At 69.6% G+C, this 51,655-nt stretch carries 53 protein-coding genes; 10 read left to right on the top strand and 43 right to left on the bottom strand.

Translation table 11 applies throughout. The features are described from left to right. Nucleotides 1-269 precede the first annotated feature (269 nt). The 11 genes from JWR86_RS12255 to JWR86_RS12205 all read right to left on the bottom strand — a co-directional run bounded on the left by JWR86_RS12255 (nt 270) and on the right by JWR86_RS12205 (nt 10,171). Entirely contained in the window at nt 270-1,238 is a 969-nt protein-coding gene (locus JWR86_RS12255) for a tripartite tricarboxylate transporter substrate binding protein (RefSeq protein ID WP_299565728.1), read from the bottom strand. Next, a complete protein-coding gene (locus JWR86_RS12250; RefSeq protein ID WP_299565725.1) occupies nt 1,235-2,032 on the bottom strand; it encodes an alpha/beta fold hydrolase in 798 nt (265 codons plus the stop codon). The genes JWR86_RS12255 and JWR86_RS12250 overlap by 4 nt, the downstream gene beginning before the upstream one ends. A gap of 3 nt (nt 2,033-2,035) precedes the next feature. Then, the gene (rutC, locus tag JWR86_RS12245; RefSeq protein WP_299565721.1) at nt 2,036-2,422 is read right to left on the bottom strand and encodes a pyrimidine utilization protein C; all 387 of its coding nucleotides are present in this window, start codon (nt 2,420-2,422) and stop codon (nt 2,036-2,038) included. A gap of 91 nt (nt 2,423-2,513) precedes the next feature. After that, nucleotides 2,514-3,290: an SDR family oxidoreductase gene (locus tag JWR86_RS12240; RefSeq protein WP_299565718.1), complete on the bottom strand. Its 777-nt coding sequence runs from the start codon at nt 3,288-3,290 to the stop codon at nt 2,514-2,516. Nucleotides 3,291-3,326: 36 nt separating this feature from the next. Continuing rightward, a complete protein-coding gene (locus tag JWR86_RS12235) occupies nt 3,327-4,313 on the bottom strand; it encodes an NAD(P)-dependent oxidoreductase (protein WP_299565715.1) in 987 nt (328 codons plus the stop codon). Further along, nucleotides 4,310-5,170, bottom strand: coding sequence for a sugar phosphate isomerase/epimerase (locus tag JWR86_RS12230; RefSeq protein ID WP_299565712.1), 861 nt, complete (start codon nt 5,168-5,170; stop codon nt 4,310-4,312). The genes JWR86_RS12235 and JWR86_RS12230 overlap by 4 nt, the downstream gene beginning before the upstream one ends. Nucleotides 5,171-5,216: 46 nt before the next feature. Beyond that, nucleotides 5,217-6,101 (bottom strand): alpha/beta fold hydrolase, encoded by an 885-nt coding sequence (locus tag JWR86_RS12225; protein ID WP_299565709.1) that lies wholly within the window; start codon nt 6,099-6,101, stop codon nt 5,217-5,219. A 47-nt stretch (nt 6,102-6,148) separates the two neighbouring features. Continuing rightward, nucleotides 6,149-7,318: an ABC transporter ATP-binding protein gene (locus JWR86_RS12220; RefSeq protein ID WP_299565707.1), complete on the bottom strand. Its 1,170-nt coding sequence runs from the start codon at nt 7,316-7,318 to the stop codon at nt 6,149-6,151. 1 nt (nt 7,319) lies between these two features. After that, entirely contained in the window at nt 7,320-8,435 is a 1,116-nt protein-coding gene (locus tag JWR86_RS12215; RefSeq protein WP_299565705.1) for an extracellular solute-binding protein, read from the bottom strand. Between the two features lie 21 nt (nt 8,436-8,456). Continuing rightward, a complete protein-coding gene (locus tag JWR86_RS12210; protein ID WP_299565702.1) occupies nt 8,457-9,293 on the bottom strand; it encodes an ABC transporter permease in 837 nt (278 codons plus the stop codon). Between the two features lie 2 nt (nt 9,294-9,295). Beyond that, nucleotides 9,296-10,171 (bottom strand): ABC transporter permease, encoded by an 876-nt coding sequence (locus JWR86_RS12205; RefSeq protein WP_299565699.1) that lies wholly within the window; start codon nt 10,169-10,171, stop codon nt 9,296-9,298. 637 nt (nt 10,172-10,808) lie between these two features. Here JWR86_RS12205 and JWR86_RS12200 point away from each other — a divergent pair. Continuing rightward, nucleotides 10,809-11,480, top strand: a complete 672-nt coding sequence (locus tag JWR86_RS12200; protein WP_299565696.1) for a GntR family transcriptional regulator — start codon at nt 10,809-10,811, stop codon at nt 11,478-11,480. Nucleotides 11,481-11,551: 71 nt separating this feature from the next. On the opposite strand, the gene JWR86_RS12195 is transcribed toward JWR86_RS12200, so the two are convergent. The 15 genes from JWR86_RS12195 to JWR86_RS12125 form a co-directional block, all read right to left on the bottom strand. After that, nucleotides 11,552-12,952 (bottom strand): amidase, encoded by a 1,401-nt coding sequence (locus JWR86_RS12195; protein ID WP_299565693.1) that lies wholly within the window; start codon nt 12,950-12,952, stop codon nt 11,552-11,554. A gap of 24 nt (nt 12,953-12,976) precedes the next feature. Beyond that, entirely contained in the window at nt 12,977-14,284 is a 1,308-nt protein-coding gene (locus JWR86_RS12190) for a TRAP transporter large permease subunit (protein WP_299565690.1), read from the bottom strand. A gap of 7 nt (nt 14,285-14,291) precedes the next feature. Then, entirely contained in the window at nt 14,292-14,801 is a 510-nt protein-coding gene (locus tag JWR86_RS12185; protein WP_299565687.1) for a TRAP transporter small permease, read from the bottom strand. Nucleotides 14,802-14,813: 12 nt separating this feature from the next. Next, complete coding sequence (locus JWR86_RS12180) at nt 14,814-15,791, bottom strand: TRAP transporter substrate-binding protein (protein WP_299565684.1); 978 nt, start codon at nt 15,789-15,791, stop codon at nt 14,814-14,816. Between the two features lie 40 nt (nt 15,792-15,831). After that, a complete protein-coding gene (locus JWR86_RS12175; RefSeq protein ID WP_299565681.1) occupies nt 15,832-16,485 on the bottom strand; it encodes a DUF4286 family protein in 654 nt (217 codons plus the stop codon). Between the two features lie 10 nt (nt 16,486-16,495). Then, nucleotides 16,496-17,845 (bottom strand): MmgE/PrpD family protein, encoded by a 1,350-nt coding sequence (locus JWR86_RS12170; protein WP_299565678.1) that lies wholly within the window; start codon nt 17,843-17,845, stop codon nt 16,496-16,498. After that, nucleotides 17,842-19,254: an MmgE/PrpD family protein gene (locus JWR86_RS12165; protein WP_299565674.1), complete on the bottom strand. Its 1,413-nt coding sequence runs from the start codon at nt 19,252-19,254 to the stop codon at nt 17,842-17,844. Before JWR86_RS12165 ends, JWR86_RS12170 begins: the two co-directional genes overlap by 4 nt. 167 nt (nt 19,255-19,421) lie before the next feature. Then, on the bottom strand, nt 19,422-20,303 hold the full coding sequence (locus tag JWR86_RS12160; RefSeq protein WP_299565671.1) for a polysaccharide deacetylase family protein: 882 nt from the start codon (nt 20,301-20,303) through the stop codon (nt 19,422-19,424). Beyond that, a complete protein-coding gene (locus tag JWR86_RS12155; protein ID WP_299565668.1) occupies nt 20,303-21,067 on the bottom strand; it encodes an ABC transporter ATP-binding protein in 765 nt (254 codons plus the stop codon). The genes JWR86_RS12160 and JWR86_RS12155 overlap by 1 nt, the downstream gene beginning before the upstream one ends. 8 nt (nt 21,068-21,075) lie before the next feature. Next, nucleotides 21,076-21,990 (bottom strand): ABC transporter permease, encoded by a 915-nt coding sequence (locus tag JWR86_RS12150; RefSeq protein ID WP_299565665.1) that lies wholly within the window; start codon nt 21,988-21,990, stop codon nt 21,076-21,078. A 52-nt stretch (nt 21,991-22,042) separates the two neighbouring features. Next, on the bottom strand, nt 22,043-23,035 hold the full coding sequence (locus JWR86_RS12145) for an ABC transporter substrate-binding protein (RefSeq protein WP_299565662.1): 993 nt from the start codon (nt 23,033-23,035) through the stop codon (nt 22,043-22,045). A 49-nt stretch (nt 23,036-23,084) separates the two neighbouring features. Continuing rightward, nucleotides 23,085-23,873 (bottom strand): enoyl-CoA hydratase, encoded by a 789-nt coding sequence (locus JWR86_RS12140; protein WP_299565659.1) that lies wholly within the window; start codon nt 23,871-23,873, stop codon nt 23,085-23,087. Between the two features lie 12 nt (nt 23,874-23,885). After that, nucleotides 23,886-25,079 carry a CoA transferase gene (locus JWR86_RS12135; protein ID WP_299565656.1) on the bottom strand — a complete coding sequence of 398 codons (1,194 nt, stop codon included), beginning with the start codon at nt 25,077-25,079 and terminating at the stop codon, nt 23,886-23,888. 15 nt (nt 25,080-25,094) lie between these two features. Continuing rightward, nucleotides 25,095-26,414, bottom strand: coding sequence for an amidase (locus JWR86_RS12130; RefSeq protein ID WP_299565653.1), 1,320 nt, complete (start codon nt 26,412-26,414; stop codon nt 25,095-25,097). An 82-nt stretch (nt 26,415-26,496) separates the two neighbouring features. Then, nucleotides 26,497-27,426: a LysR family transcriptional regulator gene (locus JWR86_RS12125; RefSeq protein WP_299565650.1), complete on the bottom strand. Its 930-nt coding sequence runs from the start codon at nt 27,424-27,426 to the stop codon at nt 26,497-26,499. A gap of 277 nt (nt 27,427-27,703) precedes the next feature. Here JWR86_RS12125 and dusA point away from each other — a divergent pair, with 277 nt between their 5' ends. Together dusA and JWR86_RS12115 are read left to right on the top strand one after the other, a co-directional pair. Continuing rightward, on the top strand, nt 27,704-28,723 hold the full coding sequence (gene dusA, locus JWR86_RS12120) for a tRNA dihydrouridine(20/20a) synthase DusA (RefSeq protein WP_299565647.1): 1,020 nt from the start codon (nt 27,704-27,706) through the stop codon (nt 28,721-28,723). Then, the gene (locus JWR86_RS12115; RefSeq protein WP_366914581.1) at nt 28,720-29,181 is read left to right on the top strand and encodes a PaaI family thioesterase; all 462 of its coding nucleotides are present in this window, start codon (nt 28,720-28,722) and stop codon (nt 29,179-29,181) included. Before dusA ends, JWR86_RS12115 begins: the two co-directional genes overlap by 4 nt. Nucleotides 29,182-29,186: 5 nt before the next feature. Here JWR86_RS12115 and JWR86_RS12110 read toward each other — a convergent pair whose 3' ends face one another. The 4 genes from JWR86_RS12110 to JWR86_RS12095 form a co-directional block, all read right to left on the bottom strand. Further along, entirely contained in the window at nt 29,187-30,176 is a 990-nt protein-coding gene (locus JWR86_RS12110; protein ID WP_299565744.1) for an NAD(P)H-quinone oxidoreductase, read from the bottom strand. A gap of 41 nt (nt 30,177-30,217) precedes the next feature. Continuing rightward, nucleotides 30,218-30,931 carry a TIGR02281 family clan AA aspartic protease gene (locus tag JWR86_RS12105; protein WP_299565644.1) on the bottom strand — a complete coding sequence of 238 codons (714 nt, stop codon included), beginning with the start codon at nt 30,929-30,931 and terminating at the stop codon, nt 30,218-30,220. Then, the gene (locus JWR86_RS12100) at nt 30,928-31,161 is read right to left on the bottom strand and encodes a DUF1289 domain-containing protein (RefSeq protein WP_299565641.1); all 234 of its coding nucleotides are present in this window, start codon (nt 31,159-31,161) and stop codon (nt 30,928-30,930) included. Before JWR86_RS12100 ends, JWR86_RS12105 begins: the two co-directional genes overlap by 4 nt. A 93-nt stretch (nt 31,162-31,254) precedes the next feature. After that, complete coding sequence (locus JWR86_RS12095; protein WP_299565741.1) at nt 31,255-32,799, bottom strand: HAMP domain-containing sensor histidine kinase; 1,545 nt, start codon at nt 32,797-32,799, stop codon at nt 31,255-31,257. A gap of 106 nt (nt 32,800-32,905) precedes the next feature. On the opposite strand from JWR86_RS12095, the gene JWR86_RS12090 reads away from it, so the two are divergent. The 4 genes from JWR86_RS12090 (at nt 32,906) to JWR86_RS12075 (ending at nt 35,497) form a co-directional block, all read left to right on the top strand. Next, nucleotides 32,906-33,400, top strand: coding sequence for a thermonuclease family protein (locus tag JWR86_RS12090; protein WP_299565638.1), 495 nt, complete (start codon nt 32,906-32,908; stop codon nt 33,398-33,400). Between the two features lie 115 nt (nt 33,401-33,515). Then, complete coding sequence (locus tag JWR86_RS12085) at nt 33,516-34,127, top strand: glutathione S-transferase family protein (protein ID WP_299565635.1); 612 nt, start codon at nt 33,516-33,518, stop codon at nt 34,125-34,127. A 1-nt stretch (nt 34,128) separates the two neighbouring features. Further along, nucleotides 34,129-34,872: an MBL fold metallo-hydrolase gene (locus tag JWR86_RS12080; RefSeq protein WP_299565632.1), complete on the top strand. Its 744-nt coding sequence runs from the start codon at nt 34,129-34,131 to the stop codon at nt 34,870-34,872. Further along, nucleotides 34,847-35,497, top strand: a complete 651-nt coding sequence (locus JWR86_RS12075; protein ID WP_299565629.1) for a uracil-DNA glycosylase family protein — start codon at nt 34,847-34,849, stop codon at nt 35,495-35,497. The genes JWR86_RS12080 and JWR86_RS12075 overlap by 26 nt, the downstream gene beginning before the upstream one ends. A 14-nt stretch (nt 35,498-35,511) precedes the next feature. Here JWR86_RS12075 and JWR86_RS12070 read toward each other — a convergent pair whose 3' ends face one another. Further along, complete coding sequence (locus JWR86_RS12070; RefSeq protein WP_299565738.1) at nt 35,512-36,342, bottom strand: ATP-binding protein; 831 nt, start codon at nt 36,340-36,342, stop codon at nt 35,512-35,514. A 273-nt stretch (nt 36,343-36,615) separates the two neighbouring features. On the opposite strand from JWR86_RS12070, the gene JWR86_RS12065 reads away from it, so the two are divergent. After that, the gene (locus tag JWR86_RS12065; protein WP_299565627.1) at nt 36,616-36,771 is read left to right on the top strand and encodes a DUF1127 domain-containing protein; all 156 of its coding nucleotides are present in this window, start codon (nt 36,616-36,618) and stop codon (nt 36,769-36,771) included. Between the two features lie 104 nt (nt 36,772-36,875). Beyond that, the gene (gene trmFO / locus JWR86_RS12060; protein ID WP_299565624.1) at nt 36,876-38,294 is read left to right on the top strand and encodes a methylenetetrahydrofolate--tRNA-(uracil(54)-C(5))-methyltransferase (FADH(2)-oxidizing) TrmFO; all 1,419 of its coding nucleotides are present in this window, start codon (nt 36,876-36,878) and stop codon (nt 38,292-38,294) included. 3 nt (nt 38,295-38,297) lie between these two features. On the opposite strand, the gene JWR86_RS12055 is transcribed toward trmFO, so the two are convergent. From JWR86_RS12055 to JWR86_RS12025, 7 genes are all read right to left on the bottom strand, one after another. Then, nucleotides 38,298-39,155 (bottom strand): phytoene/squalene synthase family protein, encoded by an 858-nt coding sequence (locus JWR86_RS12055; protein WP_299565621.1) that lies wholly within the window; start codon nt 39,153-39,155, stop codon nt 38,298-38,300. Nucleotides 39,156-39,207: 52 nt separating this feature from the next. Further along, a complete protein-coding gene (locus JWR86_RS12050) occupies nt 39,208-39,588 on the bottom strand; it encodes an Mth938-like domain-containing protein (RefSeq protein WP_299565618.1) in 381 nt (126 codons plus the stop codon). Continuing rightward, nucleotides 39,585-40,490 carry a protein translocase subunit SecF gene (gene secF, locus JWR86_RS12045; protein WP_299565735.1) on the bottom strand — a complete coding sequence of 302 codons (906 nt, stop codon included), beginning with the start codon at nt 40,488-40,490 and terminating at the stop codon, nt 39,585-39,587. The genes JWR86_RS12050 and secF overlap by 4 nt, the downstream gene beginning before the upstream one ends. Nucleotides 40,491-40,560: 70 nt before the next feature. Continuing rightward, nucleotides 40,561-42,168, bottom strand: a complete 1,608-nt coding sequence (gene secD / locus JWR86_RS12040; protein ID WP_299565615.1) for a protein translocase subunit SecD — start codon at nt 42,166-42,168, stop codon at nt 40,561-40,563. 39 nt (nt 42,169-42,207) lie between these two features. Next, nucleotides 42,208-42,498, bottom strand: a complete 291-nt coding sequence (gene yajC / locus JWR86_RS12035; RefSeq protein WP_299565731.1) for a preprotein translocase subunit YajC — start codon at nt 42,496-42,498, stop codon at nt 42,208-42,210. Between the two features lie 147 nt (nt 42,499-42,645). After that, complete coding sequence (locus JWR86_RS12030; protein ID WP_299565612.1) at nt 42,646-43,899, bottom strand: glycosyltransferase family 4 protein; 1,254 nt, start codon at nt 43,897-43,899, stop codon at nt 42,646-42,648. An 81-nt stretch (nt 43,900-43,980) separates the two neighbouring features. After that, the gene (locus tag JWR86_RS12025; RefSeq protein ID WP_299565611.1) at nt 43,981-44,367 is read right to left on the bottom strand and encodes a DUF2267 domain-containing protein; all 387 of its coding nucleotides are present in this window, start codon (nt 44,365-44,367) and stop codon (nt 43,981-43,983) included. Between the two features lie 97 nt (nt 44,368-44,464). Between JWR86_RS12025 and JWR86_RS12020 the strand changes: the two genes are divergently transcribed. Further along, the gene (locus JWR86_RS12020) at nt 44,465-46,132 is read left to right on the top strand and encodes a helicase HerA-like domain-containing protein (RefSeq protein WP_299565609.1); all 1,668 of its coding nucleotides are present in this window, start codon (nt 44,465-44,467) and stop codon (nt 46,130-46,132) included. A gap of 19 nt (nt 46,133-46,151) precedes the next feature. Here JWR86_RS12020 and araD read toward each other — a convergent pair whose 3' ends face one another. The 5 genes from araD to JWR86_RS11995 all read right to left on the bottom strand — a co-directional run bounded on the left by araD (nt 46,152) and on the right by JWR86_RS11995 (nt 51,594). Continuing rightward, nucleotides 46,152-47,879, bottom strand: a complete 1,728-nt coding sequence (araD, locus tag JWR86_RS12015; protein ID WP_299565607.1) for an L-arabinonate dehydratase — start codon at nt 47,877-47,879, stop codon at nt 46,152-46,154. A gap of 33 nt (nt 47,880-47,912) precedes the next feature. Then, on the bottom strand, nt 47,913-48,629 hold the full coding sequence (locus JWR86_RS12010) for a ribonuclease activity regulator RraA (protein WP_299565604.1): 717 nt from the start codon (nt 48,627-48,629) through the stop codon (nt 47,913-47,915). A 163-nt stretch (nt 48,630-48,792) separates the two neighbouring features. Then, complete coding sequence (locus tag JWR86_RS12005; RefSeq protein WP_299565601.1) at nt 48,793-49,962, bottom strand: ABC transporter substrate-binding protein; 1,170 nt, start codon at nt 49,960-49,962, stop codon at nt 48,793-48,795. Between the two features lie 140 nt (nt 49,963-50,102). Next, nucleotides 50,103-50,810 (bottom strand): ABC transporter ATP-binding protein, encoded by a 708-nt coding sequence (locus tag JWR86_RS12000; RefSeq protein WP_299565599.1) that lies wholly within the window; start codon nt 50,808-50,810, stop codon nt 50,103-50,105. Beyond that, nucleotides 50,797-51,594 carry an ABC transporter ATP-binding protein gene (locus JWR86_RS11995; protein ID WP_299565595.1) on the bottom strand — a complete coding sequence of 266 codons (798 nt, stop codon included), beginning with the start codon at nt 51,592-51,594 and terminating at the stop codon, nt 50,797-50,799. Before JWR86_RS11995 ends, JWR86_RS12000 begins: the two co-directional genes overlap by 14 nt. Nucleotides 51,595-51,655: the final 61 nt, after the last annotated feature.

The following is a 51,655-nucleotide window of genomic DNA, read 5'->3' as shown; positions in this document are numbered from 1 at the left end:
GGAAGCTCGGGCCGGGAAAGCTGGGCCGCGACATCGTCCGCGGCTGCCGGGGCGTGTGCCGCCCCGAGCAGGAGCGCCAGGCCGACGGTCCAGAACCCTGCGCGACGCGCCGTCATACTGCTTCGCCTTCCGCCGACCCGCCGCGATTGTCCGCCAGGAGACGGGTTCCCGCTAGCGCAGCCGTGCAACAGAGCGGCGCCATCTGGGCCGCGAGGCGGCCGGCCGGGGCCAGCCGCGTGCGGCCCCGGCGGCGGCCGCCCCGTGCGAGATCACTCGAGGCGGATGTTGAGCGCCCGGATGATCTCGCCCCAACGCTTGGTTTCGGCGGCCGCGAAGGCGCCGAATTCGGCCGGCGTGGTGGGCCGCACCTCGAAGCCGATGGCCTCGAACTTGTCCTTGAACACCGGCGACTTGATGATCTGCACGAGTTCCCGGTTCAGGCGGTCGATCACCGGCTGGGGCGTTCCGGCCCGCGTGTAGAGGCCCGACCAGATCGCGCTGACCAGTTCCGGATGGCCGAGCTCGGCCGTGGTCGGCACGTCCGGCAGCGCCTTGGAGCGCTTGTCCGCCATGGTGGCGAGGGCGCGGAGCTGGCCCGCCTGGACAAAGGACAGCACATCCGGGATCGACGGGAACACGACGTCGAGGCGGCCGCCCAGGAGGTCGTTCAGGGCCGGGCCCTGACCGCGATACGGGACGTGGACCATCTGGGTCCCGGTGTGGCGCTTGAACAGCTCGCCGCCGAGATGCGTCGGCGAGCCCACGCCCGAGGAGCCGTAATTGGCGCTCGCGCCGGCCTTCTTGAGGGCTTCGACGAGTTCAGCCAGGCTTTTCTGCGGGTACTTCTCACCCGGAACGACGACCTGGGGGTAGATCGTGACCAGTGTCAGGGGCGCAAAGTCCTTTTCCGGGTCGTAGGGCAGCTTCGGATACAGGCTGATGTTGCTGGAATGGGTGCCCGTGGTGGCCATGAACAGCGTGTAGCCGTCGGGAGCGGACCGGGCCGCGTCCGCGGCCCCGATGCTGCCGCCCGCGCCCGGCTTGTTCTCGACGATCACCGGCTGGCCGACGGCCCTGGACAATTCGTCGGCGATGATGCGGGCCTGCACGTCGGCGCTGCCGCCGGCCGGAAACGGCACCACCAGGCGAATGGTGCGGGTCGGCCAATCCTGGGCGGCTGCCACGGTGGCGAGACAGGGCGCCAGCAGAAGCAGCGCCAGAAGTCGGATGAGCATCATGATGCGGACATCTCTGTGAAGAACTGCAGGGCGATTTGGTTGAACAGCTCGGGCTCCGTGCGGGACAGCGCGTGGCCGCCCTTGGGAACGTAGAGAGCTCGCGCGCCGGGGATCAGGCGAGCGTATTCCTCGGAGAAGTAGCGCGGGGTGAGGATGTCGTCGTCGGCACAGAGCACCATCGTGGGCACCCGGATCTTGGACAGTTCCGCCCGCCGGTCGAAGGACAGAATGGCGTCGAGCCGGCTCGCCTGAACATCGGGCGGCCCAAGCTGGCCGGCCGCCTGCGTCTCGGCGGCCGCGAGGCGCTCCTCGTTGGCGTTGATCCAATAGGGCGGATAGAGCAGCAGCGACGTGTACTGCCCATAGGCGGCCGCCCCGAGCTGCTCGTGGATCTGTCGGCGCAGCCCGAGGAGCTTGCGCCGGTAGGGGTCGCCGCAGGTCGTGCTCGCATAGACCATCAGCGACCGCAGGCGCTCAGGACGCTCGAGCGCCAGCGCGACGCCGATCGCGCCGCCCGTCGAGTGGCCGAGGAAGTGGGCGGAATCGAACTGCGCCGCGTCCATCACGGCCGCGATGTCGGCGGCCATCTCCTCGACGGACTGGACCCGGACCTTGGAGGACGCGCCCGTCCCCCGCTGGTCGAAGGTCAGAACCGTGAAGTGCTGCGTCAGCGCAGGCAGGTTCGGTGCCCAGTAGCTGCCGACCCCGCCGAGGCCGGCCGCGAGAACCAGCGGTGGCCCTGCGCCGTGGCGCTCCCAATAGAGCTCGGCGCCTGCCCTTTCGACGAGAGGCACCGATCAGCGCCCCACGTGAGCGATCGAGGAGACCTCGACCAGAAACTCCGGCCGCACCAGATCAGCCCGGATGCAGTAGCGGGCCGGCGGCTGGGTCGGGAAATATTCACGGTAGACCTCGTTCATGGCCGCGTAGTCGGCGAGGTCCTTCAGGAAGATGCTGTTGAAGGTGATGTCGGTGAGCTTTCCGCCGGCCGCCTCGACCACGGACTTCACGGCGTCGAGCACCGACCGGGTCTGGGCCCTGACATCGCCCGGCCCGACGAGCTTGCCCTCTTTGTCCATGGCCAGCATGCCGGACACATAGAGAACGCCGTCGGCCATGGTGCCGGGGGAATAGGGGGCGAGCGGGGGCGGGGAGCCCGGCGGATTGATGATCGTCTTCGGCACGGTGGGTCCTTTCTGAGGGACTTGCAGGGGTAACGTGGGGCGGCGATGCCGCCGGTTCGGGCGTCGCGCGCGCAACGCGCGGGGCAGGGGGTCAGAAGGCCGTGTAGCCTCCATCGACGAGGAGGTCGGCGCCCGTCATGAAGCTCGACGCCTCGCTGGCCAGAAAGAGCGCGGCCCGGGCGATCTCGACCGGCTGGCCGATGCGGCCCAGCGCGTGTTTCGGCGCGTTGTAGGCGCGCGCGGTGTCGATGTCTCCGTGGCGGAGGATCATGCGGCGGGTCTCGACGGCTCCGGGGGAGAGGGAGTTGACCCGGATGTTCTGGGCCGCGTGGTCGAGCGCCATGGCGCGGGCGAGTTGCAGCAGAGCCCCCTTGGCGGCGCAGTAGCCGGGTCTGCCGGCGGCGCCAACATGCCCAAGCTGGGACGCGATGTGAATGATGCTTCCACCGCCGCCCGCAATCATCAGGGGAAGAATGGCGCGGCTCATCAGGTAGGCGCCGGTGACCTGGACCGCGAAGAGCCGGTTCCAATCGGCAAGGCCGATCTCCAGCACGGTGCCGCTCGGGTCGTCGTTCGACGCGCCATTGACCAGGATGTGGGCAGCCCCCCAGGCTCCCCCGACCTCGCGGGCGACACCGAGGGTGGCGGCTTCGTCCGTGACATCGCAGGCGAGCGCCATGGCCTGGCCACCCGCCTCGACGATCGCGGCCGCGGTTGTGTCGGGCGCGGCGAGATCGAGACAGGCGACCCTGGCGCCAGCCTCGCCGAGGGTCCGGGCGATGGCGCTGCCGATGCCGCCCCCCGCCCCGGTCACGACGGCGATCCTGTCACGCAGGCCGAAGGCCGCGGCGAGGGGAGATTCTGGCAAGGGACACCTCACAGGGGAGCGGCGCCGGAACGGCCGTCAGGATGGCTCGCGCGTGGCCGCCCGCCAGCGCACGTAATCGTCGAAGGCCCGGTCGGGCGGGAAGGCGGCCGTGAAGTTTGCGTCGCGGCGGAGGCGTCCGACCGAGAAGGGCGGTCGCGCCGAGGGCTGGGTCGCCCCGATGCTGACCGGCTCGCCGTCCCCCACGATGGCGTAGTCGAAGCCCGGGTAGCGGCCCTTCAGCCGCTCGCACCAGTCGAGGATGGACCAGCGGCCGCCGGTTGCGACCTGGTACACGGGGTTCGGGGTGGCCGGGAGATCGAGCAGCGCCAGGACGGCACCCGCCACGTCCCTCACATAGACCCAGTCGTCCGGGAGCGTTCGCCTGAACCGCACGAATTCGCCGGCCTCGGCGGCGCGCAGCAGCTGAAGCGGGATGCTGAGCGTGTCGCGAACCCCGGTGTCGTATTCCCAGGGGCCGAACACGACCCCGAGACGCGCCACGGCGACATCGAGGCCCCGCGTGTCGCGATAGCGCAGCGCCGTCCGCTCGGCGGCGTATTTGGTGATGCCGTAGAGGCTGTCCGGCACCGGCAGGGTCTCGCCCTCGTCGATGGAGGCGGTGCCGGGCGGGATCTGCGCCCCGAACACCGACCCCGTTCCGAGCTGCACCACGCGCGACACGCCGGCCGCGAGCGCGGCTTCCAGCGTCTCGATGGTGCCGCCGAGATTCACCTCCGCGATGAAGCGTGCCTGTTTGCGCTCCCGCTCCGCCCCGGCCGTGATGGCCGCGCCGTGGACGAGCTTGCGGACGCCGTGGCGCTTCATGACGGCGGCGGTCGCCGCGCCGTCGCGAACGTCGCCCGCCTCGACGGCGAGCGCGCCTCCCAGACCGCGCAGGTGCCGTTCGGCGGCCGCCGGCGGGCCGTTCACGTCCAAAAGCACCACGGTCTCGCCGCGCTCCAGCAGCGCGGCCGCGATGTTCAGCCCGACGAAACCGGATCCCCCGGTGATCAGATAGGTCATCGCGCGCCTGCGTCCTGGGTCGCGCCGGCCGCCGGCCACAGCCTCCCGAAATCGGCGATGGCGGCCCGCATCACGTCTGCGGGCTCGCGGCCGTCGAGATCGGGCGCGAAGAGCTCGAACTCGAACCGGCCGCGATAGCCGCTCCGCAGCAGCGTCCGGATGATGCCCGTGAGATCCACGGCGCCCTGGCCAGGCAGGCACCGCCGTGGCAGCGCCGGCTCGGTGCGGGATTGGGTGACGCCGCAGACCTGGACCAGCGTGATGCGATCGGCCAACCGGCCGATGGCGTCGTCGAGGTCGGGCTCCCACCACGAGTGGAAGAGGTCCAGCACCAGGCCGAGCCCGGGGTGGCGGCCGAGCAGCGCCTCGGTCTGGGCCAGCGTGTTGAGGCAGGCCTTGGTGAAGATCCGCAACGGATGCATCGGCTCGATCCCGAGCCTGACGCCGGCCCGCATGGCCTGGTCCAGAATGGCCGGGATCTCGGCCTCCAACCGGGCTCTCGCCTGCGCCAGCCGGAGCGGGCCCTCCTCGCCCATGTCGTGCAGGCCGCCGCCGATCAGCACGAGCGTGTCGGAGTCCAGCTCGGCCGCGCAGTGGATGAGCGTGCGGTTGATCTCCGCCTGCCGGGCCGCCCGCTCCGGATCGGCCCAGAGGAAGAAGCCGGAGCTGTTGACCGAGGTCACCCGCAGCTCGCGCTCGCGCAGCAGGCGCTTGAGCACCGGCAGCTCCACCTCGGAGAGGGCGCGCTCGGTCAGCCCGACCCCCTCCGCACCGGCCGCCGCTGCCTCGTCGAGGAAGCGCGCCAGCGGATAGCCGTCCGGTGTCAGATAGTGGTTCAGCGACAGCCGCGGACTCACGCGGCTCTCCTGCCCGGAGGGCGGCGGCTGCATCGCTCGAAGCCCGTCAATTCTTCATGCCTGTGATGGACGCCGTCTGCGAGCGCGGGTCGCGGGTCGGCCAGCGGCCGCTGTCCACCTGGGTCAGGAAGTCGCCCACGATGCTGTTGAAGGAGTCCGGCTCCTCGATGTTGATGGTGTGTCCCGAGTTCGGCATCACCGCCAGCGCGGCCGAGGGGATCGACTGTTTCATCAGGATGGCCGGCATCAGGCACGGCCAGTCCTCGTCGCCGGTGAGGACCAGGGTCGGCACGGTCAGCTTCTTCATCTCGCCGACGAGTTCGTAGAGCGAGGGCCGCTCGCGCTGCACGCCGAGCTGCGTGTTGGCTGAGCCGAGGGGCGAATTCTCGGCCAGCATCTGCTTGAACTCGGCGAAGCCGCGCGGGTCCTTGTTCTCGAATTGCACCCGGGTCGGGCCATAGGCGTAGCGCTCGGCGAAGGCCGCCATGCCGTCCGCCTTGAGCGAGGCCGCGATGGTGTCGGCTTCGGCCCGGAAGCGCTCACGCTGGTCGGTTTCGGCGCCGTAGCCGCAGCCGCCGACCATCAGCGAGTGGGCCCGGTCGGGATGGCGCAAGCCGAAATGGAGGGTCGCGAAACCGCCCATCGACAGCCCGACCACATGCGCCTTGCGCTCGCCGAGATGGTCGAGCACGGCCAGGATGTCGTCGGCCGCGCGCGCCTGCGAATAGGAGCTGGGATTGTCCGGCACGTCGGACGGGGGATAGCCGCGCGCCGCGAAGCTGACGCAGCGGTAGCGCCGGCCGAAATGGCGCATCTGCGGCTCCCAGCTCCGGTAGCTGCCGGCGAATTCGTGCACGAAGATCACGAGCCGCCCGGCTCCGGTCTCCTCGTAATAGAGCTTCACCCCGTCGTCGGCGGTCGCGTGCGGCATGGCGATGTCACTCCCTGGTTCGCAGAAGGGCCGACGGTGCGGCAGGCTCAGTTCAGGAGCACGGTGGCGCTGTCGAGCTCCCACCGGACCTGGACGGGGTCGCCCGGCCGCATCGCGACCTGCCGACCCGTATTCGCGGCATCGGAAACGATCACGCCCATCGAGCCGAGGTCGACGCGCCGGCGGACAAAGGAGCCCATATAGGTCTCCTCCTCCAGCGTACCGGCGAGCGCGGGCCCGCCGGCCGCCCCTGTCGAGCCGGGCACCACATCGACCTTCTCGTAGCGGAGTGCCACGAACACCGTCCGGCCCACCGCCGCATCGGCCGGCAGGCGGGTCGGAAAGGGCTGGCCGCCGACCGTCAGAATGCCGGAGTCGGTCGCGTCTCGGCTCGCCACCACCGCCTCGTAGAAGTTCGAGTGGCCCATGAACTCGGCGACGAACTTGGTCGCGGGGCGCTCGTACACCTCGCGTGGGGTGCCGACCTGTTGGATGCGCCCGGCATTCATCACCGCGATGCGATCGGACATCGTGATCGCCTCGCCCTGGTCGTGCGTCACGAAGATGAAGGTGCCGCCGATGGCCCGATGCAGGCGTCGAAGTTCCTCCTGCATCTGCAGGCGCAGCTGCAGGTCGAGCGCTCCGAGCGGCTCGTCGAGCAGCAGCACCTCGGGATCGTTGACGAGGGCGCGGGCCATCGCGATCCGCTGCCGCTGGCCGCCCGAGAGCTGGTCGACCTTGCGGTCGCCGTAGCCGGTGAGCCGGACCAGCGCGAGCGCCTCCTCGACCTTCTTGGCGATGTCCGGCTTGGGCAACCGCTTCATCTCCAGGCCGAAGGCGATGTTCTGCGCCACGTTGAGGTGCGGAAACAGCGCCCCATGCTGGAACACCATGTTGGTTCGCCGCCGGTAGGGGAGATCGCCGAGTGCGCTCCGGCCGGCGATCAGAAGATCGCCGCTGGTCGGAGTCTCGAACCCTCCAATGATGCGCAGGAGGGTGGTCTTGCCGCAGCCGGAGGGCCCCAGCAGCGAGAAGAACTCGCCGCGGCGGATGTCGAGATTGGCGGCGTCGAGAGCCGTTGTGGTGCCGAACGACTTGGTGATGCCGCGGATCGAGACGGAGATCTCGCCCGCGGCCTGGCTGGAGGCCGCAGCGAGCCGGGCCCTCTGCTCTTGGGCCTGACCTCGGGGAAGGGGCACAGTGCTCGCTGCAGCCATGTCAGGCGCTCTTCACCTTGCTCCAGGTCTCGATCCACATGTTCATGTTGGTCGGGAACTTGAGCTGGTAGTGCTTCACGCTGCCGTCGAAGATGCCGTAGCCGAATTCCTTGCGGAATTCCGGGGTCAGGTTCTCCTGGGCGAAGGTCGAGGCCGACAGGTAGCCGGAGCCGTTCGACAGCTCCTTGGCGTAGCGTTCGCCGAGCATCGCGTTGATGAGGGCGTGCGCGCCCGCCACATTGCGCGAATCCTTGGGGATGTAGGACGCGCTGATCAGCGAGAGCACGCCCTCCTTCGGCCAGGAGCCCGTGATGTTGAACCCGCGCTTCTTCAGCTCGTTGCGCATCGGCGCGATGCCGTAGCCGACCGCGATCTCACCGCTGGCCAGCAGGTTCGAGCCCTGGGCGAAGGTCGTGTAGAAGGTGCGGACGTTCTTCTTCTTCGAGATCAGGAACTTCGAGACCTCGTTCAGCTGGTTCCGGTCCATCTTCTCCGGCTCGGCGTGGCCGAGATAGAGGCCGGCAGCCATGAGCATCTGGTGGGCGACGTCCCACCAGCCGATCCGGCCGGCATATTTGTCTTCAAACAGAAGGGACCAGGACTGCGTGTACGGGTCGTCGTCCGGAACGACATCGCGGTTGTAGAGGATCGAGTCGAAGCCCCAGCTATGGGGCACCATGTAGACCTTGCCGTCGCGCTGCCCGATGCCTTCCTTGGAAGGCTCGTTGATGAACCGCATGTTCGGGATCAGCGAGACGTCGATCGGCTGCACGCGCTCCGCGCCCGCCTTGGGGCCCATCACCACGGGATGGGAGAAGGCATAGGAGCTGTTCATCAGGTCGTAGCGGGCGCCGCCGGGCGCCGTGAGGCGCGACACGGTGTCGGTCCCGGACAGGAAGGCGCCTTCCTTGATGGTGACCTTCGCCTCGGCCTCGGCGATCGGCTTGAGGCTGGGGCTGAGCATGGCGTTGACCATGAGGGCGGTGACCTCGGCGCCCTGGGCCGCGGCCGGGCCGGCGAGGCCGAAGCCGCTCAGCGCCGCCGCGCCGGCGAGAGTGCCACCGAGGAAGTGGCGGCGGTCCAGGCTACCCCGGCCGTCAGGATCGAAACTCGACATCCTTGTTCTCCCTGGTTGAACTTAGCCGGTGCGCGAGGCCCGCGCGGAGGCCGCGAAGCCCACGAACGACACGAGCATCGAGATCACGGTGATGAGGACCCCCACGGCGGGGAGGAACGGCGCCATCTGATCGGACAGCAGCGTCCAGAGATGGACCGGCGCGGTGCGCTCGTTGCCGATCACGAACAGGGTTCGGATGAACTCGTCGAAGGAGAGTGTGAAGGCGAACATCGCGGTCGCGACCACGCCGGGCCGGATGATGGGCAGGACCACCCGCCGGAACACCGTGAAGGGCCGCGCCCCGAGGTCGGCCGCGGCCTCTTCCAGGCTGCGGTCGAGGCCGTGGATGCGCGGAAACAGCGTCAGGAACGCGAACGGCAGCACCCAGGTGATGTGCACGGGCAGGGCGCTTGACCAGACCCCGAAGCGCATTTCGCCATAGCCGAAGAACACCAGATAGATCACGCCGCCGACGATGCCCGGGATGAGGATCGGCAGCAGGATGATCTTCATCAGCAGTGCCTTCAGCGGGAATTCCTGACGGAAGCCGAGGGCCATCAGAAGCGCGAGCAGCGTGGCGATCACCGCGCTGACGACGCCCAGCATGAAGCTGTTTGCGATCGACCACATCATCTCGGGCGATCCCAGCACCTCGCGGTACCAGCGCAGGGTGGCGCCCTGCAGCGGCAGGCCGATGGTCTGGGAATCGTTGAACGACAGGACGACCAGAAGCAGGATGGGCAGGTACAGGAAGCAGTAGAACAGCCCGGCATAGAGCCACAGCAGGATGCGGCGCGCGCGCTCGCCGCGCTGGCGCACGTCCAGCGGCGGAGAGGATCCGGCGGCGAGAGCAGCCACGTTCAGCCCCCGATGAAGATGTCGTTCAGCCGGACGCGGCGGCCGAACACGACAAGGCAGAGGAACACGACCAGGACGAGGATCACGGACAGGGCCGCCCCGAGCGCCCAGTTGTTTGTCACCGTGTATTGAGGGGCGATGACGTTGCCGAACATCATGCCGGACGTTCCGCCGAGGAGCTGCGGCGTGACATAGGCCCCGCAGGCCAGCAGGAACACCATCACGCAGCCGGACAGGACGCCCGGCATGCTGAGCGGGAAGGTCACCCGCGCAAAGGTCCGGAACGGCCCGGCGCCGAGATCCGCGGCGGCCTCGATGAGCTTGCGGTCGATCCGATCCAGCGACAGGTAGATCGGCAGCGTCATGAACAACGTGTAGACGTAGACGAGGCCGATATGCGTGGCGCCCTCATTGTAGAGCAGCCAGTCCAGCGGCTGCGAGATCAGGCCCATTTCCATGAGCACCGTGTTCACGAGGCCGTTGCGGCCGAGCATGGGCAGCCACACGAAGGTCCGGACGACATAGCTCGACCAGAACGGCAGGAAGAGCAGAACAAGAAAGAAATTGCGCCTGCCGCCTCCGAGCGAGGCCAGAAAATACGCCATCGGGTAGCCGGCCAGAAGCGACAAGGCCGTGACGGTGGCCGCGATCCGCAAGGTCTGGAGGAGGACCTGCACATAGACGGGGTCGTCGGCAATGACCCGGTAATTGTCGAGCGTGAAGTCGGTTGTCGTGCCGAAGATTGACGAGGTCCAGAACGACATGGCGAACAGCAGAACAAGCGGGGCCACGCCGAACACGAGCAGCCACAGCGCTCCCGGCACGACGAGCAGCGGGCGCAGATCGCGCCGGCCCGCAACCTTGGCGGTCGCGGCCACGATCACGCGCCCGATGCCGGGACGTGCGCCGGCTCGTCGCGCCTCACCGAGACCCGTGTGTCCGGTCCGGCTTCCTGCCAGCAAAGTCGCTTGCCCACCTGATCAGGTCTCCTCAGTTCCTCACTCGAGCAGCTGGCGCGTGTTGTCGCCGGACCGGGGGTGGATCTCGTGCCCCGTCAGGCCGTCCGACTTTCCGGCTGCTGGCAGCGGCCGGAGAGGACAGCCCTACAGGCCCAGACCACCAGTCGCGCCTCGGCATCCCCCGATTGTATACTGTACACGGGGGATGCTCGCCCATAAACCGATGTGAGGCAAGCGGGTCGGCAAGTGAATGTGCGACTTTGGTAGGCAGGCGGGCCAAGATTCCGGGCTCCTTGTTCCGAACGGTGTCACAGCCCGTCGCCGGGGCGCCCGGGGCGCTGCGGCCCAGCCTTCGGGCCCCGATCCTGCCGCCTCCAGACTGCCCCCGCGGGCCCCGGGTGTGTGTTTCCGTGCCGCATAACCTCTGGCTGCAAGGCAGGAGTTGCTGATGAGTCTTCGTCACCGGCGCGGCGCTGCCGAGGGCGCTGACATCACGCCGCCCGAGCGCAGTTTCACAGCAGGCGCAGAGCAGGCGAGGGGCTTTGCGATCCCGACCGTGATCGGCGCGGAGGTCGCGCGCGCGCTGTCGACCGAGATCATCACCCTGCGGCTCGAGCCTGGCTCTCGCCTGACCGAGGAGGAGGTCTGCGCCCGATACGGTGTCAGCCGGTCGCCGGTGCGCGAGGCGCTGAAGGTGCTCGAGGCCGACGGCCTTATCGTCCGGTCGGCACGCCGCGGCGTTCGGGTGACCCCGATCAGCCGGCAGGATCTCGACGAGGTCTACACCTGCCGTGCGGCGCTCGAGGGTCTAGCTGCGGCCGGAGCCGCCAAAAATCCAGACCGCGTCGTCGACGTCGAACTCGCTGCGTTGCTGGTTGCGCTCGAGGCCGCCATCAGCTCTCGGCATGTGGGGCAGTTCTTCGAAAGCAGCGTCGCGTTCACGTCGGCGCTTCATCGGCATTGCGGCAACAAGACCCTGACCCGAATGCTCGACGGCATCGACAAGCAGGCGCGGAGATACCGGTATCTGGCGCATGCCTGGACGCATGAGATGCTGGAGATATCGCTCCAGAACTACAAGGAAGTATCGGAGGCGGTTGCTCTTCGGAACGGCCCGATGGCCCAGCGGAGGGCGACCCGCATGATGCGGCGGGCGCATGCCGTCATCGGCCGGGCCCTCAGCGAGGCCTATCCGGGCCTCGATGGCGGCGGGGAGGGGCCCCGCTAGGGGCCACCCCGTTTCGCGCCGGCCGCCGGAGCGGCCGGGGGCCCCACCTCAGCGGGACGCCGACCTTTGGATCAGGCCAGTCCGGGCGGGCGGCGCAGATGCCACTCGGTGGCGTTCTGGTAGGCCCAGCCGATCCGCAGCGCGGTGGCCTCGTCGTAGCCGCGGCAGACGATCTGCAGCGAGGTCGGCAGGCCGCCGGCGCCCGCGCCGTTCGGCAGCGATACGGCGCACAGATCGAGGAAGTTGCCGAAGCGGGTAAAATGCGCCGGCGCCGTGGTCTGGTCGACCTCGTCCAGCGGCAAGGCGGTCGTCATGGTGCTCGGCGTCAGAAACGCGTCGATGCCGTCGAGCGCGCGACCGAACACCTGTTTCATCTCCTCACGCTGCTGCAGCGCATCGATATAGGCCTGCGCCGTGAGGGTCCGGCCCGCCAGGATGCGCGGCCGGACATGCGGGTCCAGCGGGCTGGTCTCGTCGTCGACGAGTTCGTGATGCAGCGTGTAGCTCTCGGCCGCCATGATGCGCAGATTGAGCGCCGCCACGTCCGCCAGTCCGAAGGGCAGGGCGACGTCGACGATCTCGGCTCCGAGCCGCTCCAGCTCGACGAGCGAGGCGTCATAGGCGGCCAGCACCTCGGCCGAGGCGTAGGTGCGCTCCGTGTCGGGCATGCGAGCCAGCCGCAGGCCCCGGATGCCGCGCTTGAGCCCGGGCAACGGGTCGCTGGCCGGCAGGCGCTCGGTCCGCGGCTCGAGCGGATCCGGGCCCTGCATGGCCATGTAGAGAACCGCGGCATCCTCCACCGTGCGGGTCATCGGGCCGGGCGTGTCGAGCGTCGGGCTCAGCGGCAGCACGCCGTAGGTGCTGATCCGGCCGACGGTGGTCTTGAGGGCGGTGATGCCGCACCAGGAGGCCGGCATCCGCACGGACCCTCCGGTGTCCGTGCCCACGGCCCAGGGGGCGAGACCGGCCGCCACCGCGACGCCCGAGCCGCTGCTTGAGCCGCCCGGGGTGCGCTGGCGGTCCGGGTCCCACGGGTTCCAGGGCGTGCCGAGGCGGGAATTGGTGCCCCAGCCGCCCATCGCGAACTCGACCGTATGAGTCTTGCCGAGCACGATCATGCCCTGCGCGATCAACCGGCGCGCCAGCGTGGCGGTGCGGGTGGCCCGGCGCTGCCGCCAGGCCTCCGAGCCGCCCGTGACGATCCGGCCTTCCATCTCGATCAGGTCCTTCAGGGCGACCGGGATGCCGTGCAGCGGCCCGATCGCGTGGCCCGACCGGATGGCGAGATCAGCGGCCTGGGCGGCTTGGCGAGCCTCGTCCGCATAGACCTCCACAAAGGCCTGCAGCTTCGGCTCTTGCCTCCGGATCCGGTCGAGATACGCCTCGGTGAGATCGACCGGAGACAGGCGCCGGGCGACGATCTCCTGCGAAAGGTGAGAAACGGGCAGCAGGGTTGGGTCGGTGGTGGTCATGCGGGCCTCGGTCGCTGGTCGTCGTTAGCGGGCTGAGAACATCGTCTGGGGCAGCCAGGTCGCGATCTCCGGAAAGATCGTGATCAGGACGACGCCAAGGCAGAGCACGAAGAAGAACGGCATTACGGACCGGGCGACGTGCAGGATGTTGTGGCCGGTGAGCCCTTGCACGACGAACAGGTTGAAGCCGACCGGTGGCGTGATCTGCGCGATCTCCACGACCAGCACGATGAAGATGCCGAACCAGATCAGGTCGATATGGGCGGCCTCGACCATCGGCATGATGACCGCCGTCGTGAGCACGACCATGGAGATCCCGTCCAGGAAGCAGCCGAGGATCAGGAACAGGATCGTGAGGGCAAAGATCAACCCGTAGGGCGACAGGCCCAAGGTGCCGATCCAGCTCGCGAGCGCCCGCGGAATGCCGGCATACCCCATCACCACCGACAGGAAGGCGGCCGCCGCGATGATGAAACCGATCATGCACGACGTGCGCGTCGCCCCGTAGAGGCTCTCCTTGAAGTTCGCCCAGGTCAGGCTGCCCGACACCAGCGCGACCAGCAGCGAGCCGACGACGCCCAAGGTCGCCGCCTCTGTCGCCGTCGCGACGCCGGTATAGATCGACCCGATCACCGCCACGATGAGCAGGACGGTCGGCAGCAGAAGACGCAGACGTTTCAACTTTTCGCCAAACGGAAGCGAAGGTTCACGCGGCGGCATCTTGTCCCGGTTCAGCATGGACCAGATCATGATGTAGCCCATGAACAGGCCCATCATCATCAGGCCGGGCAGCACGCCGGCGAGAAACAGCCTGGCGATCGAGACGTTGGCCGACACTCCGTAGACGATCATGATGATCGACGGCGGGATCAGCAGGCCGAGCGTGCCGGAGGCGGCGAGCGAACCGATGCTGGTCGGCTCGTGATAGCCTCGCCGCTTCAGCTCCGGCAGGGACATCTGGCCAACGGTCGCGGCCGTCGCGGCCGAGGATCCGCTCACGGCCGCGAAGATGCCGCAACCGATGACGTTCACGTGGAGGAGGCGGCCAGGCAGTCGCGTGGTCCAGGGCGCGAGGCCGTTGAAGAGATCGTCGGCGAGCTTCGTGCGGAACAGGATCTCGCCCATCCAGACGAACAGGGGCAGGGCGGTGAGCGTCCAGCTGCTGACGGCACCCCACAAGGCGGACGGCATGACGAGGTCGATCGGCGCATCGGCGAACAGCAGCATGCCGATCAGCCCGACGCCGATCAGCGAGGCCGCGACCCACAGCCCTGAGGCGAGCAGGAGCAGCAGTGCCAGCGCCAGGATCGGGCTGTAAAGAAGGGGATCCATTTCCGTCCTATTCGGTAAAGGCGTCGCCGTCGGCGCGCTCGTAGCGGGGCTCCTCGCCGCGGATCACGCGCACGAGTTCCTCGATGACGGCGATCTCAAACAGCACCGCGCCGAGGGCCATGGAGATCTGCGGGATCCAGAGCGGGACCGGCATCATGCCGGTCGAGACGTCCCCGAACGCGTAGGAATCCATCACGAGCTTGATCGAGAACGCGGCAAACAGCCCGCCCACGACGGTCAGGAAGGCGAGGCACCAGCACTCGAGTGCGTGGCGCAGCCGCCGCGAGACATGGATCAGCAGCAGGTTCACACGGATGTGGCCCCCGCTGCGGAAGGTGTGGGCGAGCGCCAGAAAGGTCGCGGCCGCCATCGCGTAGCCGGCGAGATCGCCGGCATCAGGGATGACGACCCCGATCATGCGGCCCACAACCTGAGACAGGGTGAGGGCCGCGATCAGCACCATGAAGACCGCCGCGAGGACGATCCCTAATGAATAAAACCTATCGAGAATGCGCATGCGGTTCCGGGCTCAACCTTTGCGGTAAGCGTCGAGGATCTTCTGGCCATCCTCGCCGGCCGCCTTGGACCATTCCTGAATCAGCTGATCGCCGATCTTCCTCAGCTCGCCCATCAGCTCAGGGCTGCCCTCACGCACGTCCATCCCCTTCGAGCGAAGCGTGTCGACGAGCTTGCCCGTTTCCTCGGCCTGAAGTTTCCAGCCGCGCTCCTCGGCGACCTTGGCAGCGGCCATCACGGCTTCCTGGGTCTTCGGATCGAGGCGGCTGAACACGCGCTCGTTCGCGATGACGATGTTCCAGGGCGCCATCGCCTTCACGTCATAGTAATACTTCACGAAGTCCCAGGCCTGCGTGTCGACGCCTGTGGCCGGCGAGGTGATCATCGCCTGGATGACGCCGGTCGAGAAGGCCTGCGGCACCTCCGATTGCTGCACCGTGACCGGGATGGCGCCCATCAGCTCGGCGAGGCGCCCCGTCACCGGGTTGAAGGCCCGGAAGCGCACGCCCTTGTAGTCGGCGACCGACTTGATCTCCTTGCCGGCGTAGAAGGAGTTCGGCGGCCACGGGACCACGAACAGGAGACGGATGCCCTGCTTCTTGAGGCGCTCCTCGATGAACGGACGAGCCGCCGCGAGAAGCTTGCGGTTCTCCTCGGCGTTGGTGGCCAGGAACGGCACCGCGTCCACGCCGAAAACGGCGTTCTCGTTCGAGTGGATCGACATCAGCAATTCGCCGAGCTGGACCTGTCCGGTCTGCACGGCGCGCTTCACCTCCGGCTGCTTGGTCAGCGAATCCTCGGGGTGGATGACGATCTCAAGCTTGCCGGCGGTGCCGGCCTTCACCTCTTCCGCAAACTGGAGAATATTGCGGGTGAAGTAATTCCGCTCATTCGAGCGGACCGGCATGTTCCACTTGTCGGCAAGGGCAGCGGAACTTCCCACAGCAACCGCGAGCGCGGCCGCGAGGGCGGACTTCAGGGGTCGGTTCATGTTCTACCTCCGTGTCTGATGTATAAGGCGGTCGGCCGGCTCAAAGATCGCTTTTCGCAAGATCCCACATCAGGCGGTAGGTCCCAGTCGAGACAACCTCGGCGCCCGGCGACGCGAAGCGCGTCTCGATCAGCTCCCGCACGGCCGCCAGATCGGTGCCGTCGATGAGCACGTACCAGTCGCCCGCACCCGGATTGGGGTCGTTCGGGTTGGTCAGGTTCCTGGACAGCTCGGGGTCGCTCTCGACGAGGTGGAGCGAGATGATGCCCGGGAGCGTGCCGGGATCGAGCAGGCCGGCGAGCTTGGCCCGGAGGCTCTCCTGCGAACCGGCGGCCGGCCGCAGCCGAACCACGCCCATCACCGCGCCACGGCCCTGGCCGCGGCTCTCCGTGATGCGCCCGACGGCGCGGCCCGGGTTGCGGAAGTTCGAGATGTGCGTGGTCGACCAGTCCGTCTGGTTCGCTAGCACCTTCTTGTAGGCCGGGCTGCTGAGCGCCGCGAAGGTGTCGGTCGAATACGTGCAGAAATACTTGGTCGGTGCCTTGTCGGCGATCCAGCGGCGCGCCTCGAGGAAGCCCTCGATGCCGACCCGCTCCGCCAGGTGCTCGCGGTCATACCAGAGGTTGAAATCGGCCTCGGCTGCCGGATCGACGTCCATGGACGTGATGAGCATTCCCTTTCCGGCCAAAGGCATGTCTGAACTCCTAGTGAAGGTCACGATGGGTGAATTGGTGGGTGAGCCCGGCAATCGCTCCGCCCTGGTCGAGAGCGAGAGCGGCGCGGATCACCGCACGCGTCTCGTCCGCGTCCCGTCCGGCAGCTGCGATCAGGGTTTCGGCCTTGGCGATCAGGGCATCGCGTGACAGCGGATTTTCGGGGTCGCCAAGCGCATCGTGCACCGCGACAGCGACGGTCGTGCCATCCTGGTACCGGGCTTCCAGGCCCGAACCGAAACGGCGGGGGTAGGCGGAGCCATAGGGCTCGCTCACGGCGACCGTGATGCGGCGGCGAAGCGCGGCGATGTCGGCCCGGCCGAGCCCGGCAGGCTCAAAGGCGGCGAGCTGGGGCGGGCCATCGATCAGTGTCGCGGCGATGGCGTGCTGCAGGCTGAACTTCGCCTCGATGCTGGTTCGGGGCTCGGCGCGGTCGCAGAAGGCGACGGCGTCCGGGTAGGTGCCAACTTCGATCGAGACCGGCAGGACCTCGGGGCGCTTCTGGCGAAGCACCAGCGCGGCGTCGATCGCCGCATGGGCGTGCCGGCAGGCGGGCCACGGCTTGAGGCTGGTCTGGGTGACGAGCCAGGCGCCATTCGGCTCGGACGTGACGTCGTCGGGCCGGGCACCCGGCGCCATGCCGGCGAAAAGGCCCTGTTCGCCCTCCAGGATGAACCGGGCTCCCGTGAGGCCGAAGCTCGCCAGCAGGGCTGCCGCGTAGCCGGCCTCCGCGGCTCGGGCGTTGTGGAGCTGCTTGGTCATGACCGGCTCGTGCCGGCACTGCCAGAGGCCCGCCGCCTGCGTGCCGGCGTTGCCGAGCGCCGAGACGAGTTGCCCGTCATCGAGGCCGAGGAGGTCGCCGACGGCCGCGGCCGCACCGAACGGGCCGCAGGTGCCAGTCGGATGGAAGTGGCGATAATGCCCAGGGCCCAAGGCCCGGCCCAGGCGGATCATCGCCTCGTAGCCGCGCACCACTGCGTCCAGGAAGCGCTCCGCCGAGGCCCCCGTGGTCTCCGCGGCCGCAAGCGCGGCCGCAATCACCACCGGGCCGGGATGGAGGATCGCCTCCCGGTGCAGGTCGTCCATCTCCAGGATGTTGCCGAAGGCACCGTTGGCGAAGGCGGCCGCACGACCCTCGACCCTGCCGCCTCCGACCACTGCGGCGGGACCGGGGGCGCGAGCGCGCGCCTCCGCCCTGAACACCGCGCCCGCGTCAGTGGTGGCGCCGAGGATCGCGCATCCGACCCAGTCGAGCACGTGCAGGGTCACGTGCGTCCGGATCTCGGCCCCGACCGGTCGGCGCAGAATGGGAACGAGCCGCTCGGTGAGGCTCGGGCTCAATGCGCACCCGACGGGGCGAGCATGCGGGGGAGGGTGGCCACGTCCTCGACCTGGTCGAACCGGGCCACGAGCCCGATCAGCTCGTCCCGCAGCGCAGGCGCAACCGCCGGGCGGGCATAGCTGCAGCACCGGGCGAACTTGTCGAGGTTCTCGGCTTCGGTCAGCGCGGCATCGGGGTGGCCGTAGATGGCCGGAATGGTCACGGCGAACTCTGCGCCGGTCTTCAGGCGCACGACCACGCGCTGCGGGGCGATCGCATTCTGGTCCGGGTTGTCGTCCGGCGCGAGGCGAATGCGGGCCGCATAGGCATGAACGGCTTCATCGTTCAGCATCTCGGGCGAGCCGAAATCGGGCACGTCGACCCGCCCGCGCGCCAGATAGGTCCCGGCCACGAAGGGCAGGCACAGCTTGGCGTAATTGGAAGAGGGGTTCGGCACGTTCGGCCGGCCCATCAGCCGCATCACCACCGGCGGCACGTGGACGACGACCTCGGCGATCTCGTCCGCCGCGAAGCCGTGCTCGCCCATCAGGCGGCGGAGCCCATCCACCCCGCCATGGCTCAGGCGGCCGCTCGGAAAGGGCTTGTGCGACAGGCGGGTGATCTGGGGAACCCGGCCGAGCTCGGCCTGAATCGGGGCGGGGTCGAAGGAGCCGTTCTCAAACAGCGCGAAGTAGCCGAACGGGCCGTTCAGGAAGTCGCGCGGTCCGGTCAGGCCGGCCTGGGCAAGGTCGATGGCCGTGACGGCGGCCCGGGCGTTGAAGGCGATCTGCAGCCCGAGGGCGGGTGAGCCCTCGACATGGGCCTGCATGGTTCCGGACACCTGTCCGAAGTGGATGCCGAGGGCGGCCCGGACCTGGTCCGCGTCGAACCCGGCTGCGCTCGCCAGAGCCGCGGCCGCCCCGAAGCCCCCCGCGGTGGCGGGGCGAAAGAACCGAAGGCCGGAGGCAGTGGCCGCGCCGAGCAGCCCGGCCATGTCGACCCCGACCACCATGGCGGTGAGAAACTGCCGCCCATTGACCGGCCGGCCCCTCGCGGCCTCGCGCTCGCTCCAGGCAAACAGCGCCGACAGGAGCGTCGCCATGGGGTGAACCACGGCCTGCTCGTGGATGCAGTCGAATTCGAGCGAGTGGATCAGGTAGGCGTTGGCGAAGGCGGCCGACGGGGCCGGGAGCCGCACGCCGCTGCCCCAGGCGGTCGCCTCAGATCCGTCGCCCCATTGTCGGGCCGCGCGCAGCACGCGCGCCGCATGGGCGTCCGAGGTGCCGGCCAGACCGACGCCGATCGTGTCGAGCAGGAACGTCTTGGCGCGCGCGACCGCCACCTCCGACACATCCCCGAATCGCGTGTCCGCGATATGGGACGCAAAGGCGCCCACTGTGTCGAACGGGGAGGTGTCCGCCGGGCTCACCGGGACGGCTCGTCCGATGGCGGGGCCGCGACCCGCTGGCCGTCAAACAGAAACATGATCCTCGGACTGGGCTGGGCCGGCACAGGGGCGGCCACGGGAACCATACGGGTATGGCCGAGCTTGGCAGAATAAGAACTTTGGGCAACCAGATTTCGCATAATGCGAATTCAGGGGGGCGGGGCGGGCTCGTGCGCGGCATACCAATCCGCGATCTCGGCCCCGGTCACGAATTTCACCTGCGGCGAGGCGGACAGGCGATCGACCATTCGCTCGAGCTCGTGAAAGCGGTGCGGCACGCCGATCAGATGTGGATGCAGGCCGAGCGCGAGCACGCGGGTCGCGCTCTGGGCCTCGCGCTCGAACAGCCGCAGGGTGTGGTCCAGGCGGTTCGACATCTCGCCCGTCGCGTGACGTTCGACGGCATAGATGACGGAATCGTTGATCTCGAGGTTGTAGGGCATCGCGAGCAGCGGCCCGTTGCGCGTGGTCATCCAGGACGGAACGTCGTCGATCACCCAGTCGAACACGTAGTCGATGCCGAGACCCTTCAGGATGTCCGGCGTGTCGTCCGTCTCCCGCAGACCCGGCGAGAGCCAGCCGCGCGGCCGCACCCCCGTGAAGGCGGCGATCCGGTCGATGGCTTCGCCGATCACGGCCCCTTCGCCGCCCTCGGCGTGGTTCAGCGCACGCTGGTGCATGCCGTGGCCGATGAATTCCCATCCGGCGTCGCGCATCGCGGCCGCCGCCTCCGGATAGGCCTCGATCACGCCGGCGTTGAAGCTCGTGGAAGCGGGCAGGCCGCGGCTGCGGAACAGGTCGAGGATGCGGGCGAGCCCGGCCCGCATGCCATAATCCGCCCAGGAGAAGTTCGGGACGTCCGGCACCGTCTCCCGCCCGTGCGGCGGAGTCAGGATGCTGCGCGGCATCGGATCGCTGAAGCGCCAATGCTCTACGTTGACCACGAGGTGGGCCAGGATGCGCTTGCCGTCGAGCGCGGGCAGCGGCGGCCGGCTCGAGCTCAGCCGGTAGGGAACCCGGGGATTGGCCATCAATGGGCTCCGTGCGCGACCTTCATGTCCGTCATGATCATGCCCTTATAGGCCATGAATTCAGGGGTGATCAGGCTGTCGATCGAGCGGGGGCGGGGCAGCTCAACGGGGATTTCGCGCGTGATGCGGCCCGGGCGGGCCGACATCACGCAGATGCGGTCGGCCAGCAGCACGGCCTCGTCGATATCGTGCGTGACGAACAGCACGGCGATGCCGAGCGTCTGCCACACGTCGAGCAGGAGCTGCTGCATGGTGAGCCGGGTCTGCGCGTCGAGCGCGCCGAACGGCTCGTCCATCAGCAGGGCGCGCGGGTTCATGACCAGTGCGCGGGCAATGCCGACGCGCTGCCGCATGCCGCCCGAGAGCTGCGCCGGCAGCGCATCCTTGAACGCCTCGAGGCCGACGAGCCGCAGCATCTCGCGGGCCCGGCCCTCGTAATCCGCCTTGCTCTGGCGCTGGACGCGGGGTCCGAAGGTGATGTTGTCCCAGACCGTCAGCCACGGGAACAGTGAGGCTTCCTGGAACACGACGCCCCGGTCGGGGCCCGGACGGGCCACCGTCTGCCCGTCGAAGGTCAAGTCGCCGTCGCTGAGCGGCTCGAACCCGGCCAGCAGGTTCAGCAGCGTGGACTTTCCGCAGCCCGAGGGCCCCAGGAGGGCGACGAACTCGCCCTCCTGGATGGTGAGGTCGACATCGGCGAGCGCCCGGACCGCGGTCTTGCCGCTGAAGGTCTTCGAGACGCCGTTGAACGCGATCAGGCTCATGCGATCACTCAATTCTGGAAGCTTTGGAGCCGGCGCCAGCCGAGCAACCAGTGCTCGAGAGCGAGGATCAGCCGGTCGCTGAGGTAGCCAAGCAGGCCGATGGAGGCCATGTCCGCGATGACCACGTCCATTCGGCCGATGTAATAGGCGTCCCACAACACGTAGCCGAGGCCGGATTTCACGGCGACCATCTCGGCCACGATGACGGCGGTCCAGCCGATGCCGAGCCCGATGCGCAGGCCCGTGAAGACGGACGGCAGGGAGGCCGGCAGGATGACCCGCAGCAGGATGTCCGACGGGCGGGCGCCCATCATCAGCGCGGCCCGGATCCAGTTCTTCTCGACGCCGCGCGTGCCCGCCGTGGTGTTGATCACGATCGGGTAGAAGGCGCCGAGCGCGATCAGGAACACGGCCCCCATGCTCTCGATGCCGAACACGGCGATCGAGAAGGGGAGCCAGGCCGTGATCGGGATGGGGCGCAGAACCTGGATCAGCGGGTCGAAGGTGCCGGCCGCGAGCCGGTTCCAGCCGATCAGGATGCCGAACGGCACGCCGATCAGAGTGGCGAGGGCGAACCCCTGGCCGACGCGCTGCGCCGAGTACAGGACGTTCGACAGCCAGGTTCCGCTATAGGGGTTCAGCCCGAGGCCGGCCTGGCCGAAGGCCCAGGTCTGCCACGCCGCCCAGACGCGGTCCGGCGTGGGCAGAACGCCCCCGAACAGAGATCCGGTGCCCCGTCCGGCAAGCTGCCACAGGATCAGCAGCAGCACCGGCACTGAGACGGCCAGCACGAGGCGCCCCGGGGCCGTGTTGGTCAGGAGGTGCGCCACTCCCGTGCGCTGGGGTTGGGCGGGCGCCCGCCTGACGGGGGCTGGGGCGGACAAGGTGTGCCCGTCCGCCGGCAATGCTTCGCTCTGTGCCATCGCTGTCTCCAGGCAGCCGTCGCCCCCGAGGGGACGACGGCGGACCCCAAAATTATCGCCCCGTGGCCTTGGCCACGAAGGAGGCGTCCCAGTACTTCCGGATTTCGCCCGACATGTCCTTCTGGATCACGCCGAGATCAGCGAAGGCCTTGGCCTGTCGCTCGAGCTGCTCAGGGGAGATCACTGCGCCGAGCGTGATCAGCTTCGAGGCCTCGGTGGCGATCCGGGGGTCGACGCCGGTCAGGCGGGCATAGGAATCGGCGAACCGGGCCGGGTCGGCCGACAGCGTCTCCTGGGCCTTGATATAGGCCCACACGAAACGCTCCACCGCGTCGCGCTTCGTTTCCACGGCCTTGCGGCTCGCCGCGATCATGCCCAGCTCGGCTCCGACCGCCTTCGACTCGCTGTATTCGAGGTTCTTGGCGAAGAAGCCGTAGCCTTCCAGGACAGGGATCGACTCGAAGGGCTCCCAGCAGACGATCGCGTCCACTTCGCCGCGCTGGAGCGCCTGGTTGAAATTCGCGCCGCCGCCCTGGATGTTGATGGCCTGGAAGCTGTTATACGGCACGCCCTTCTCGGTCACCGTGGCGGCGAACTGGAACCACACGGCCGAGCCGGGGCCGATGGCGACCTTCTTGCCCTTCAGGTCTTCCCAGGAATCGAGCTTCACGCCCTTGCGGCCGATGACGTACTTCTTGGAGCCGCCGACGCCCATGATGCCGACCATGTTGGTCGAGCCCTGGGCGAGGCTGATGGCGAGGTCAGCCGGGGCCACCGCGGCCGCGTCGAGCGAGCCGGCCAGGAGGGCCGTGCGGGCGTCGGCGTAGCGCGAGAACTCCACGAGTTCGATCTCGACGCCGAGCTTCTTGGTTTCCTCGGGAACGAGGGACAGCGGCGCGAGGTGTCCGACTTTGACGTAGCCGATGGTCAGCTTGACCGGCGTGGCCAGGGGTGCCGGCGCCGGTCCGACCGCGAAGCCCGGTGTCGCGGTGAATGACAGCCCGGCCGCGACGGCCATTCCTAACAGTGACTTGATGATCTTCATGGCTTTCCTCCGTTAGTGGACGCCGCGGCCCGAACGGCGCGATTGTTTTCTACCGGCCCCTGAACCGGGGCTCCCGGCGCTCGCGAAAGGCGGCCTGCCCTTCGTTATAGTCCTGGCTCGCCACGCAGGCTGCAACGGCGGCCGCGACCGCTCCGACGTCGCGCTGGCCGAGCGGCTTGGCGAGTTCGAGCAGACTGCGCTTGGCCGCCTGCAGCACCAAGGGGGCGTTGGCCGTGATGGATGCCACATAGCTCTCGACATCGTCGGCGAACGTCGCGTCGGCGAAGACGCGCTGGACGATCCCGACCGACCGTCCCTCCTCGGCACCGAGGATCCCTGCCGTGAACACGATTTCGGCCGTGGCGGCGGGGCCGATGCGGTCCACCAGCAGCGAGACGTTCTCGTGTGCATAACCCAGGCCAAGGCGCGCCGCCGGCAGCCGGAAGCGCGCGGAGGCCGAGGCGAGCCGGAGATCGCAGCACAGGGCGATTTCGAGGCCGCCGCCGAAGCAGATGCCCTTGATGGCCGCCACCGTGGGCTTTGCGGCGCCGCGCAGCGCTTCCAGGCCCACATCGACGATGTGGTCATAGGCGGTGGCGGCCTCTGGGCCGGAGCGGTTCGTGCCGAATTCCGAAATGTCCGCGCCGGCGCAGAAGGCCCGTTCGCCAGCCCCGGTCACCAGGATCACTCGCACGTTCGGGTCGTTGATCGCGGCCTCGACGCGGTCCGGCAGGCGGCGCCACATCGCGAGAGACATGGCGTTGTGGCGAGCTGGCTGGTCCAGCGTAATCCTTGCCAGCGGGCCTTCGATCGTGAGGCCGACATCCCCTGAACTCACCGCGTCTCTCCCTTATACGACCTGGGCGGCCCGTAGATCGGCGACCGCCTGGGCGTCCAGGCCGATCTGCGCCAGCACCTCGTCCGTATGGGCGCCCGGGTCCGGGGTCGGAGCCGCGATGCTGGCGGGCGTGCGGGACAGATCGATGGGCTGTCCGACCAGGCGGATGTCCCCCAGTTCCGGATGCCGAACCGGCACGGCGATGCCGAGATGTTCGACCTGCGGGTCCGCGAAGACCTCGTCCACCCGATACACCGGTCCGGCCGGAACGCCATGCGCCTCGAGATCGGACAGCCATTCGGCCGAGGTTCGGGATGGGAAGATGGCGGCCAGCTCGGCCTTGAGTTTGGCCCGGTTTCGGAAGCGCAGGTCCTGCACGGCGTAGTCCGGGTGGCCGAGGAGGTCGGGCCTGTTCAGGGCGCGGCAGAACGCGGCCCACTGGCCTTCGCCGGCGACCCCGATGTTGATGTAACCGTCCTGGGTGCGGACAACGCCCATGGGGGTTGAATAGGGGTGGTCGTTGCCGGCCTGGCCCGGGACCTTGCCCTCCACCAGGTACGCGGCTGCCTGGAAATCCATCATGGCGATCTGCGCCTGCAGCAGCGAGGTCTGCACCCACTGGCCCTGGCCGGAGCGTTCGCGCTCGGCGACCGCCACCATGATGCCGGTCGCGGCATACAGGCCGGCGGCGGAATCCGCGACCGCGATGCCGGCCCGCATGGGACCCTGCTCGGGTTCGCCCGTGACCCACATCAGCCCGCCCATGCCTTGCGCGATCTGATCGAACCCGGCCCGGTCGCGGTAGGGGCCGGTCTGCCCGAAGCCCGAGATCGAGGCCAGGATGATGCGCTCGTTCACGGCCCGCAGGTCGTCATACGTGATGCCGAGCCGGCCCTTCACGTCGGGACGGAAGTTCTCGACCACCACGTCGGCGGTTTCGACCAGCCGCATGAAGATGGCCCGGCCTTCCGGCCGCTTCAGGTTCAGGGTCAGCGAGCGCTTGTTCCGGTGCAGGTTCTGCATGTCGTAGCCGAGCCGCTGGCCGCTCATGCCCTCGTTCGGATCGACCCCCTGCGGCGCCTCGATCTTGATCACGTCGGCACCGAAATCCGCCAGCACGCGGCAGCAGGTCGGCCCCGCCCTGACGCGGGTGAGGTCCAGCACGCGCAGGTGCGAAAGCGCTGAGGAGGGTGCAGGTGCCGTCATGCGGTCCTCTCGGTCCTAACCGGCCTGGGAGAGAGCGGGGGGAATGCGGCCATGCCAGTCGCTGACCGCCTGGACGCGGGCTGCGAGGGCCAGGAGCTGCCGCTCGCGGTGGCGGCGGCCGATGATCTGCAGGCCGATCGGCACGCCGCGCTGATCGAACCCGCAAGGCAGCGACAGCGCCGGCAGGCCGAGCAGGTTCACGAAGCGCGTGAAGCTGCTCATCCGATAGAGCACACGCGGCTCGAAGGCCGGATTCTCCGGGTCCGCCTGGCTGGCGAGCGGCGTCTCAAACGGCAGCACGGGCAGCAGGGCCACATCGGCCTCGCCGATCCAGTCCAGAAAGCCGGCGAGGAGGCGGGGGCGCTGCCCGAGGCTGTCGGCGAGTGCGGCCTCGCCGATCTCCTCGCCCTTGGTGAGCCGCCGCCGCAGCGACGGCGAGAGCCGCCCGTCGGGGTAGGCGGCCGGGCGGTGCGCGCGGGCGCTCTCGGCCTGCATGACCAGAAGCGTGTGACGGTCGATCTCGTCCACCCCGCCCGTCGACCCGACGGAGCCGATGGCGACGCCCGCGGCGCGCAGGGCCTCGATCCCGGCTTCGGCGGCGCGTCTCACCCCGGGTGTCGCCTCCTGGATCCATTCGGCCAGCACGACCGCCGTGGTGACAGGCCGCTCGTCGGCCGGGGCGGCGCCGGACACCACGGGCCAGACCAGCTGCAACTCGGCGGCGCTGCGGGCGAAAATCCCGACCGTGTCGAGGCTCGGCGCGAGCGCCATGCTGCCCGAATCCGGGACGGCGCCATGCGTCGGCTTGAGCCCGGTGACACCGCAGCAGCTCGCCGGGATGCGGACCGATCCGCCCGTATCCGAGCCAAGCCCGAGCACGGCCGCGCCGGCCGCGACCAGGGCGGCGGAGCCGCTGGACGAGCCGCCCGACACCACGTCCGGGTGCCAGGGATTGAGGGTGCGTCCCCGCACCCCGTTATAGCCCGAGGGCTCGTAGGCGAGCTCGGTCATGGTGGAGACCGCGACCTCGACGGCGCCGGCCGCATCGAGGCGGTTCAGGATCTCGGCGCTTGCCGCCGGCGAGGGCCCCTGCGGCCGCACGCCCCCCCAGCCGGCATGCCGGCCGACGCGGTCGAACATGTCCTTGGCCACATAGGGCAATCCGCCGAGTGGAGCGGTGCCGGATGCGAACGCCCCGGCCGGAGGCGCGGCAACGCTGACCACGGCGTTCAGCCGGGTGCCGAGCTCCGCCAGGCGGGCCCGGCAGCGCTGCGCTTCCTCTCCGCGCTGGTCGGGAGAAAGCGACGTCCAGTCCGGGAAGTGCAGGTTCGGCATCGGCTCCAGCCGGCATCGCGGAGGGCGCCCGCCCTCCACTTAAGGCAAAGCTAGTTCAGCGGCCGGCCCGTGAGAAACTGAATTAGGAGCGTTCTGTTTTCGCAAGATTCGAACGCTCGTCGGCCCGGTCGCTCAGCAGAAACGCCAGCAGCCGCCGCGTCGGCGGGTCGAGTTCCTCGAACGACCGCACGCAGAGCGCGAAGTCGCGATGCGCCCAGGGTTCATCGAGATCCACCACGCTGAGGTCCAGCGCGTCGGCAAAGGGCCGAAGCCCGTGTTCCGGCAGGATCCCGACACCCAGGCCCTTGCTCACCATCAGCCCGACCACCTCGAAGCTGCTGACCTGCACCCTGACCTTCAGGAACTGGCCGAGCTTCCGGGCTTCCTCGGCCAGCAACCGCCGCACGGCCGTATTGGTTTCCAGCGTGACGATGTCCTGGCCCAGGATTTCGGCGAACCGGAGTCGGTCCCGGCTTGCGAAAGGGTGCGAGCGCGGCACGGCGACGGCCAAGCGGTCGCCGCCGAACGGGAAGCTGGTCAGCAGCTCGCTCTCGCCGCCGACCACGATTGCCCCGATGTCCACCCGCTTCCGCGTCAGGGCCTCGAGCGTGCCGCTGGTCGGATGCTCCTCCAGGTCGAGCTTGATCTCGGGATTGTCCTGGATGAAATGCGACAGGTCGGAGGCCAGCCGCTGCACCAGCACCGAGCTTGAGGCGCTGATCCTGACATAGCCCCGGATGCCGGAGCGGTGCTCGTCCAGCAGGCCCGACACCTGCTCGGTCAGGTGCAGCATGTCCCGGGCGTAGCGCAGCATGGTCAATCCCGCCGCGGTCGGTTCGACGCCATGCGGGCGCCGCGCCAGAAGCTGGCCTTTGGCGCTGTCCTCCAGGAGGCGGATGCGCCGGCTTGCCGCCGAGGGGGCGAGATGAAGGCGCTCGGCCGCCCGGCTGAGGCTGTGCAGCTCGCAAGCGAGCACAAACAGCTGCAGCGTCTTGATGTCCTGGCGGTTCATGAACACACGGTCTCGGCAGCCCGGAATGCGAGTAACGCGAATTCACCCGGGCCGGAACTCGCTCCCGGAAGGCTGAGGCGTGCCGCGTGGCCGCGCCTCTTCGGCGCAAGACGGCTTCCGGCAGCGGCGCCTCAAGATCGCCGCGGGGCGCCCGCATGCTTCCCCACGGCCGCCCCCCTCCGCTACAGCATGGGCTTCCGGGCTACAGCATGGCTGGAGTTGGGGCGCGTCTTCGGCGGCAGCGGGCCGGCAACCGAACAGGAGCGAGCGGGTCTAAGTGACGGGCGGGTCGAAACCTTCGAGCGAGTTCAATCCATGGCGCCTGTCGGTCGCACCGATGATGGATTGGACCGACCGGCATTGCCGGGTGTTCCACCGCATCCTGTCGCGGCGCGTGCGGCTGTATAGCGAGATGGTGACGACCGGGGCCGTGCTGCACGGGCCGCGCGAGCGGCTCATCGGGTTCGATCCGGCCGAGCACCCCGTCGCGCTTCAGCTCGGCGGGTCCGAACCGGCGGCGCTGGCGGCTGCGGCCCGTATCGGGGCCGAGCACGGCTACGACGAGATCAACCTCAATGTCGGCTGCCCGTCCGACCGGGTGCAGGACGGCCGCTTCGGCGCCTGCCTGATGCGGGAGCCGGGGCTCGTCGGCGATTGCGTGGCGGCCATGAGCGCGGCCGTCGCCGTGCCGGTCACGGTGAAATGCCGCCTCGGCGTGGACGATCAGGACACCGAGGAGGCGCTGTCCCGCATGGCCGAGAGCGTGTTCGCGGCCGGTGCCGCGCACCTGGTGGTGCATGCCCGCAAGGCCTGGCTGCAGGGGCTCTCGCCAAAGGAGAACCGCGACGTGCCACCGCTCGATTACGGCCGCGTGCACCGGCTGAAACTCAGCTATCCGGACCGGGTGATCGCTATCAACGGCGGCATCGCCACGCTGGCCGGGGCCGAGGCTCAGCTCGCCCATGTGGACGGCGTGATGATCGGCCGCGCGGCCTACCATGAGCCCGCGCTGCTGCTCGATGCGGACCCGCTCCTGTTTGGCGAGCCGGCCCCGGTGGCGGACGGGTTCGAGGCCCTGGAACGCTTCGAGCCCTATTGCGCGGCGCGGCTCGCCGAAGGCGTGCGGCTGTCGTCCATGACCCGCCACCTGCTCGGCATCTTCAACGGGCGGCCCGGCGCGCGCGCCTTCCGGCGCCACCTCGCTACGGCCGGCACGCGGCCCGGCGCCGGGCTGCACACGATCCGCGAGGCGGCCGCGCTGGTGTCGCGCGAGCCGGGGCTGGAGCGGGCGGCGTGAACGAGGTGTTCGCGCCGCGCGATCCCCTGTTCGCGGAGCGGGTGCGGGCCAGCTTCGCCCGCCAGACGCTGATGGCGACGCTCGGGGCGTCCCTCGCCCGCGTTGAGCCGGGCGAGGTCGACATCCTGCTTCCGCACGCCCCGGGGATCCTGCAGCAGCACGGCTTCGTGCATGGCGGAGCGGTGACGTCGATCGCCGATTCTGCGGCCGGCTACGCCACCCTCACGCTGGCGCCGGTCGGGACCGGCATCCTGACGGTCGAGTTCAAGATCAACCTCTTGGCTCCCGCCAAGGCGGCCCGGCTCGTCGCATGCGGCCGCGTCGTGCGGCCCGGCCGCACGCTGACCGTCGCTCAGACCGAGGTGTTCGGCCTCGACCCGGACGGAAGCCGGGTTCAGGTGGCGCTTCTGACCGCGACCATGATGGCGCTCGAGGGCAAGGCGGGCGTGGTGGACTAGGCCGATCAGGCCTCGTCCCGCACCCTCAGCATGATCTTGCCGATATGCTGGCTCGTCTCCAGCAGCGCGTGCCCGCCCGCCGCGTCGGCGAGCGGGAAGGTGGCGTGGATCACCGGCCGGACGGACCGGTCCGCCAGTTTCGGCCACACCTTGTCGCGCAGCGAGCGGGCGATGGCGGCCTTCTCGTCGACCGTGCGGGGCCGCAGGGTCGAGCCGGTCAGGGTCAGGCGCTTTCGCATGATCGGCTCGAGATTGATCGTCGTCTTTATGCCGCGCAGGAAGGCGATGGAGACGTGGCGACCGCTCTCGGCCATGCAGGCGATCGAGCGGGGCACATAATCGCCGCCCACCATGTCGAGCACCACGTCGACCCCGCGCCCGCCGGTCGCTTCCTTGACGATCTCGACGAAATCCTGGTCCCGGTAATTGATGGCCCGCTCGGCCCCGAGTTCGAGGCAGGCCGCGCATTTCTCGGGGCTGCCCGCGGTGGTGAACACCCGCGCGCCGAAGGCGCGGCCGAGCTGGATGGCCGTGGTGCCGATCCCCGAGGAGCCGCCATGCACCAGCAGGCTCTCGCCGGGGGCGAGCCGGCCGCGGTCGAACACGTTGGTCCAGACGGTGAAGAAGGTCTCGGGGATGGCCGCGGCTTCGAGCAGGGAATAGCCGTCCGGGACCGGCAGGCATTGCGGCGCCGGGGCCACGCAGTATTCGGCGTAGCCGCCGCCGGCGACGAGGGCGCAGAGCCGGTCGCCGACCTTCCAGTCGGAGACGCCCTCGCCGAGTTCGGCCACCCGTCCGGCGACCTCGAGGCCGGGAATGTCGCTCGCGCCCGGGGGCGGGTTGTAATGGCCGGTCCTTTGCAGCGCGTCGGGCCGGTTGATGCCGGCGGCCACGACCTCGATCAGCACCTCCCCGCGGCCGGGACGCGGGCGCGGCCGCGTGGCCGGCTTCAGGACCTCCGGTCCGCCCGGGCTCGTGATCTCGACCACCGTCATCGTGTCCGCCACGCCGCTCTCCTGTGCTGTCCGGCCGGGCCTTATCCCTTTCCGGCCCGAAGCACGAGGCGGTTTCCCCGGACCTCGTAGGATTCGAGCCGGTCGAGCACGGAGGTGCCGAGCAGGTTGCCGTGCAGGAGGCCGCGTCCGCTGACCAGGGCCGGGACGCGCGTCAGCGTGATGGAGCCGATCTCGAGCCGGTCGATCGTGACCTGGGCCGCGAAGGCGCGCCCGTTCGCGGTCTGGACCGGCATGCGGAAGCGCAGCGTGTCGAGGTCGAAGCCGAGCGCCTGCGCGGTTTCGGCGGTGAGCACCAGGGAGGACGCGCCCGTGTCGAAGATAAAGGTGGTGGACCGGCCGTTGATCTCGCCCGGGATCACGAAGCTGCCGTCGCGACGGCGCGTCACGGCGACTTCGCCCGTGCCGGTCACGGAGAGCGCCGGAGCACTGGCCCAGCCGACATCGGCTGCGATCTCGCGCAAACCCGCCAGGGCCGGCTCGCGCTGGACGTAGAGCGCGGCGGCGCCGGCCACGAACACACTCCACATGGTGAGCGCGCCGGCGGCATCACGCCAGCCGGGCCGCGAGCGCTCCACGGCCCAGCCGGTCAGCCACAGCAAAGCTGCGAGCAGTACCAGCAGCCAGGCCGCTTCCCGGACCGGGATCCTGGCAATCTCGGCCGGAGCCGCGGTCGTGCCCAGGACCCAGGCCGCGATTGCGAGGAGGCCGGCACAGGCGGTCGCGGGCCGGATCACAGCCCCGCCCGCCAATTGCCAGGCCCCGCCTCGTCCGGCGCGGACGGGTCGGCCTCGCCATTGGCTGCGTCCAGCCGGGCCTTCAGGCCGGCCATGATCAGCAGCCGCTCGGGTTCGCTGAAGCGCAGCCAGCCGCCGATCTCGTCACGCGTGCGGCCGCAGCCCATGCAGAGCTTCAGCTCGCTGTCGATCAGGCACACGCCGATGCAGGGGGTCGAGATCGCGGTCATGGCCGAGATGTAGGCACAACTCGGCGGTTCCGCATCCCGCACCGCCGACGGGCCGCAGCAGCCTCGCCCGTCAGGGCCGCGGTCGCGTCCCGCTCAGGCCGCCACCTTGGACGTGACCGCCGGGCTCCGCGTCTGGCGCTGAACCACGTCAACGGGGGCCAGCGTGTCCATGACCCGGGCGGCCGGGAAGGTGACGATGACCTCGGTGCCCTCGCGCGGCTTCGAGCGGAGCTGGAAGCCGCCACCATGGAGGTCGGCGAGCCCCTTCACGATGGGCAGGCCAAGCCCGGATCCCTGTTCAGCCGTCTTGATGGCCAGCGAGCCGCGGCCAAAGGACGACATGACGACCGGGATCTCCTCCTCCGGGATGCCCGGGCCGGTGTCCTTGACGCTGACATACTGGCCGCCGGACGAGGTCCAGCCCACCTTGATCACGATCTCGCCGCCGGGCGGCGTGAACTTGATGGCGTTGGACAAGAGGTTCAGCACGATCTGACGCACGGCCCGCTCGTCGGCCCAGAGCCGGGGCAGGGAGGGGTCCATATGCTCCCGCACGGTCTGGTTCTTCGCCTTGGCCCGCAGCGCCAGCATGTGGCGGCATTCGGTGACCACCCAGGCGAGCTTGAGGGCCTCCTCGGCCAGTTCGTAGCGGCCGGCCTCGATGCGCGACAGGTCGAGGATCTCGTTGATCAGCGTCAGCAGATGCTGCCCGCTGCCGTGGATGTCGGCCGAGTATTCCTTGTACGATGGGGATGTATGCGGGCCGAAGACCTCGTTCTGCATGACCTCCGAGAAGCCCAGGATGGCGTTGAGCGGCGTCCGCAACTCGTGGCTCATGGTGGCCAGGAAGCGGGATTTGGCCAGGTTTGCCTCCTCCGCCCGCCGCCGCGCCTCGTCGGAATTCGCCTTCGCCTGCTCGAGCTCGGCGAACATGGCGTCCTTTTCGGCCCGTGACCGGAGGGTCGTGATGGCGCTGGAGAAAAGCCGGTTGGCCAGCACCAGAAAGAACACGAGCGCGCTCGCCGTCATGGCGACCAGCATCGAGGTCGAGAGGTTCTGGGCGGTCAGGAACACGGCCGCGACCGCGAGACCGAGCGGCGCGACCCCGAGATAGACCGCGATCGGAATGGTGGCGGACAGCATCGCGGTCACGGCCGCTACCATCACGGCCACGAAGAGGACGAAGCCGTTCGTGCCGCCGTCGATCTGGGCCAAGGCCTGCACGGCAATGGCCCAGGTCAGGCCGACGACCAGCTCCACCAGGGCGAAACGGTTTCGCCACTCCGGCAGGTCGACGGTGTCGGGGTCGCGCTGGAGGAAGCTGCGGGAGAGGACGAAGCTGAGGCCGAGCGCTGCCAGCACGAGGCCGAGCCAGCAGGCGGCGAGGGGCAAAGCAAACCACAGCGTGGCGACGGCGGCGATGACCACCGCCAGCGCCGACACCACCAGCGTCGAGCCGCCATGGTTCTCGGCGAAGATGCGAACCAGCTCGTAGTCGAAGGTCCGCTCGAGACCGCTGGAGGACGTCAGCTTCTCGCGTGCCGCCCGCATGTCCTGGGCCAGCCGCCGGCGCTGCACGGCGGTCGCCGAGACCGCGTCGCGGCCCCGCTCGACCATCTGCGCCGTGAGCTCGCCCATAGTTACGCAACGCCCTGCCGGGATCACGCCTCCGGCTCCTCCCATCATGGTTCGGAAACGTTAATCCCGTGCTGACGCAACTGCACCGATTCGGGAGGATCAGGGGGTGAGGGGTGGCCGGCGCAGCCTGGACATGGTGCTGGCCCTCGCCTTCGTGGCGGCGCTGGCGGGACTGGCGGTCCTGATGCGCGGAGAGGACGTGTCGGGCCGGGCTCGGGTCGTCGATGGCGACACGCTCGATCTCGGCGGCGTGCGGATCCGCCTCAAGGGCCTGGATGCCCCTGAACTGGCGCAGCTCTGCCATCGCGGCGGGGCTTCCTATCGCTGCGGCGACGTGGCCCGGGATGCGCTCCGCGACCTCGCCCGGCCGGAGATGTCCTGCCGGATCTCCGGAGAGGACCGCTGGCGGCGGTCCCTCGCCGTGTGCCGGGTTGGCGGCGAGGATGTCGGCGCCACGCTGGTGCGCCGCGGCCTCGCGGTCGCCTTTGGCGCCTACGAGGCGGAGGAGCGCCTGGCGCGCGAGCGCCGCGACGGACTCTGGGCAGGGACCTTCGATCGGCCCGCGGCTTGGCGCCGGCAGCACGGAATCGCGGCGCTCTGACCGGCCAAGTGTGCGCGCACACGCGGTCTGCTGCAAAACTCCTTGCAGGCCGGGCGGGCTCGCCCGCATGTCGTGCTCGCGTGGGCGGCCGCGCGCTCAGCGGGAGGTGACGCGCTTGAAACTTTACGACGGGGGCCGCGCGCCCAACCCGCGGCGGGTCAGGATCTTCCTCGCCGAGAAAGGCATCACCGTTCCTCTGGCGGAGGTCGACATCGCCAAGCGCGAGCACAAATCGGCCGCCTTCACGACGCTGAACCCGCTGCAGCGGGTCCCGACCCTGCTGCTCGACGACGGCGCGGTGATCTCCGAATCCATCGCCATCTGCCGCTATTTCGAGGCGGTGCAGCCCGCGCCTGCGCTGTTCGGGCGCTCGGCCCTGGAGCAGGCCAGGGTGGAGATGTGGCAGCGCCGGCTCGAATTCGAGCTTCTGGGCGCGGTCGCGGCCGTGTTCCGCCACACCCACCCGTTCATGGTCGAGCTCGAGGTGCCCCAGGTGGCCGCCTGGGGCGAGGCGAACAGGGCCAAGGTCGAGAGCTTTCTGGGCCTGCTCGACCGCCACCTCGCCGACCACGAATTCGCTGCCGGCGACAGCTTCTCGGTGGCCGACATCACCGGCCTCGTGGCGGTCGACTTCATGCGGCTGCCGAAGTTGCCGATGCCGGCTGGCCTCTACCATGTCCAGAGATGGCACGCGGCCGTGTCCCGGCGGCCGAGCGCGACCGCCTGACATGCGGCTGCGCGTGATCGGCTGCGGCGACGCCTTCGGGTCCGGCGGCCGCGCCAATACCTGCTTCTGGGTGGAATGCGGCGCCACGACCGTGGCCCTCGATTTCGGCGCGACCACGCTGGTCGAGCTGAAGCGCGCCGATCTGGATCACGAGCGGCTGGACGCCATCGTCCTCACCCACCTGCATGGGGACCATTTCGGCGGGCTGCCGTTTCTCCTGCTGGATGCTCAGTTCCAGCGTCGGCGCGAGCGGCCGCTCACCATCGTCGGGCCGGTCGGGACGGAGGAGCGGGTCATGGCCGCGCTCGAGGTGTTTTTTCCGGGTTCCTCCACGCTGCCCTGGCGCTTTCCGCTCGCCTTCGTCGACCTGCCCTGCGGTGAGCCGTTGCGGATTGCGGACCTCACCATCGAGTCGCAGGAAGTCGATCACCCGTCCGGCGCGCCCGCCACCGGCATCAGGATGCAGTGCGGCGGCAAGCTCCTGGCCTTTTCGGGCGACACCGCCTGGACGGAGGCGCTGCTCAGCATCGCGGACGGGGCGGATCTGTTCATCGTCGAGTGCTTCATGCCGGACGGCGACCCCCACGGCCACGGCGCGCTGCAGACGCTCGATGCCAACCGGCGGCACTTCCGGACCGAGCACATCATGCTGACCCATATGAGCCCCGCGATGCTCGGCCGCATCGACGAAGCGCGCGCCTGCGGCTTCCTGGTCGCCCATGACGGGCTCGTGCACGACCTCTGAGACCTTCGAATCGCTCGGGACGCGGCTTCTCTGCTGCCGGGTCTGTCGCGAGCGCCCGGCGCGCGGCCCCGCCTTGCCGCACGAGCCGCGGCCGATCTTTCAGGGCAGCGGCAGGGCCCGCCTGCTGATCGCCAGCCCGGCCCCCGGCGTCCGGGCCCATCGCAGCGGCGTGCCGTTCCACGATCCGTCGGGTGCGCGGCTGCGGCACTGGCTCGCCCTGACCGAGTCGCGCTTCTACGATCCGGACCGCGTCGCGATCGTGCCCATGGGCTTCTGCTTTCCGGGTCACGACCGTCAGGGGGGCGATCTGCCGCCCCGTCGGGAATGCGCGCCGCTCTGGCGGGCCCCGATGCTCGCGGCCCTGCCGCGCCTGGACCTCGTGCTGTTGATTGGCCTGCACGCCCAGCGTTGGCATCTCGGCGGCGCCGGCAGCCTGACGGGCACGGTCACGCGCTGGCGGGAGATCCTGGCCGAGCCCCGCCGGCCCCGGTTGCTGCCGCTGCCACACCCGTCCTGGCGCAATTCGAGCTGGCTCAAGCGCCATCCCTGGTTCGAGGCGGAACTCCTGCCGGTGCTGCGGGCCGAGGTCGCCGCCCTGACCGGCTCACCCGGCCCGAGCGGGTGAGCCGGCGGCCTGGCTCAGGTCAGGGCGCGGCCCTGCCGTCCGGCCACGTCCTGGATGAACTGCCAGGCTGTCCGGCCTGAGCGAGCGCCGCGCGTGGTGGCCCATTCCAGCGCCTGCGCCCGGAGCACCGCGCGGTCCTGGTCCAGCCCGAACCGGGCCGAATAGCCGAACACCATCTCCAGGTACTCGTCCTGGCTGCATTTGTGGAAGCCGAGCCAGAGTCCGAACCGGTCCGAGAGCGACACCTTCTCCTCGACTGCCTCGCCCGGGTTGATCGCGGTCGAGCGCTCGTTGTCCATCATGTCGCGGGGCAGGAGGTGGCGGCGGTTGGAGGTCGCGTAGAAGACCACGTTCTCCGGCCGGCCCTCAATGCCGCCTTCGAGCACGGCCTTGAGCGACTTGTACGAGGTGTCGTCCCCGTCAAAGGACAGGTCGTCGCAGAACACGATGAAGCGGTGCGGGTCGTCCCGCACGATGCTCATCAGCTCCGGCAGGCTCTCGATGTCCTCGCGGTGGATCTCGACAAGCTTCAGCGGTCGGTCGGTGCGCTCCGGCGCCGCGTTCACTTCCGCATGGACGGCCTTCACCAGGGACGACTTGCCCATGCCGCGCGCCCCCCACAGGAGGGCGTTGTTGGCGGGCAGCCCGCGCGCGAACCGCTCCGTGTTCTCCACCAGCGTGTCCCGCATGCGGTCGATGCCCCGGAGCAGGCTCATCTCGACGCGGTTCACCTTGGGCACGGGCGAGAGCCGCCCCGCCGCGGGCTGCCACACGAAGGCGTCGGCGGCCCCGATCTGGACATCCTTGCGGGCGGGCGGCGAGCCGCGTTCGAGGGCTTCGGCGATGCGGAGCAGGAGGTCTCGGATGTCGTCGGCAGCAGGGGTCACGTTCGCCTCGTCATTGTGTGGGGACGGGATAGCGGGTCGGCGTTCTGTCCGTCCACTGCGAAGCTTAGCGTGCGCTGGTTGCATGCACTTCTGTGATGCAGGTCATGAATCTGATTCATCATTCCGTGACTGCATACCTGTCAGCGCTCCACTGCCCTGACCGGAGGTCCGTGGGCCCTTTATATGCAGTGCAGCAAGGAAGCGGTGCTGTCGGCACCGGGGAAGAGAGAGATGTTCACGTCCCTTATTCTGGCCAGGATCAAGGCCTATCTCGCCTATCGCGAGACCGTCCGCGAGCTGTCGCGGCTCACGGACCGCGAGCTCGACGACATCGGCGTGGCGCGCTTCGAGATCGAAGGGCTGGCCCGCACCCGTTCGATCGGCTGAGAGCCTGGTCCAACGCTCGGCTGACCGAGAGCGCCCGCCCCTGTGGCGGGCGTTTTCGTGTCTGGAGCTTGCCGCGGGGCAGGACGATCCGCTAACGCCGAGGGATGGCTGACCCGATCCACATCGTCGGCGGCGGGCTCGCCGGATCCGAGGCGGCCTGGCAGGCGGCTCAGGCCGGCGTGCCTGTGGTGCTGCACGAGATGCGGCCCGTCCGCACCACCGACGCGCACAAGACCTCCGGTTTGGCCGAGCTTGTCTGCTCGAACTCCTTTCGGTCGGACGACGCCTCCACCAATGCGGTCGGATTGCTGCATCAGGAGATGCGCCGTCTCGGCTCGCTCGTGATGCGGGAGGCCGATCGCCATCAGGTGCCGGCCGGCGGGGCCCTCGCGGTCGATCGGGACGGGTTCTCGGACGCCGTCACGGCCGCGCTCGAGGCGCATCCCCTGGTTCGGATCGAGCGCGAGGAGATGACCGGGCTGCCGCCCGAGAGCTGGGGCCCGACCGTGATCGCCACCGGCCCGCTCACCTCCCCGGCGCTGGCGGCTGCGGTCCAGGCCCTCACGGGTGAGGGCGAACTCGCCTTCTTCGACGCCATCGCGCCGATCGTGCATCGCGACACGATCGACATGGACGTGGCCTGGTTCCAGTCGCGCTACGACCGGGCCGGCCCCGGCGGCACCGGAGCCGACTACATCAACTGCCCGCTCGATCGGGACGGCTACCATGCCTTCATCGAGGCGCTGGTCGCCGGCGACAAGACCTCGTTCAAGGAATGGGAGAGCTCGACTCCCTATTTCGACGGCTGCCTGCCCATCGAGGTGATGGCGGAGCGCGGACCGGAGACCCTGCGCTGGGGCCCGATGAAGCCGGTCGGCCTCACGAACCAGCACCGCCCCGGCGAGAAGCCCTACGCGGTTGTGCAGCTTCGGCAGGACAACGCCCTCGGCACCCTGTTCAACATGGTGGGGTTCCAGACCAAGCTGAAACACGGCGAGCAGGTGCGCATCTTCCGCACCATCCCGGGCCTGGAGGGCGCCGAGTTCGCCCGCCTCGGCGGCCTGCACCGCAACACCTATCTGAATTCGCCGAAGCTGCTGGACGGGGAGCTCAGGCTCCGGGTGCGGCCGCAGCTCCGCTTTGCCGGCCAGATCACGGGCTGCGAGGGCTATGTCGAAAGCGCCGCCGTGGGCCTCATGGCAGGCCGTTTCGCGGCTGCGGAACGGGGTGGGCCGGCTCTCACCTTGCCGCCCGCCACCACCGCGCTCGGCGCGCTGATCCGACATATCACGGGCGGGCACATCCTGGCGGAGGAGGAATCCTCGACCGAGACGCCGCGCTCGTTCCAGCCGATGAACGTCAATTTCGGGCTGTTTCCGCCCCTCGAGCGCGCCCCCAAGGCGCCGGACGGCAAGCGCCTGCGCGGCTCGGACAAGGCGGTCGCCCGCAAGCGGGCCTTCACCGACCGGGCGCGGGCGGATCTTGAGAGCTGGCTCCTCCCGTCGGCGGCCGCCGCCCCGTAGGAGCTAGCCCCGCGCCGCCCACCACATCGAGGCGAGCCGGCGCCACGCCGGGCGCTCGGGCGAGGAGGCGAGGGGATCGGGCGCGCGCTCCAGCGCGGCGAGGTCGCCCGGCACCAGGGCGGCCGGCAGGAAGGCCGTCCGGATCGCCGGCGGCAGGTCGGGCCGCAGCTCGGCGAAGCGGGCATGGTGGGTCCGGGCCAGCATCCGCATCTCGGCCAGCGCGGCCAGGACGCCGGGTCCGCCGCGGCCGCGCACCACGTCGTCCCGGGTGGCGCCGTGGCGCTGGAGGATGTCGGCCGGCAGATACAGTCTGCCCTGACGGGCCTGCCAGGGCAGGGCCCGCAGAAGCCCGGTCAGGCCATAGGCCACGCCAGCATGGCCAGCGGCCTCGGCGCCGCCGGGATCCTGACCGTCGGCCAGAACGAGCGAGGCGAGTCGGATCAGCGCCGACGAGGTCTCGCCGAGATAGCCTTCGAGATCGCCGACGCTCGGCATCGGGTCGTCGTAGAGGTCGAACACCCGGGCATCGATGAGGTCCACCAGCGCCTGACGGGGCAGGGCGAAGCGCCCGATCGTGTCTTCCAGCGCTGCTGCGACCGGGTTCGCGCCGACATCGCCGCGTCCGAGCCCTTCCACCGCGTCGCGCCACCATTGCAGGCGAATCTCGCCCGGCATGGGGGCCGAGATCGCGTCCCGCACTCGCGCCACCTCGGCCGAGAAGGCGTAGAGGGCGAAGAGATGCGGCCGCTTGTCGGCGGGGGCCAGGAGCGCCGACCAGTAGCGGTCGCGGTCCTGCTCGCGCACCAGCGCCGCGCAATGCCCGTAGGCGGCGTCGCGCCCGAGCGCCGGTTCCGCCGCCACGGCTAGCGACGCTCCGCGGGTTTGTCCCGCCGGCCGGGGCAGGGCTGCGCCCTCATGCGACGGCGATCAGGGCGGCGGCGACGCGCCGGTTCTCGGCCAGCAGGACGTTGTAGGTCCGGGCGGCCGCACCCGTGGCCATGGTGTCGACGGAGATGCCGCGCTCCCGAAAGGGCAGCCGCAGCCGCTCGGGCAGGATGGCGATCTCGGGCCCGGTGCCGATCAGCAGGAACTCCACGTCGTCGGCGTCGAGGACGGGCCGGAGCGAGGCCCGGTCGATGCCGGCCGCGCTCTCCACCGGCCAGGCCGAAATGCCGGAGGGCAGGATCAGGATCGAGCCGCGATGCGACATCCCGCCGAAGCGGAACCCGCCACGGCCGTAGCTGTCGATCAGGTGGCGGCCGGGAACGAAGCCGGCCGGCGCCGGGTCCGTCACTCGGCCGGTTGCGCGGCTGCGGCGCCCGTCGCGCCGGCGGGAACGCGCTGGCCCGACCGCACGCCGATATAGATCAGCACCGGGGAGGAGATCAGAATTGCCGAATAGGTGCAGATGAAGACGCCGGCCAGCATCACCTGGGCGAAGCCCTCGATCGCCCGCCCGCCGAACACCACGAGCGCCAGCAGCGACAGGATGGTGGTCATGGACGTGATGGCGGTGCGCGACATCGTGGTGTTGATGGACAGGTTCAACAGCTCGATGGTCGGCATGGTCTTGTAGCGGCGCAGCAGTTCGCGCGTGCGGTCGAACACCACCACCGTCTCGTTCAGCGAATAGCCGACGATGGTCAGGATCGCGGCGATCGAGGTCATGTTGAACTCGTGCCGGGTGATCACGAAGAAGCCGATCGTCAAGACGATGTCGTGCAGAGTCCCGATGATCGCCGCCACCGCGAGCTCGCGCTCGAACCGGAACCAGAGATAGGCCAGCACGGCCAGGACCGACAGGATGACGCCGATCGTGCCGGACTGGACCAGCTCGCCGGATACCCGGGGCCCGACGGTCTCGACCCGCTCGAAATTATAGGCTCCCCCGAACTCGCCGCGGGCCTTCTCCACCACCACGCCCTGCGCGGCCTCGCCGCCGGGCTGGATCGGGAAGCGCAACGAGACGCCCCCCTCGGCCCCGAATTCCTGCACCTCGACCTCGCCGAAGCCGAAGGAGTCCGCCTTGGTGCGCACGGCCGCGATCGCGGAGGGCCCCTTCTCCTTGGGCTGCATCTCGATGAGCGTGCCGCCCTTGAAGTCGACGCCGTAGTTCAGCCCCATGGTCAGGAAGGTGAACACGATGGCGATCGACAGCGCGGCCGAGAGCGGGAACGACAGATGTCGCAGCCGCATGAAGTCGAACCGGCTCTCGTCGGGCCAGAGGCGCAGCGGATAGAGGCGCTGGAGGATCACGGTCGGGCTCTCAGAACGGGATCGCCTTGGGGCGGGCCCAATGGTACCAAATGGCGATCATCATCCGGGTGAGCGTGACGGCCGTGATCACGGTGGTCAGGATCCCGAGAATGAAGACCACGGCGAAGCCCCGCACCGGCCCCGACCCCATGAAGAACAGGATCACGGCGGCGATCGCCATGGTCGAGTTCGAATCGATGATGGTCGCGAAGGCGCGGTCGAATCCCGCCTGGATGGCCGAGATCACGGAGCGGCCGGCTTTCGCCTCCTCGCGGATGCGCTCGTAGATCAGCACGTTGGAATCGACCGCCGTGCCGATGGTCAGCACGATGCCGGCGATGCCGGGCAGCGTCAGCGTCGCTTCCATGACCGACATGAGGCCGAAGATCAGGCCGACATGGACCAGGAGGGCGATGTTGGCGATGAAGCCGAACACCCCGTAGGTCGCGAACATGTACAGGATCACGAAGATGCCGGCGTAGATCGTCGCGAGCTTGCCGGCCTCGATCGAGTCGGCGCCGAGGCCCGGCCCGACCGTGCGGCGCTCGACGATGGTCAGCTTGGCCGGCAAGGCGCCCGAGCGAAGCAGCACGGCGAGATCGTTCGCGTCCTGGACCGAGAAGCGGCCCGAGATCTGGCCGGCCCCGCCGGTGATCGGCTGCAGGATGCGGGGCGACGAGATCACCTCGTTGTCCAGCACGATGGCGAGCGGTCGCCCGACATTCTGCGTCGTCGCCTCGCCGAAGGCCTGCGCGCCCTTCAGGCTGAAGCGAAAGTTGACGATCGGCTCATTGGTGCGGGAATCGAAACCGGGCGACGCATCGGTCAGCTCCGAGCCGCTGACGATGACGCGGCGCTCCACCGGGACGCGGGCCCCGCCCTGGTCGCGGGAGGGCAGAAGCTCGGTGTCGGTCGAGCCGGTGTCGCCGAGAAGACGGAATTCCAGCTTCGCGGTCCGGCCAAGCAGGGCCTCGAGGCGGCTCGGATCCTGCAGACCCGGCACCTGCACCAGGATGCGGTCGGTGCCCTGGCGTTGGATCGAGGGCTCGACGGTGCCGGTCGAATCGATGCGGCGGCGGATCACCTCGATGGCCTGCTCGACGGCCCGGCGGGTCCGATCGGTGATTCCGGCTTCGCTGAAGAGAAGCTGGATCAGCCCGTTCGGGTTCTCCGTGATCTCCAGCGTGCGGGCGCCGGTGGGCCCCAGGATGGCGTTGTTGATGGGTTGGGAGAGCTCACGCAGCTTGGGCATCAGCCGGGCCCGGGCAGTCGCGTCCGTGACCCGGATCTGCACGCCGCGCGGCGTGAGCTGAATGCCGCCTTCGGGCGTGATCCCGACCTCGCGCAGCGAACGCCGCACGTCGTCGCGCAGCGTCAGGCTCTGGCCGCGCAGGAGGTCGGCCTGGTCTACCTCCAGCAGGAGGTGCGATCCGCCCTGCAGGTCGAGGCCGAGCACGATGGCCCGGCTCGGCACGAGCCAGGCCGGAACCCAGCTCGGCACCGAGGCCACGAAGGCCTGGCGCTGCTCGCGGCTGAACAGGCTCGGCGCGCCGAGCAGCACGCCGGCGAGCAGAAACCCCAGCGTCAGGAGGACTTTGGTTCGGGAGAAGCGCAGCATTCTCTCGCCTTCGCGCGTTGCCGGGACGGGCCCGTGGCCTCAGGTCTTGACCGGCTCGCCCTTGCTGCGGACCTCGGCGATCATGCCCCGCATGAGCTTGACCCTGACGCCGTCGGCGATCTCCATCTCGATCTCCGGGTCGTCCGTCACCTTGGTGACGCGGCCCAGAATACCGCCGGAGCTGACGACCGTGTCGCCGCGCCGCACGGACTTGATCATGTCCTGATGCTGCTTCGCACGGCGCTGCTGCGGCCGGATGATCAGGAACCACATGATCACGAAGACAAGAATGAACGGCACGAATTGCACGATCATGTCCGTGCTCGGCATGCCGGGCACGGCCTGGGCGTAAGCGGGGGTGATCAACGGGATCTCCATACATAAAGCCCGCGCGGCCGCGGCGCGGGAGGCCGGCTGCGGCCGGATCGGGTGCTTATAGGGTGAGGGGGGGTGAATTCAAAGGCGGCAACGCGGCCCTCAGCCGGCCTTGCCGATGGCGGCCCGCCGGGGCGCCCCGTGCGGGCCCGGGGCTTCGGTGCGCCGGCGGTCCAGCGCGTCCTCGAACAGGGCTTCATAGTCCCGGATGACGCGGGCCGGATCGAGCCGGGAGAGCCTTGCCGCAAAGGAATCCGGCTCGAGCCGGAGGTCGGCCCGGTCGGCCAGTCTCGCGGCCAGCACCCGGGCGAGGTCGCCGGCCGAGCCCGCCTCGAACAGCCAGCCGGTCCGCCCCTCGTCGATCTGTTCCGGGATGCCGCCGGCCCGGGCGCCCAGCACCGGGACGCCGTGCATGAAGGATTCGAACACGACCCGGGGCTGCGGGTCGGGCCACAGCGAGGGCACGACCGAGATGTCGAGTTTGGGGAAGACCGCCTCGGCTCGGCTCCAGCCCAGGAAGCGCACGCCCGCCGGCGCGGCCGCCTGGAGGGCCGCCAGGTAGGACGGATCGCCCGTGCCGGCGATGTCCAGGGTCCAGCCCCCCGGGGCCAGCCTCCGGGCGGCCTCGACCAGGAGATGAGCCCCCTTGTCCGGAATGAGACGGCCGAAATAGCCGATGCGCAGCGGCCCGTTCGGGTCGGGGCGGGGCCGCGGCCGGATGGCTAGCCCGGTGAAGATGTTGGGCAGCACCGCCGGGCGAGCGGTCGGAAAGAAGCCCCAGTCGACATGGCGCTGAAGCGTGAATCGGCTCACGCCCACCACCGTGTCGACAAGGGCCGACAGGCGCTTGCGCGGCCTCGTCAGCAGCCCGCAGGGCCGGCAGGGCGTGGCGCAGAGACGTCCATCCCTGAACGCGGAGCCGCGCGGGCACATGGTGCCGTATTCGTGCAGGTAGTGGACCACGGGGATGCCGCGCCGGGAGGCCTCGCGCCAGCAGAGCTGCGACAGCCCGACCAGCACGTGCGTGTTGACGAGGTCGGGGCGTTCACGGTCGAGGATGCGCCCGAAGGCGCGCGCCTTCCAGGGATTGGCGCCGTCGAGCCCGTGCCAGGCGAGGCGCAGCGCCGCAGGCCGCTGCGGCGCCCCGTCGAAGCCGAAATAGAGGTTGCGGTTCGGCAGCCCGTAGACCCGGACGCCGCCGTCGAGGCTCTCCTCCAGCTCGCGGCCGCCATGGTGGACCACCAGCGACACGGCGTGGCCGCGCGCCGCCAGCGCATGGGCGAGGTCGAGCACGGCGGCCTCCGCCCCACCCTTGATGGCGGAGGGGTGGCCCGTGTTGGCGAGGAGGATGCGCATGGCCCGACGGTCGGGGCTACCAGCCGCCGGTTAGCGCCCCTTTAACCTCTCCTCGCCCGCTGCGCGGCTCGCCAGCGGCCGTCACACGAACTGGCTGAGGCCCGGCACCGAGCCGACGATCGGTCCCATGACGTCCTCGCCGGCCTTTTCGCGGCCATAGGCGAAGAGCTCGCGCCCAAGCGGCTGCATCTGGCCCATGGGAACGCCGGCTGCCATCAGCTTCTGGCCGAGCGCCATGACGCCGCCGCCGCCCAACATGCCCATCAACCCGCCGGCGCTTTCGCCGGGGCCGCCGTCACCGGAGGTTGCCACCGCCTGCTGCGCGCCGGGGATGGCCTCGAACAGCCGGCTCACCTCTTCGGTCGGGCCGTCCTTGGCGAGAAAAGCCAGGATGAGACCGACCGCCTTCTCGACCACGGCCGCGTCGAGCCCGGTCGCCTGGACGATGCGGGAGGTGAGTTCTTCCATGTGCCGCTCCTGGGGCTGAGGCGGTCCGCGTGTAGCCGCCCGGTGGCCGATTGCGTATGACACCGCCCGCGAGGCTGCAAATCAGCGGGGACTGAGGATGGCAGGCGAAGGCAAGGGCGGCGGCATCCCGCGCATCAAGCTGAAGCCCGGCTCCGGCCCGTGGGGAGAGCGGGCCCCGGCCGGCGAGTCCGCGGCCTCGGCCCCGCCCGAGCTGACGCCCCGTGCGGCGGCCGCGCCGCAGGACGGGCGGCTTCTGATCGGCAAGAGCGGCAAGCCCGAATACCTGACGCTGAAGCTCGCCAACCGGCACGGCCTCGTGGCCGGCGCGACCGGCACCGGCAAGACCGTGACCCTGCAGGTTCTGGCCGAGGGGCTGTCCAATGCGGGCGTGTCGGTCTTCGCGGCGGACATCAAGGGCGATCTCTCCGGCGTCGCGGCCCCGGGCCAGGGCAAGGAGGTCTTCGTCAAGCGGGCGGCCGAGATCGGCATCCCGTACCAGCCCGACCGCTTTCCGGTGGTGTTCTGGGACATCTTCGGCGAGCAGGGCCATCCCATCCGGGCCACCGTCACCGAGATGGGCCCGCTGCTGCTGTCGCGGCTTCTCGAGCTGAACGACACGCAGGAGGGCGTGCTCAACATCGCCTTCCGGGTTGCGGACGACAACAACCTCCCGGTTCTCGACCTCAAGGACCTGCGGGCCCTGCTGCAATTCGTCTCCGACCGCTCGGACGACGTGATCCAGCGCTACGGCAACCTCGCCAAGGCCTCGATCGGGGCCATCCAGCGCCAGCTCCTGGTGTTGGAGAACCAGGGTGCGGACAAGTTCCTGGGCGAGCCGGCGCTCGAACTCACGGACTTCATCCGCCAGGACCGCGACGGCCGCGGCGTGATCAACATCCTGGCGGCCGACAAGCTGATGACGCGGCCGCGCCTCTACGCGTCGTTCCTGGTCTGGATGCTGTCGGAGCTGTTTGAGACGCTGCCAGAGGTCGGCGATCTCGACAAGCCGAAGCTCGTCTTCTTCTTCGACGAGGCGCACCTCCTCTTCAACGATGCGCCGAAGCCGCTCTTGGACGCGGTGCAGCAGGTCGTGCGGCTGATCCGCTCCAAGGGGGTCGGGGTGTATTTCGTGACCCAGAACCCGCTCGATGTGCCCGAGGCGGTGCTGGGTCAGCTCGGCAACAAGGTGCAGCACGCGCTGCGGGCCTTCACGCCGCGCGACCAGAAGGCCGTGAGGGCCGCGGCCGAGACGTTCAGGCAGAACCCGACCTTCCGCACCGACGAGGCCATTCTCGAACTCGCGGTCGGCGAGGCCCTCGTTTCCATGCTGGAGCCGGGCGGGGTGCCGTCCGTGGTGGAGCGGACCCGGATCGCGCCGCCGATGGCGCAGGTCGGGCCGCTGACCGAGGCGGAGCGGCGCGAGGTGATGGCCGCGAGCCCGCTGCGCGGCAAGTACGACCAGACCCTCGACCGCGAGAGCGCCTACGAGATGCTGGCCAAGCGCAAGGACATGGGCGCCGAGGCGGCTCAGGGGGCGGCCGAATCGGGCGGGCTCGGCGGCCTGCTGGGCCAGCTCGGCACGGTGCTGGCCGGCGGTGGCGCCGCCTCAGGCAAGGGCGGGCGGGCCAAGATGTCCATGACCGAGCTGGTGATCCGCTCGGCCGCGCAATCCTTTGCCCGGTCCGCCTCGACCCAGATCGCCCGGGAGGCCGGACGGATCATCCGCAACACCCTGGGGGGGGTGTCGGGCGACCGCCGCCGCTGATCCGGCGGCCGGCCGGCCGTTAGTGGATCTCGGGCTCCGGGATCCCGCCCGCGCCTTCCAGGAAGTCGAAGTCGCAACCCTCGTGCGCCTGGCGGACATGCTGGGCGAAGAGCCGGTTGTAGCCGCGCGGATAATCGGGCCGGGGCGGCTTCCAGCTCTCCAGACGCGACGCGATCTCCTCGTCCGAGACGTGCAGGTGCAGGGAGCGGGCCGGCACGTCCACCGTCACGAGGTCGCCATTCCGAACCGCGGCCAGCGGCCCGCCCACCGCCGCCTCGGGTGAGACGTGCAGGATGCAGGCGCCGTAACTCGTGCCCGACATGCGGGCATCCGAGATGCGGACCATGTCGCGCACGCCCTGCTGCAGCAGCTTCTTGGGCAGGGGCAGCATGCCCCATTCCGGCATGCCGGGGCCGCCGATCGGGCCGGCATTGCGCAGGATCAGCACCGTGTCGGCGGTGCAGTCGAGATCGGGGTCGTTCACGGCCGCCGACATCGCGTCGTAATGGTCGAAGACCAGCGCCGGGCCGGTATGCTGCAGCAGCCGCGCCTCGGCGGCCGGCGGTTTGATCACGCAGCCATGCGGCGCGATGTTGCCGTACAGGATGGCGGTGCCGCCCGAGGCGGCGATCGGCTTGTCCAGCGGCCGGATCACGTCGTCGTCATAGACCTTGGCCTCCGCGATGCCCTCGCCGAGGCTGGTGCCCGAGACGGTGCGGGCGTCCAGGTCGAGCAGGTCGCGCAGCCGGTTCATCAGCGCCAGCGTGCCGCCCGCGATGTGGAATTCCTCCATCAGCCAGGCGCCGGACGGCCTCACGTTGGCGATCACCGGGACGCGGCCCGCGACCTCGTCGAACTCGCGCAGATCGAGCTTGATCCCGGCCCGGGCCGCCATCGCCACGAGATGGATCATGGCGTTAGTGGAGCCCGCCAGCGCGTTGTGCACCACGAGCGCGTTCTGGACTGAGCGCCGGTCCAGGATGTCGGAAGGTTTCAGGTCCTCCCAGATCATGTCGACGATGCGCCGCCCGCAGGCCCCGGCCATGCGGGGATGGGCTGCGTCCGCGGCCGGGATCGAGGAGGCGCCGGGCAGCGTCAGGCCCAGCGCCTCGGTGATGATGGTCATGGTGGAGGCCGTGCCCATCGTCATGCAGGTGCCGGCCGAGCGGGCGATCCCGGCCTCCATGTCGTTCCATTGCTGGTTCGTGATGGTGCCGGCTTCCTTCTCGGCCCAGTATTTCCAGACGTCGGAGCCGGACCCCAGGATGGTGCCGCCGAAATGGCCGCGCATCATCGGCCCCGCCGGCATGAACACGAAGGGCAGGTTCATCGAGATCGCGCCCATCACGGTGGCGGGCGTGGTCTTGTCGCAGCCGCCCATCAGCACGGCGCCGTCGACCGGGTGCTGGCGCAGCAACTCCTCGGTCTCGAGCGCGAGCAGATTGCGGTAAAGCATGGTGGTCGGCTTGGTGAAGCTTTCGGACAAGGACAGAGCCGGCAGCTCGACCGGAAAGCCGCCGGCCTGCCAGACGCCGCGCTTCACGTGCTCGACCCGCGCCTTGAAATGCTGGTGGCACGGCTGGAGGTCGGACCACGTGTTGATGATCGCGACGATCGGCTTGCCGAGAAAGTCCTCGCGCTCGTAGCCCATCTGCAGGGCGCGCGAGCGGTGGCCGAAGGAGCGCAGATCGGCCGGGCCGAACCAGCGCTGCGAGCGCAGATCGGCGAGGGCTTTGCGGCTGGTCATGTCACCTCTCCGGCGCTGGACGCGGCGTCCGGCTCACCGCCGGTTCACCTTGCGCCACTCCGCGTACTCCCCGTTCGTCTTCGGGTCCGTCGGCGGGTAGAGGCCGAGAATCGAGCGGCCGTCCAGCACCTTTTCCATGACGAAATCCTCGAAGGCCGTCATCTCGGTCGCCTCGTCGGCAAGCTCCGCCGCGAGGTGGGCCGGCAGGATGACCACGCCCTCGGCATCCCCCACCACCACGTCGCCGGGAAAGACCGGGGCATCGCCGCAGCCGATCGGGACGTTGATGTCGATGGCCTGGTGCAGGGTCAGGTTTGTTGGGGCCGCGGGCCGCTGGTGGTAGGCTGGAATGGCGAGCTCGGCGATCTCCGGCGTGTCCCGGAAGCCGCCGTCCGTGACGACGCCGGCGACGCCCCGCACCATCAGGCGCGAGACCAGGATGGCGCCGGCCGACGCGGCGCGCGCGTCCTGGCGGCTGTCGATCACCAGGACGGCACCGGCCGGGCAATCCTCGACCGCCTTGCGCTGCGGGTGGGCGCGGTCCTGGAACACGGAGATCGGGTTCAGGTCCTCGCGCGCCGGCATGTAGCGCAGGGTGAACGCCTCGCCGACCATGGGCCCGGCGGAGGGATTGATGGGTTGGACGTTCTGGATCCACTGGTTGCGCAGGCCGCGCTTGAACAGGGCCGTGGTCAGGGTCGCGGTGGAGACTTTCTTGAGCTTGTCGCGGGTCGCGGCGGAAAGCGGCATGGGTCCTCCTCGGACGTCGGGTCGGGTCGCGATGCGGCGCCGGGCCGACGCAAGGGCCATCGTTCAAGCATGGCTTCCGGGCCGCTTTGCGGCCCCGGAAGGGCGGATGATCGGATCCCCGGGGGCCGGGCCCGGGGATCTTCGCCGGATCGCTCCGGCGAGGTCAGTTCTGCAGCGCGCCCGTCGCCGCGTCGATCGGCACGATCTTGCCGTCCTTGACGGTGGCCACGAGGAGCTGGGCGTTGGAGCCGCCGCGGGGGTCGACGCCGCCGATCACCGACGGATTGCGGCTCTGCGGCAGGCCCTTGAAGGCGTCCGACAGCTTGGCGTGGATCGCGGCCGCGTCCGCTGTGGTGCCGGCGAGCCGCATGGCGTCGGCGACCGCGTTCAGGGCCGAGTAGTTGAGCGAGGATTCCGAGCCCGGGTCCTTGCTGTAGATCTTGCGGAAGCGGGCCACGAAGTCCTTCGGGCCCGGCCGCGAGTCGAACACGATGGGCAGCGTGCCGATGGAGCCCTCGAGCATCTGGTAGCCGCCCAGCACCGCGGCCATCTCGTCGAGCTTGGCCTGGTCCATCACGATGAACCCGCCCTGGAACCCGAGTTCGCGGGCCTGGCGCACCACCAGGGCGGTCGGCTCGGAGGCGCCGCCCACAAACATCACGTCCGGGCTCGCCGCCGTGATCCGGCTCACGCCCGAGTAGAAATCCGTGTCCTTGTTGTAGGACATCGGGTTCTCGGCCACGACGGTGCCGCCGGCCGTCTTCCAGGCCGGCGCGATCAGCGCCGCCCAGGCCTTGGCGTAGTCGTGATCGGCGCCGCCCATGCCGAGCTTCTTGCCGAAGCGCTCCATCGTGACCTTGATGAAGGGCGTGACGTAGCCGGCAAAGGAGGGCGGGATGCGCAGGGTCAGCTTGTTGCCGCGCTCCGTCATCTGCGGCACGCTCGTATAGGCCGCGACCACGAAACCGTCCTGCTCGTTGAACGCCTGCATGGCGAAGTTGCCGCCCGAATGCGGGCAGAACACCACCGGCGCCTTGTACTGCGCCCGCAGCCGCTTGGCGTTCACGGCCGCTTCCGAGGGCGAATACTTGTCGTCCAGGGCGACGACGTTGATCTTCACCTTCTTGCCGCCGACATCGAGGCCGCCGGCATCGTTGATCTCCTTGGCGGCCATTTCGAGGCCGGTGAGGGTGTTCTTGCCGTAAAGGGCCGCCCCCCCGGAGAGCGGGCCCGTCCAGCCGATGGTCACGCTCTCCTGCTGCGCGCGAGCGGTGCCGGCGGTCAGCGCAAGGCCGGCCGCACCGGCCAGAAGGCTGCGTCGGTTGGTGGTCATTCTCATCCTCCCTGTCGATCTGGTGGTGTCCACTCAGCCTCGTGCCGGGCTGTTCGCGAAGGGGTGTTCGGTGCTCCGCAGGGAACCTGGCCCCCCGCGGTCCGCACCGCCCACGAGACCCGAATGGGATCCGTTCGGGGTCATGCTCCGATATAGGCCCGGCGGATGCGGGCGTCCCCGAGCAATTCGTCGGGACGACCCTCCATGACGATGCGGCCGCTCTCGAGCACATAGGCCCGGCCCGCGATCTGCAGGGCCGCATAGGCGTTCTGCTCGGCCAGGAGCACGGTGGTGCCCGCCCGATTGATGTCCCGAATGGCGGCCATGACCTGCTTGACCACCAGCGGGGCCAGCCCGAGCGTGGGCTCGTCCAGCAACAGCACCTTGGGCCGTCCCATCAGGGCGCGGCCGATCGCGACCATCTGCTGCTGGCCGCCGGACAGCGAGCCGGCCGGGTCGTTGCGCTTGTCCCGAAGGATCGGGAACATGCCGAAGACCCGCTCCAGGATGGGTTTCGAGCCGGCCGGGTCGCCCCGATGCACATAGGCGCCGAGCATCAGGTTCTTCTCGACCGACATGCCCGGGAAGAGCTTGCGGCCCTCCGGGCATTGCACCAGCCCGGCCTCGACGATTTCGGACGGCTTGCGGCCGGCCAGGTCCCTGTCTCCGAGCCGGATGGAGCCGCCGGCGAGGCGGCGCAGGCCGCTGATCGCCAGGAACAGCGACGACTTTCCGGCCCCGTTGGCGCCCAGCATGACGACGAGCTCGCCCGCATCCACATGCAGCGTCACGCCGGACAGGGCCCGGTAGCTGCCGTAATCCAAGGTCGCGTTCTCACACCGGAGCATGCTGATCTCCGGTCGGCTCCGCCACCTGCGGGTGGTCGGCGCCGAGATAGGCCTCGATCACGGCCTCGTTGCGGGAGATCTCGGCCGGCGTGCCCTCGGCGATCTTCTCGCCGTGATCCAGCACCACGATCCGGTCGGCGAGCCCCATCACCATGCCCATCTTGTGCTCGATCAGGCCGACGGTGAGCCCGCTCTCCGCCATCTTGCGGATCAGCGCCGCGAGCCCGACCGTCTCCTCCGGATTTACGCCCCCGGCCGGCTCGTCGAGCAGCACGATGCGGGGATCGGTGGCGAGCGCCAGCGCGAAGGCGACCCGCTTCTTCTCCTCCTGGCTGATGTCGGCGACGACCTGGGAGGCCGCGTGTTCGAGCCCGACGAAGCGCAGGGCCTCCTCGGCCTTGGCCCGGCAGGCGCGCTCGTCGCTCCTGAGGCGTGCCGTGTTCAGCACCACGTCCAGCAGGGTGGAGCGGGTCCGCAGGCGGTGGCCGACGATGAGGTTGTCGAGCACGCTCGCATCCTCAAACAGCGTCGTGGTCTGAAAGGTGCGGGCGAGGCCGAGCAGCGCGACCCGGTCCGGCCGCATGCCGGTGATGTCCTGGCCGTCGAGCCGGATGGTGCCGGCGCTCGGCCGGTAGGTGCCGGCCGCGAGATTGAAGAAGGTCGTCTTGCCGGCCCCATTGGGTCCGATCACGGCCGTGATGCGGCCGCGCTCGAAGGTGGTCGACACGTCCTTCACGGCGGCGAGCCCGCCGAAGCGCTTGGTCAGGCCGAAGACCTCAAGCACGGGCGCTCGCCTCCGGCTGTTCGCCGGGCCCGCCGGACGGCGGCGGGCCGCCCTGGATGGC

The organism is Enterovirga sp., from assembly GCF_028290205.1.
GTDB lineage: Bacteria > Pseudomonadota > Alphaproteobacteria > Rhizobiales > Beijerinckiaceae > Enterovirga.
Note: the sequence above shows the minus strand (reverse complement) of the source record. Positions and strands in the feature narration are given on the sequence as shown.

What these genes read in the sequence shown, in the direction of transcription:
- JWR86_RS12020 (WP_299565609.1), top strand. Translation starts at nt 44,465, where the DNA reads ATGGCAGGCGAAGGCAAGGGCGGCGGCATCCCGCGCATCAAGCTGAAG.
- secD (WP_299565615.1), bottom strand. Translation starts at nt 42,168, where the DNA reads ATGCTGCGCTTCTCCCGAACCAAAGTCCTCCTGACGCTGGGGTTTCTG.
- JWR86_RS12190 (WP_299565690.1), bottom strand. Translation starts at nt 14,284, where the DNA reads ATGGATCCCCTTCTTTACAGCCCGATCCTGGCGCTGGCACTGCTGCTC.
- JWR86_RS12180 (WP_299565684.1), bottom strand. Translation starts at nt 15,791, where the DNA reads ATGAACCGACCCCTGAAGTCCGCCCTCGCGGCCGCGCTCGCGGTTGCT.
- JWR86_RS12005 (WP_299565601.1), bottom strand. Translation starts at nt 49,962, where the DNA reads ATGACCACCAACCGACGCAGCCTTCTGGCCGGTGCGGCCGGCCTTGCG.
- JWR86_RS12000 (WP_299565599.1), bottom strand. Translation starts at nt 50,810, where the DNA reads ATGCTCCGGTGTGAGAACGCGACCTTGGATTACGGCAGCTACCGGGCC.
- JWR86_RS12095 (WP_299565741.1), bottom strand. Translation starts at nt 32,799, where the DNA reads ATGGGCGAGCTCACGGCGCAGATGGTCGAGCGGGGCCGCGACGCGGTC.
- JWR86_RS12025 (WP_299565611.1), bottom strand. Translation starts at nt 44,367, where the DNA reads ATGGAAGAACTCACCTCCCGCATCGTCCAGGCGACCGGGCTCGACGCG.
- JWR86_RS12030 (WP_299565612.1), bottom strand. Translation starts at nt 43,899, where the DNA reads ATGCGCATCCTCCTCGCCAACACGGGCCACCCCTCCGCCATCAAGGGT.
- JWR86_RS12255 (WP_299565728.1), bottom strand. Translation starts at nt 1,238, where the DNA reads ATGATGCTCATCCGACTTCTGGCGCTGCTTCTGCTGGCGCCCTGTCTC.
- JWR86_RS12065 (WP_299565627.1), top strand. Translation starts at nt 36,616, where the DNA reads ATGTTCACGTCCCTTATTCTGGCCAGGATCAAGGCCTATCTCGCCTAT.
- JWR86_RS12130 (WP_299565653.1), bottom strand. Translation starts at nt 26,414, where the DNA reads ATGCCGAACCTGCACTTCCCGGACTGGACGTCGCTTTCTCCCGACCAG.
- JWR86_RS12100 (WP_299565641.1), bottom strand. Translation starts at nt 31,161, where the DNA reads ATGACCGCGATCTCGACCCCCTGCATCGGCGTGTGCCTGATCGACAGC.
- JWR86_RS12150 (WP_299565665.1), bottom strand. Translation starts at nt 21,990, where the DNA reads ATGGCACAGAGCGAAGCATTGCCGGCGGACGGGCACACCTTGTCCGCC.
- JWR86_RS12160 (WP_299565671.1), bottom strand. Translation starts at nt 20,303, where the DNA reads ATGGCCAATCCCCGGGTTCCCTACCGGCTGAGCTCGAGCCGGCCGCCG.
- araD (WP_299565607.1), bottom strand. Translation starts at nt 47,879, where the DNA reads ATGACCAGCCGCAAAGCCCTCGCCGATCTGCGCTCGCAGCGCTGGTTC.
- JWR86_RS12175 (WP_299565681.1), bottom strand. Translation starts at nt 16,485, where the DNA reads ATGCCTTTGGCCGGAAAGGGAATGCTCATCACGTCCATGGACGTCGAT.
- JWR86_RS12235 (WP_299565715.1), bottom strand. Translation starts at nt 4,313, where the DNA reads ATGACCTATCTGATCACCGGGGGATCCGGTTTCGTCGGGCTGAACATC.
- JWR86_RS12080 (WP_299565632.1), top strand. Translation starts at nt 34,129, where the DNA reads ATGCGGCTGCGCGTGATCGGCTGCGGCGACGCCTTCGGGTCCGGCGGC.
- JWR86_RS12220 (WP_299565707.1), bottom strand. Translation starts at nt 7,318, where the DNA reads ATGGCTGCAGCGAGCACTGTGCCCCTTCCCCGAGGTCAGGCCCAAGAG.
- JWR86_RS12135 (WP_299565656.1), bottom strand. Translation starts at nt 25,079, where the DNA reads ATGACGGCACCTGCACCCTCCTCAGCGCTTTCGCACCTGCGCGTGCTG.
- JWR86_RS12110 (WP_299565744.1), bottom strand. Translation starts at nt 30,176, where the DNA reads ATGACGGTGGTCGAGATCACGAGCCCGGGCGGACCGGAGGTCCTGAAG.
- secF (WP_299565735.1), bottom strand. Translation starts at nt 40,490, where the DNA reads ATGCGGCTGCGACATCTGTCGTTCCCGCTCTCGGCCGCGCTGTCGATC.
- JWR86_RS12195 (WP_299565693.1), bottom strand. Translation starts at nt 12,952, where the DNA reads ATGACCACCACCGACCCAACCCTGCTGCCCGTTTCTCACCTTTCGCAG.
- yajC (WP_299565731.1), bottom strand. Translation starts at nt 42,498, where the DNA reads ATGCCGAGCACGGACATGATCGTGCAATTCGTGCCGTTCATTCTTGTC.
- JWR86_RS12125 (WP_299565650.1), bottom strand. Translation starts at nt 27,426, where the DNA reads ATGAACCGCCAGGACATCAAGACGCTGCAGCTGTTTGTGCTCGCTTGC.
- JWR86_RS12075 (WP_299565629.1), top strand. Translation starts at nt 34,847, where the DNA reads ATGACGGGCTCGTGCACGACCTCTGAGACCTTCGAATCGCTCGGGACG.
- JWR86_RS12185 (WP_299565687.1), bottom strand. Translation starts at nt 14,801, where the DNA reads ATGCGCATTCTCGATAGGTTTTATTCATTAGGGATCGTCCTCGCGGCG.
- JWR86_RS12010 (WP_299565604.1), bottom strand. Translation starts at nt 48,629, where the DNA reads ATGCCGCTTTCCGCCGCGACCCGCGACAAGCTCAAGAAAGTCTCCACC.
- JWR86_RS12215 (WP_299565705.1), bottom strand. Translation starts at nt 8,435, where the DNA reads ATGTCGAGTTTCGATCCTGACGGCCGGGGTAGCCTGGACCGCCGCCAC.
- JWR86_RS12225 (WP_299565709.1), bottom strand. Translation starts at nt 6,101, where the DNA reads ATGCCGCACGCGACCGCCGACGACGGGGTGAAGCTCTATTACGAGGAG.
- trmFO (WP_299565624.1), top strand. Translation starts at nt 36,876, where the DNA reads ATGGCTGACCCGATCCACATCGTCGGCGGCGGGCTCGCCGGATCCGAG.
- JWR86_RS12145 (WP_299565662.1), bottom strand. Translation starts at nt 23,035, where the DNA reads ATGAAGATCATCAAGTCACTGTTAGGAATGGCCGTCGCGGCCGGGCTG.
- JWR86_RS12155 (WP_299565668.1), bottom strand. Translation starts at nt 21,067, where the DNA reads ATGAGCCTGATCGCGTTCAACGGCGTCTCGAAGACCTTCAGCGGCAAG.